Origin of the sequence: Campylobacter sp. IFREMER_LSEM_CL2194 (assembly GCF_025771685.1) — a bacterium.
Taxonomy (GTDB): Bacteria; Campylobacterota; Campylobacteria; order Campylobacterales; family Campylobacteraceae; genus Campylobacter_D.
Window position 1 is genome coordinate 57,442 of sequence record NZ_JAKMQS010000003.1, and the last position, 57,671, is coordinate 115,112.

General features: G+C 30.7%; 56 protein-coding genes and 1 pseudogene (2 of these 57 only partly in view). 46 read left to right on the forward strand and 11 right to left on the reverse strand.

Going from position 1 to position 57,671, the window contains the following annotated elements; genetic code table 11:
- From lpxA to L8V79_RS02080, 7 genes are all read left to right on the forward strand, one after another.
- A protein-coding gene (gene lpxA / locus L8V79_RS02050; protein ID WP_263663942.1) for an acyl-ACP--UDP-N-acetylglucosamine O-acyltransferase crosses the window boundary here: on the forward strand, positions 1-189 show its 3' portion. 603 nt of this gene lie to the left of the window's left edge; only the last 189 of its 792 coding nucleotides appear in the window; the start codon falls outside the window, past its left edge; the stop codon is at positions 187-189.
- A complete protein-coding gene (clpX, locus tag L8V79_RS02055) occupies positions 182-1,411 on the forward strand; it encodes an ATP-dependent Clp protease ATP-binding subunit ClpX (protein ID WP_039619273.1) in 1,230 nt (409 codons plus the stop codon). The genes lpxA and clpX overlap by 8 nt, the downstream gene beginning before the upstream one ends.
- Before the next feature lie 2 nt (positions 1,412-1,413).
- On the forward strand, positions 1,414-2,451 hold the full coding sequence (locus L8V79_RS02060; protein ID WP_012662095.1) for a rod shape-determining protein: 1,038 nt from the start codon (positions 1,414-1,416) through the stop codon (positions 2,449-2,451).
- Entirely contained in the window at positions 2,441-3,184 is a 744-nt protein-coding gene (gene mreC, locus L8V79_RS02065; protein ID WP_263702313.1) for a rod shape-determining protein MreC, read from the forward strand. Before L8V79_RS02060 ends, mreC begins: the two co-directional genes overlap by 11 nt.
- A gap of 86 nt (positions 3,185-3,270) precedes the next feature.
- Positions 3,271-4,242, forward strand: a complete 972-nt coding sequence (locus L8V79_RS02070) for a catalase (RefSeq protein WP_263702314.1) — start codon at positions 3,271-3,273, stop codon at positions 4,240-4,242.
- A gap of 97 nt (positions 4,243-4,339) precedes the next feature.
- Positions 4,340-7,603, forward strand: coding sequence for a carbamoyl-phosphate synthase large subunit (carB, locus tag L8V79_RS02075; protein WP_263702315.1), 3,264 nt, complete (start codon positions 4,340-4,342; stop codon positions 7,601-7,603).
- A complete protein-coding gene (locus L8V79_RS02080; protein WP_263702316.1) occupies positions 7,600-8,022 on the forward strand; it encodes a Sua5 YciO YrdC YwlC family protein in 423 nt (140 codons plus the stop codon). The genes carB and L8V79_RS02080 overlap by 4 nt, the downstream gene beginning before the upstream one ends.
- Here the strand turns inward: L8V79_RS02080 and L8V79_RS02085 are convergent, their stop codons facing one another.
- Entirely contained in the window at positions 8,023-9,057 is a 1,035-nt protein-coding gene (locus L8V79_RS02085) for an isoaspartyl peptidase/L-asparaginase family protein (protein ID WP_263702317.1), read from the reverse strand.
- A gap of 174 nt (positions 9,058-9,231) precedes the next feature.
- Here L8V79_RS02085 and L8V79_RS02090 point away from each other — a divergent pair, with 174 nt between their 5' ends.
- The 3 genes from L8V79_RS02090 to bioD are packed head-to-tail and all read left to right on the forward strand — an operon-like array spanning position 9,232 to position 10,470.
- Positions 9,232-9,579 carry a DMT family transporter gene (locus tag L8V79_RS02090; protein WP_087699708.1) on the forward strand — a complete coding sequence of 116 codons (348 nt, stop codon included), beginning with the start codon at positions 9,232-9,234 and terminating at the stop codon, positions 9,577-9,579.
- Positions 9,579-9,893, forward strand: a complete 315-nt coding sequence (locus L8V79_RS02095) for a DMT family transporter (protein WP_039619256.1) — start codon at positions 9,579-9,581, stop codon at positions 9,891-9,893. Before L8V79_RS02090 ends, L8V79_RS02095 begins: the two co-directional genes overlap by 1 nt.
- Positions 9,894-9,900: 7 nt before the next feature.
- Positions 9,901-10,470 (forward strand): dethiobiotin synthase, encoded by a 570-nt coding sequence (gene bioD / locus L8V79_RS02100; protein ID WP_263702318.1) that lies wholly within the window; start codon positions 9,901-9,903, stop codon positions 10,468-10,470.
- Here the strand turns inward: bioD and L8V79_RS02105 are convergent.
- From L8V79_RS02105 to L8V79_RS02115, 3 genes are read right to left on the reverse strand one after another with little or no spacing between them, the layout of a single operon-like run.
- Positions 10,445-11,617, reverse strand: coding sequence for a class I SAM-dependent methyltransferase (locus L8V79_RS02105; protein WP_263664571.1), 1,173 nt, complete (start codon positions 11,615-11,617; stop codon positions 10,445-10,447). The two genes, bioD and L8V79_RS02105, sit on opposite strands and share 26 nt — an antisense overlap.
- Entirely contained in the window at positions 11,604-12,218 is a 615-nt protein-coding gene (locus L8V79_RS02110) for a restriction endonuclease (protein WP_263702319.1), read from the reverse strand. The genes L8V79_RS02105 and L8V79_RS02110 overlap by 14 nt, the downstream gene beginning before the upstream one ends.
- A 38-nt stretch (positions 12,219-12,256) precedes the next feature.
- The gene (locus L8V79_RS02115) at positions 12,257-13,525 is read right to left on the reverse strand and encodes an adenosylmethionine--8-amino-7-oxononanoate transaminase (protein WP_263702321.1); all 1,269 of its coding nucleotides are present in this window, start codon (positions 13,523-13,525) and stop codon (positions 12,257-12,259) included.
- Between the two features lie 128 nt (positions 13,526-13,653).
- Here L8V79_RS02115 and L8V79_RS02120 point away from each other — a divergent pair, with 128 nt between their 5' ends.
- Genes L8V79_RS02120 through bioC form a run of 4 tightly spaced genes read left to right on the forward strand, consistent with a single transcriptional unit; the run spans position 13,654 to position 16,812 of the window.
- Positions 13,654-14,382, forward strand: coding sequence for a tetratricopeptide repeat protein (locus L8V79_RS02120; RefSeq protein WP_263702322.1), 729 nt, complete (start codon positions 13,654-13,656; stop codon positions 14,380-14,382).
- On the forward strand, positions 14,382-15,506 hold the full coding sequence (locus L8V79_RS02125) for an aminotransferase class I/II-fold pyridoxal phosphate-dependent enzyme (protein WP_263702323.1): 1,125 nt from the start codon (positions 14,382-14,384) through the stop codon (positions 15,504-15,506). Before L8V79_RS02120 ends, L8V79_RS02125 begins: the two co-directional genes overlap by 1 nt.
- Complete coding sequence (locus tag L8V79_RS02130) at positions 15,503-16,129, forward strand: pimeloyl-ACP methyl esterase BioG family protein (RefSeq protein WP_263702324.1); 627 nt, start codon at positions 15,503-15,505, stop codon at positions 16,127-16,129. Before L8V79_RS02125 ends, L8V79_RS02130 begins: the two co-directional genes overlap by 4 nt.
- Positions 16,114-16,812: a malonyl-ACP O-methyltransferase BioC gene (bioC, locus tag L8V79_RS02135; RefSeq protein WP_263702325.1), complete on the forward strand. Its 699-nt coding sequence runs from the start codon at positions 16,114-16,116 to the stop codon at positions 16,810-16,812. The genes L8V79_RS02130 and bioC overlap by 16 nt, the downstream gene beginning before the upstream one ends.
- On the opposite strand, the pseudogene blaOXA reads toward bioC, so the two are convergent.
- The 4 genes and pseudogenes from blaOXA to surE form a co-directional block, all read right to left on the reverse strand.
- A pseudogene (gene blaOXA, locus L8V79_RS02140) lies at positions 16,786-17,552 on the reverse strand (OXA-493 family class D beta-lactamase). The gene bioC and the pseudogene blaOXA sit on opposite strands and share 27 nt — an antisense overlap.
- Entirely contained in the window at positions 17,549-17,998 is a 450-nt protein-coding gene (locus tag L8V79_RS02145; RefSeq protein ID WP_263702326.1) for a GNAT family N-acetyltransferase, read from the reverse strand. Before L8V79_RS02145 ends, blaOXA begins: the two are co-directional and overlap by 4 nt.
- Positions 17,982-18,635: a ThiF family adenylyltransferase gene (locus tag L8V79_RS02150; protein ID WP_214099256.1), complete on the reverse strand. Its 654-nt coding sequence runs from the start codon at positions 18,633-18,635 to the stop codon at positions 17,982-17,984. The genes L8V79_RS02145 and L8V79_RS02150 overlap by 17 nt, the downstream gene beginning before the upstream one ends.
- Positions 18,628-19,401 (reverse strand): 5'/3'-nucleotidase SurE, encoded by a 774-nt coding sequence (gene surE / locus L8V79_RS02155; protein ID WP_047208632.1) that lies wholly within the window; start codon positions 19,399-19,401, stop codon positions 18,628-18,630. Before surE ends, L8V79_RS02150 begins: the two co-directional genes overlap by 8 nt.
- A gap of 137 nt (positions 19,402-19,538) precedes the next feature.
- Between surE and L8V79_RS02160 the strand changes: the two genes are divergently transcribed.
- From L8V79_RS02160 to uvrA, 29 genes are all read left to right on the forward strand, one after another.
- Entirely contained in the window at positions 19,539-20,351 is an 813-nt protein-coding gene (locus tag L8V79_RS02160) for an RICIN domain-containing protein (RefSeq protein ID WP_263702328.1), read from the forward strand.
- Positions 20,351-21,154, forward strand: a complete 804-nt coding sequence (locus L8V79_RS02165) for a cytolethal distending toxin subunit B family protein (protein ID WP_263702370.1) — start codon at positions 20,351-20,353, stop codon at positions 21,152-21,154. Before L8V79_RS02160 ends, L8V79_RS02165 begins: the two co-directional genes overlap by 1 nt.
- Positions 21,155-21,163: 9 nt before the next feature.
- Complete coding sequence (locus tag L8V79_RS02170; RefSeq protein WP_263702329.1) at positions 21,164-21,736, forward strand: cytolethal distending toxin subunit A; 573 nt, start codon at positions 21,164-21,166, stop codon at positions 21,734-21,736.
- A 78-nt stretch (positions 21,737-21,814) separates the two neighbouring features.
- Entirely contained in the window at positions 21,815-22,912 is a 1,098-nt protein-coding gene (gene lpxB, locus L8V79_RS02175) for a lipid-A-disaccharide synthase (RefSeq protein ID WP_263663911.1), read from the forward strand.
- Between the two features lie 9 nt (positions 22,913-22,921).
- A complete protein-coding gene (gene greA, locus L8V79_RS02180; protein WP_039619215.1) occupies positions 22,922-23,407 on the forward strand; it encodes a transcription elongation factor GreA in 486 nt (161 codons plus the stop codon).
- Positions 23,407-25,140 carry a phosphoethanolamine transferase gene (locus tag L8V79_RS02185; protein WP_263702330.1) on the forward strand — a complete coding sequence of 578 codons (1,734 nt, stop codon included), beginning with the start codon at positions 23,407-23,409 and terminating at the stop codon, positions 25,138-25,140. The genes greA and L8V79_RS02185 overlap by 1 nt, the downstream gene beginning before the upstream one ends.
- Positions 25,137-25,859, forward strand: coding sequence for a UDP-2,3-diacylglucosamine diphosphatase (locus L8V79_RS02190; protein WP_263702331.1), 723 nt, complete (start codon positions 25,137-25,139; stop codon positions 25,857-25,859). The genes L8V79_RS02185 and L8V79_RS02190 overlap by 4 nt, the downstream gene beginning before the upstream one ends.
- Entirely contained in the window at positions 25,859-26,812 is a 954-nt protein-coding gene (locus L8V79_RS02195) for a chemotaxis protein (protein WP_263663913.1), read from the forward strand. Before L8V79_RS02190 ends, L8V79_RS02195 begins: the two co-directional genes overlap by 1 nt.
- 2 nt (positions 26,813-26,814) lie before the next feature.
- A complete protein-coding gene (locus L8V79_RS02200; RefSeq protein ID WP_263663914.1) occupies positions 26,815-29,121 on the forward strand; it encodes a chemotaxis protein CheW in 2,307 nt (768 codons plus the stop codon).
- A 4-nt stretch (positions 29,122-29,125) separates the two neighbouring features.
- Positions 29,126-29,644 (forward strand): chemotaxis protein CheW, encoded by a 519-nt coding sequence (locus tag L8V79_RS02205; protein WP_039668837.1) that lies wholly within the window; start codon positions 29,126-29,128, stop codon positions 29,642-29,644.
- The gene (serB, locus tag L8V79_RS02210) at positions 29,644-30,270 is read left to right on the forward strand and encodes a phosphoserine phosphatase SerB (protein WP_263679481.1); all 627 of its coding nucleotides are present in this window, start codon (positions 29,644-29,646) and stop codon (positions 30,268-30,270) included. Before L8V79_RS02205 ends, serB begins: the two co-directional genes overlap by 1 nt.
- Positions 30,267-31,238, forward strand: coding sequence for a transaldolase (locus L8V79_RS02215; protein ID WP_263702332.1), 972 nt, complete (start codon positions 30,267-30,269; stop codon positions 31,236-31,238). Before serB ends, L8V79_RS02215 begins: the two co-directional genes overlap by 4 nt.
- Before the next feature lie 46 nt (positions 31,239-31,284).
- Positions 31,285-31,821: a 50S ribosomal protein L25/general stress protein Ctc gene (locus L8V79_RS02220; RefSeq protein WP_133319540.1), complete on the forward strand. Its 537-nt coding sequence runs from the start codon at positions 31,285-31,287 to the stop codon at positions 31,819-31,821.
- A 1-nt stretch (position 31,822) separates the two neighbouring features.
- Entirely contained in the window at positions 31,823-32,362 is a 540-nt protein-coding gene (gene pth, locus L8V79_RS02225; protein ID WP_263663917.1) for an aminoacyl-tRNA hydrolase, read from the forward strand.
- A gap of 3 nt (positions 32,363-32,365) precedes the next feature.
- Positions 32,366-33,427: an LptF/LptG family permease gene (locus tag L8V79_RS02230; RefSeq protein ID WP_263702333.1), complete on the forward strand. Its 1,062-nt coding sequence runs from the start codon at positions 32,366-32,368 to the stop codon at positions 33,425-33,427.
- 17 nt (positions 33,428-33,444) lie between these two features.
- Positions 33,445-34,650 carry a diaminopimelate decarboxylase gene (gene lysA, locus L8V79_RS02235; RefSeq protein WP_263702334.1) on the forward strand — a complete coding sequence of 402 codons (1,206 nt, stop codon included), beginning with the start codon at positions 33,445-33,447 and terminating at the stop codon, positions 34,648-34,650.
- Position 34,651: 1 nt separating this feature from the next.
- Positions 34,652-35,413 carry an HAD-IIA family hydrolase gene (locus tag L8V79_RS02240; RefSeq protein WP_263702335.1) on the forward strand — a complete coding sequence of 254 codons (762 nt, stop codon included), beginning with the start codon at positions 34,652-34,654 and terminating at the stop codon, positions 35,411-35,413.
- A complete protein-coding gene (pheA, locus tag L8V79_RS02245; RefSeq protein WP_070255253.1) occupies positions 35,410-36,483 on the forward strand; it encodes a prephenate dehydratase in 1,074 nt (357 codons plus the stop codon). The genes L8V79_RS02240 and pheA overlap by 4 nt, the downstream gene beginning before the upstream one ends.
- Complete coding sequence (hisC, locus tag L8V79_RS02250; protein ID WP_263702336.1) at positions 36,473-37,564, forward strand: histidinol-phosphate transaminase; 1,092 nt, start codon at positions 36,473-36,475, stop codon at positions 37,562-37,564. The genes pheA and hisC overlap by 11 nt, the downstream gene beginning before the upstream one ends.
- A gap of 14 nt (positions 37,565-37,578) precedes the next feature.
- Positions 37,579-39,264 (forward strand): flagellar basal-body MS-ring/collar protein FliF, encoded by a 1,686-nt coding sequence (gene fliF / locus L8V79_RS02255; protein WP_039619193.1) that lies wholly within the window; start codon positions 37,579-37,581, stop codon positions 39,262-39,264.
- Positions 39,264-40,292, forward strand: coding sequence for a flagellar motor switch protein FliG (fliG, locus tag L8V79_RS02260; RefSeq protein ID WP_012662055.1), 1,029 nt, complete (start codon positions 39,264-39,266; stop codon positions 40,290-40,292). The genes fliF and fliG overlap by 1 nt, the downstream gene beginning before the upstream one ends.
- Positions 40,293-40,296: 4 nt before the next feature.
- Positions 40,297-41,115, forward strand: a complete 819-nt coding sequence (fliH, locus tag L8V79_RS02265; RefSeq protein ID WP_263702337.1) for a flagellar assembly protein FliH — start codon at positions 40,297-40,299, stop codon at positions 41,113-41,115.
- Positions 41,112-42,941, forward strand: coding sequence for a 1-deoxy-D-xylulose-5-phosphate synthase (dxs, locus tag L8V79_RS02270; RefSeq protein ID WP_263702338.1), 1,830 nt, complete (start codon positions 41,112-41,114; stop codon positions 42,939-42,941). Before fliH ends, dxs begins: the two co-directional genes overlap by 4 nt.
- Positions 42,942-43,024: 83 nt before the next feature.
- Complete coding sequence (gene perR, locus L8V79_RS02275; RefSeq protein WP_263663926.1) at positions 43,025-43,435, forward strand: peroxide-responsive transcriptional repressor PerR; 411 nt, start codon at positions 43,025-43,027, stop codon at positions 43,433-43,435.
- Between the two features lies 1 nt (position 43,436).
- A complete protein-coding gene (locus tag L8V79_RS02280; RefSeq protein ID WP_263702339.1) occupies positions 43,437-44,621 on the forward strand; it encodes a hypothetical protein in 1,185 nt (394 codons plus the stop codon).
- 7 nt (positions 44,622-44,628) lie between these two features.
- Entirely contained in the window at positions 44,629-45,330 is a 702-nt protein-coding gene (gene ubiE / locus L8V79_RS02285) for a bifunctional demethylmenaquinone methyltransferase/2-methoxy-6-polyprenyl-1,4-benzoquinol methylase UbiE (RefSeq protein WP_263702340.1), read from the forward strand.
- Positions 45,327-46,490 carry an exodeoxyribonuclease VII large subunit gene (gene xseA / locus L8V79_RS02290; RefSeq protein WP_263702341.1) on the forward strand — a complete coding sequence of 388 codons (1,164 nt, stop codon included), beginning with the start codon at positions 45,327-45,329 and terminating at the stop codon, positions 46,488-46,490. Before ubiE ends, xseA begins: the two co-directional genes overlap by 4 nt.
- A 12-nt stretch (positions 46,491-46,502) precedes the next feature.
- Positions 46,503-47,579: a phosphoserine transaminase gene (gene serC, locus L8V79_RS02295; RefSeq protein ID WP_263702342.1), complete on the forward strand. Its 1,077-nt coding sequence runs from the start codon at positions 46,503-46,505 to the stop codon at positions 47,577-47,579.
- 21 nt (positions 47,580-47,600) lie between these two features.
- Positions 47,601-50,426 carry an excinuclease ABC subunit UvrA gene (gene uvrA / locus L8V79_RS02300; RefSeq protein WP_263702343.1) on the forward strand — a complete coding sequence of 942 codons (2,826 nt, stop codon included), beginning with the start codon at positions 47,601-47,603 and terminating at the stop codon, positions 50,424-50,426.
- A gap of 18 nt (positions 50,427-50,444) precedes the next feature.
- Here the strand turns inward: uvrA and trpB are convergent, their stop codons facing one another.
- A complete protein-coding gene (trpB, locus tag L8V79_RS02305) occupies positions 50,445-51,620 on the reverse strand; it encodes a tryptophan synthase subunit beta (protein ID WP_263702344.1) in 1,176 nt (391 codons plus the stop codon).
- A gap of 275 nt (positions 51,621-51,895) precedes the next feature.
- Here trpB and L8V79_RS02310 point away from each other — a divergent pair, with 275 nt between their 5' ends.
- Positions 51,896-52,339: a YqaA family protein gene (locus L8V79_RS02310; RefSeq protein WP_263702345.1), complete on the forward strand. Its 444-nt coding sequence runs from the start codon at positions 51,896-51,898 to the stop codon at positions 52,337-52,339.
- Here the strand turns inward: L8V79_RS02310 and L8V79_RS02315 are convergent.
- On the reverse strand, positions 52,295-53,299 hold the full coding sequence (locus tag L8V79_RS02315) for a nucleoside hydrolase (RefSeq protein ID WP_263702371.1): 1,005 nt from the start codon (positions 53,297-53,299) through the stop codon (positions 52,295-52,297). The two genes, L8V79_RS02310 and L8V79_RS02315, sit on opposite strands and share 45 nt — an antisense overlap.
- Complete coding sequence (locus L8V79_RS02320; protein WP_263702346.1) at positions 53,299-54,651, reverse strand: MFS transporter; 1,353 nt, start codon at positions 54,649-54,651, stop codon at positions 53,299-53,301. Before L8V79_RS02320 ends, L8V79_RS02315 begins: the two co-directional genes overlap by 1 nt.
- 132 nt (positions 54,652-54,783) lie before the next feature.
- Here L8V79_RS02320 and polA point away from each other — a divergent pair, with 132 nt between their 5' ends.
- Together polA and motA are read left to right on the forward strand one after the other, a co-directional pair.
- Positions 54,784-57,417, forward strand: coding sequence for a DNA polymerase I (gene polA / locus L8V79_RS02325; protein WP_263702347.1), 2,634 nt, complete (start codon positions 54,784-54,786; stop codon positions 57,415-57,417).
- 17 nt (positions 57,418-57,434) lie between these two features.
- A protein-coding gene (motA, locus tag L8V79_RS02330) for a flagellar motor stator protein MotA (RefSeq protein ID WP_039619177.1) crosses the window boundary here: on the forward strand, positions 57,435-57,671 show its beginning. 537 nt of this gene lie beyond the right edge of the window; 237 of the gene's 774 nt are visible here — the first part of the coding sequence; its start codon is at positions 57,435-57,437; its stop codon lies beyond the right edge, outside the window.

Sequence of the window (57,671 nt, forward strand, 5' to 3'; positions counted from 1 at the left end):
CGCTTTGATAAAGAAGAAGTGGATGTTTTAAGCAAGGCTTTTAAATTTTTATTCAGACAAGGAAATTTAAAAGATAATGCTTTGAATTTATTAGAAAGTGCTTCTAGTGAAAATGTTAAAAAAATGTGTAATTTTATCTTAGAAACAAAAAGAGGAATTCCTATATATAAGGAAAAAAACCATGGTTAAAAGATGTAGTTTTTGTAACGAAATAGAAACAAGCGAAAGAAGAATTTTAGTAAATGATTATAATAATGCCTTTATATGTGAGTATTGTGCTGAAAGTGCTTGCAATATTTTCTTTGGAGAGGAAAAAGAGCTAAAAAATAAAGAAGTTGATAAAGAAAATTTTAAAGACATAACCCCTAAAGAATTAAAAGCATATTTAGATAAATATGTCATCGGGCAAGATAGGGCTAAAAAAATCTTTAGTGTAGGGGTGTATAATCACTACAAAAGGCTTTTTAGATCTGACTTAGAAGATGATGATACAGAATTAGCAAAATCAAATATTTTATTAGTAGGTCCAACAGGAAGTGGAAAAACTTTGTTAGCGCAAACTTTAGCTAGATTTTTAGATGTGCCTATTGCAATTTGTGATGCGACTTCTTTAACTGAAGCAGGTTATGTAGGAGAAGATGTTGAAAATATCCTTACTCGTCTTTTGCAAGCTGCTGATGGAGATGTGCAAAGAGCACAAAAAGGGATTATATTTATCGATGAGATAGATAAAATCGCAAGGATGGGTGAAAATCGCTCCATTACAAGAGATGTGAGTGGTGAGGGTGTGCAACAAGCTTTACTTAAAATCATTGAAGGATCTTTAGTAAATATTCCGCCAAAAGGTGGTAGAAAACACCCAAATCAAGATTTTATACAAATAGATACGACTAATATTTTATTTGTGTGTGGTGGAGCTTTTGATGGTATTAGTGATATCATTAAAAGAAAATTAGGCGATAATGTCATGGGCTTTTTTACTGATGATAAAAAAGATGAAAAAGAAGCTTTACTTCAAAGATTAGAACCTGATGATTTAGTGCATTTTGGGCTTATCCCTGAACTTATAGGAAGATTGCATGTGCTTGCTTCTTTAGAAGAGCTTGATGAAGAAAGCATGGTGCGTATTTTAACAGAGCCAAAAAATGCCATTATTAAACAATATCAAAAACTTTTTGCTATTGATAATGTGGAATTAAAATTTGAAGATGAAGCACTAAGAGAGATTGCTAAGCTTTCATTGGAGCGTAAAACAGGGGCTAGAGGTTTAAGAAGTATTATTGAAGAGATGATGGTAGATTTGATGTTTGATTTGCCAGAGTATAATGGATATAGTATAGTAATTACCAAAGAGGTAATCAAAGAAGGTGCAAAACCTTTATTTATAAAAAATAAAAAAGTTAAAGGCTGAGAATGATTTTAGATCAAATAATTGGATTTTTTTCAAGTGATATGGGGATTGACTTAGGTACCGCAAATACTTTAGTTTTGGTAAAAGATAAAGGTATAGTGATTGATGAACCTTCAGTTGTTGCAGTAGAGCGTGAAAGATATGGTAGGGTTAAAATTTTAGCTGTTGGAAAAGAAGCTAAGGAAATGGTAGGAAAAACCCCAGGTAATATCGAAGCAATCCGTCCTATGAAAGATGGTGTGATTGCTGATTTTGATATGACTGAAAAAATGATCCGTTATTTTATAGAAAAAACTCATAGAAGAAAATCTTTTTTAAGACCTAGAATTATCATTTCAGTACCTTATGGTTTAACCCAAGTTGAAAGAAAAGCAGTTAGAGAAAGTGCTTTAAGTGCGGGCGCTAGAGAAGTATTTTTGATAGAAGAACCTATGGCAGCAGCTATTGGTGCAAATTTACCTATTAGAGAGCCTCAAGGGAGCTTGGTGGTAGATATTGGTGGTGGTACAACTGAGATTGGCGTTACTTCTTTGGGCGGGCTTGTGATTTCAAAATCTATCCGCACAGCCGGTGATAAGCTTGATACTAGTATAGTAAATTATGTAAAAGAAAAATATAATCTTGTCATAGGTGAAAGAACTGGTGAGGAAATTAAAATCGCTATTGGTTCAGCAGTTCAGCTTCCAAAAGAGCTTTCTATGGTAGTTAAAGGACGCGATCAAGTAACAGGCTTGTTAAATAGAATCGAACTAACAAGTGAAGATGTAAGAGAAGCTATGCGCGAACATTTAAAAGAAATCGCTGATGCTTTAAAAATCGTTCTTGAAATGATGCCACCTGATCTTGCAGCTGATATTGTTGAAAATGGTGTTGTTTTAACAGGAGGTGGAGCTTTAATACGCGGGCTTGATAAATATTTATCTGAAATTGTAAAACTTCCAGTATATGTAGCTGATGAGCCACTTTTAGCAGTTGCAAAAGGTACAGGTAAAGCTTTAGAAGAAATTTCATTATTACACCAGCTAACGAATGAAGAGTAAAATTCTTAGCGTTTTAATATTATCTTTTTTAGTATTTATTTCGTTTTATTATGGAGATGTAATAAAACGAAATGTTTTAGATTTAAATATTGCTATTGTTAATCAATTTTCTCAAAGTATTGATCTTTTAAAAAACAAATTCAACGAGCATTTTAACCAAGCTGAAGAAATTAGAACTTTAAGAGAAAGAAATGCTGAGCTTGAAAAAAATAATATTTATATGAAAAACTTTGCTAATGAGCTAAATAATATTTTAAGTGATAAAAACTCAAGTTTTTATTATCCTAATGTGAGTTTAGTTAAAGCAACTTCTTATGCGCAAATTAGTGATTATCATAAGGTTTGGCTTGATGTTGATTATAAAGGAAAAATCAAAGGCTTAATTTATAATGGCTATACAGCAGGCATAGTCATAGAAAAAAATGGTAGAGCTTTGGGGCTTTTGCAAGGTGATGAAGAATGTATTTTTTCTGTTTACATAGGTAAAGAACAAGCACCAGGTATAGCTCATGGAAGAAATGATTATATTTTAGTTAAGTATATTCCTAAATGGCTTGAGCTTAAAATGGGCGATAAGGTTTATACAAGTGGTTTGGATGAAATTTTCTTTTCAGGAATTCCAGTAGGAGAAATTTTTAAAATAGAAGAAGAGGGTGCTTATCAAAATGCTTATGTTAAACCTTATGCTAAGATGAAAGTGCCAAACTATTTTTATATGGTGGAAAATTTATAGTAAAAAATTATTTATTTTAATTAATATAAATTATTATTTAGAATTAAATATTACAATAGCTTCTAAGTTTAAAACTAGGAGCTTTAATGAAAAAATATATCAGCAGTTGTTTGGCTATTTGTTGTTTAAGTGGTGCTATTTATGCAAACGAAGTAGAATATGATGCGCAAAAAATAGCAGATATTTTTTATCAACTTAATGCAGACCCTAAAAATCCGAAAGCAAAGGTTAATCATGCAAAGGGTTTTTGTGCTATGGGAACTTTTGAGCCAGCTTTGTCTATCAATAAAGAAGTTGATGTGCCTTTATTAACACAAAAAAGCTTACCGATTCAAGTAAGATATTCTTTGGGTGGTGCTTTTAAAGATGATAAAAGCAAAACAAGGGGTATGGCTATTAGAATTACTGATCCTAAAGATTCTGCCTCTTGGACTATGGTTATGCTAAATACAGAAATAAATTTTGCAAAAAATCCTAAAGAGTTTGGTCAGTTTTTTGAAATGAGACTTCCTGTAAATGGTAAAGTCGATCAAGAAAAAATAAGCAAGATGATGAAAGAGGTTGATTCTTATAGAAATTTTGCTGCATATACGGATAAAATTGGTATCAGTAAAAGCGTAGTAAATACTCCATTTTTTAGTATTCATACTTTTTATTTCAAACAAGCAAATGGAGAAAATTATCTACCAGTAAGATGGAAATTAGTTCCAAGTGAAGGTGTGGCATATTTAAATGAAGCACAAATGAAAAGTGCGAGTAGTGATTTTTTAAAAGAAGATTTTCAAAATCGTATAAAGACTAATAAGCCAGTTGAGTATAAAATGTATTTAGTATATGCAAATAAAAATGATATTACTAATGATACAACGGCTTTGTGGAGTGGTAAACACAAAGAAAGTTTAGTTGGGACTTTTAAAGTTAATGCTTTGAGCAAGGAAGATTGTAATTTTGATGTATATTTTCCTTCGGATGTACCTCAAGGGGTTAATCCACCACAAGATCCTTTATTTGATGTAAGAAATGAAGCTTATGCTATAACTTTTGGTAAGCGTCAATAAAATTTAGCTCTTTAAGAGCTAAATTCTTTATTAATTTCAACTTCTAAAAAACTTATATTTGTTATAATTTGGCTAAAAATTCAGCTTAGGAAAATACATGCCAAAAAGAACAGATATAAAAAATATATTATTAATAGGCAGTGGGCCTATCGTTATAGGTCAAGCTTGTGAGTTTGATTACTCAGGAACTCAAGCAGCAAAAACCTTAAAAGAGCTAGGTTATAGAGTAGTTTTGATCAATTCTAATCCAGCTACTATTATGACAGATCCTGAATTTGCTGATGCAACTTATATAGAACCAATTATTAAAGAAAGTATTCTAAGTATAATCAAAAAAGAAAAAATCGATGCGATTTTACCTACTATGGGTGGCCAAGTTGCATTAAATGTTGCTATGGAAGTTTATGAAAGTGGTGAGCTTGCAGATGTAAAATTTTTAGGTGCAAATCCTGAAGCGATAAAAAAAGGTGAAGATAGACAAGTTTTTAAAGAATGTATGAAAAAAATTGGCATGGATTTGCCAAAATCTATGTATGCGTATAATTATGAAGAAGCTTTAAAAGCTGTTGATGAGATTGGTTTTCCTTTGATGATTAGAGCTTCTTTTACCTTAGGTGGTGCAGGAAGTGGCGTGGTGTATAATATGGATGAGTTTGCAGAACTTGCAAATACTGCTTTAGCACTAAGCCCTATCCATGAAATTTTAATCGAAGAAAGCTTGCTTGGTTGGAAAGAATATGAAATGGAGGTCATTAGAGATAAAAATGACAATTGTATTATCGTTTGCTCTATTGAAAATGTTGATCCTATGGGGGTTCATACAGGTGATTCTATTACTATAGCTCCTGCTTTAACTTTGACTGATAAAGAATACCAAGCAATGCGTAATGCTTCTTTTGCTATTTTAAGAGAAATTGGAGTAGATACAGGTGGATCAAATGTGCAATTTGCTATCAATCCAACTAATGGTAGAATGATAGTTATTGAAATGAATCCTAGGGTTTCAAGATCTTCAGCCCTAGCTAGTAAAGCTACGGGCTATCCCATAGCTAAGGTAGCTACGCTTTTAGCAGTTGGATTTAGTTTAGATGAGATTAAAAATGATATCACAGGAACTCCTGCTTCATTTGAGCCGGTAATTGATTATATCGTAACTAAAATTCCTCGTTTTACTTTTGAAAAATTCCCAAATGCAAGCACAGAGCTAGGCACTGCTATGAAAAGCGTGGGTGAGGTTATGGCTATAGGGAGAACTTTTAAAGAAAGCATTCAAAAAGCACTTTGCTCACTTGAGAGAAATTTAAGTGGATTTGATACTATAGAATGTGATAAAAATGAGCTTTTGGCAAAAATTCGCCAAGCTAATGAAAAACGTTTACTTTATATAGCACAAGCTTTTAGAGAAGGTTTTAGCACACAAGAGCTTTTTGAGCTTTGTAAAATAGATCCTTGGTTTTTAAATCAAATCAAAGAAATAGTGGAATTTGAAAACCAAATAGATATGGATATTTTAAGTAATAAGCAACTATTAAGAAAAGCTAAAACCTTAGGTTTTTCAGATAAAAAAATCGCTAGCTTGATTAATCAAAAAGATAATCTTGAGTTAAGCCAAAATGATATTTATTATGCAAGAATTAAGCATAAAATCATCGCTCAATATAGCGAAGTAGATACTTGTGCAGGCGAATTTGAAGCACTAACTCCGTATTTATACTCAAGTATCAATGCAAATGAAGCTACGCAAGTAAAAGAAAGTAAAGATAAAAAAGATAAAAAAGTGATGATTATAGGTGGTGGGCCAAACCGTATAGGACAAGGTATTGAGTTTGATTATGCTTGTGTGCATGCTTCTTTTGCTCTAAAAGATATGGGTGTAAAAACTATAATGTATAATTGTAATCCAGAAACGGTTTCGACAGATTATGATACAAGTGATATTTTATACTTTGAGCCAATTGATTTTGAGCATTTAAGAGCAGTTATTGATAGAGAAAGACCTGATGGGGTGATAGTGCATTTTGGTGGTCAAACTCCGCTTAAATTTGCAAAACGCCTTAGTGCTTTTGGAGCAAAGATTATAGGAACAAGTGCAAGGGTAATAGATTTAGCTGAAGATAGAAAGAAATTTGCTAAATTTATTGAGGATTTAGGCATAAATCAACCTAAAAATGGCACAGCTATAAGTGTAGAAGAAGCGATTATAAAGGCAAATGAGATAAGTTATCCTGTGCTTGTTAGACCAAGCTATGTTTTGGGTGGTCGTGCAATGCGTGTGGTGCATGATGAGAGTGAGCTTAGACTTTATATGCAAGAAGCAGTGGATGTGAGTGATAAATCTCCGGTGTTAATCGATCAATTTTTAGACAATGCAACTGAGCTTGATGTAGATGCGATAAGCGATGGAAAAGAAGTTTATGTAGCAGGTATTATGGAGCATATTGAAGAAGCAGGAATTCACTCAGGCGATAGTGCTTGTTCTTTACCTGCTGTAAATATTGATGAAGCTATGCTTGAAATGATTGAGCAAAAAACAAAAGATATTGCTTTAAATTTAGGTGTAGTAGGGCTTTTAAATATACAATTTGCTATCCATGATAATAAACTTTATATGATAGAAGTAAATCCAAGAGCTAGTAGAACTGTGCCTTTTGTAAGTAAGGCTACAGGAATTCCTTTAGCTAAGGTTGCAACGCGCGTGATGTGGCAAGGAAATTTAAGAGAAAGTTTGAAATTTTATGATACCTTTAAAGTGGTAGAAGAAAAAAATGGAATTTTAAAAGCTAAAAAACCAAAACACATTAGTGTAAAATCAGTGGTATTTCCTTTTGCCAAACTTAGTGGAAGCGACCTTGAGCTTGGGCCTGAAATGCGCTCAACAGGTGAAGTTATGGGTGTAAGCAAAGACTTTGAAAACTCTTATGCAAAAAGCCAACTTGCTTCTTCAAATTTCTTACCAGAAAGTGGCAATGTATTTTTATCACTAAGAGAACAAGATAAAAAATACGCAGTAGATTTAGCTAACGAATACATTAAGCTAGGATTTAAAATCATTGCTACAAGCGGTACTTATAAAATTTTACAAGAAGCAGGTTTAGAGTGTGAGTTTGTGCATAAAATTTCTGAAGGACGCCCAAATGTAGAGGATAAGTTAAAAAATTCTCAAATTCAACTTGCTATTAATACTAGCGATGAGCATAGTTTTAAAGGTGATACTAAAAAAATTAGAGCAAATATTTTACGCTTTAAAACCCCATATTTTACAAACCTAAGAGCAGCGTATGCAGGTGCTAAAGCGATTAAAGCTATACAAAATAAATCATGCCTTGAAGTAAAGAGCTTGCAAGAATACTTAAAAGCATGATTTATCTTGCTCAAACTGATACAACAGCGGGGTTTTTAAGCAAGGACTTAAAAGCCCTTAATACTTTAAAAAAAAGGCCTTTAAGCCAAGATTGTTTGATTACCACAGCTAAATTTAGTGAGCTTAAAAAACTTACAAGAGTGCCAAGTCATTTTAAAAACACTATTAGAAAATCCGAAAAAACTACTTTTTTATATCCTAATTCTAAAGCAATACGCGTCGTGAAAGATTGTGCTCATGAGGAATTTTTAAAAGAGTTTGATTGGCTTTATTCTACTTCTGCAAATCTTCATGGAAAAAAATTTGATCTAAATTGGGCTATGCAAAATGCAGATAAAATAGTAGATGAAAAGTTTTTTGAAAGCGGAGCCTCAAAGATTTTTAAACTTCGAGGCGTTAAAAAAGTTAAGTTACGCTAATTATTCTCCAAGTGGCCAAAATACTTTTGGTTCTTCACCGATTTTTGCTTGTCCATGATACATTCCAAGTTTATCTTTAGTCCAAGCATAGCCAACTTTTCCATTTTTATCTATAGAGATGATTCCACCCGTGCCACCAAGTTTAGCTACTTGTTTGATAGTTTCTTCGGCTGCTTTTTGTACTGAAAGTTTTTTGTATTTATATAAAGACGCAACTTCATGAGCCACAGCCACTCTTATATAAATATCACCTGTTCCTGTGCAAGAAATTGCTACTGAGTCATTATTTGCATAATTTCCTGCCCCTATGATAGGAGAATCTCCAATGCGTCCTGTCATTTTATTTGTAGTACCACCTGTGCTTGTGCCCGCTGCTAGGTTGCCATTTTTATCTAAAGCTATCGTACCTACTGTGCCTAAATATGGCTCAGTACTTACACCAAGATGAGCCTTTGCTTTATCGCTATCTAGTAATACTTCTTTGCTTTTTTTAGCTTCTTGAAGTTGTTTGTATCTGTGCTCTGTGAAAAAATATTTTTGTCCTACTATTTCTAAACCATGTTTTTTGGCTAATTTATCAGCACCTTCCCCTGCTATTAAAGTATGAGGTGTTTTTTCCATAACAAGTCTTGCTGCCTCTATAGGATTTTTAATCGTCCTAGCCATAGCAATTGCACCTGCTCTTAAATTTTTTCCATCCATTATAGATGCATCAAGTTCGTTAAATCCATCAGAAGTAAAAACAGCACCTTTTCCAGCGTTAAATTCAGGACTATCTTCCATTACTTTAATGGCAGCTATAACTGCATCAACAGAGCTTCCACCTTTTTCAAGTATGCTTTGGCCCGCTTTTAAAGATTCTTTCATTACTTTTTCTCTTTTAGCAAATTCTTCTTTAGTAAGTCCTAAGCCACTTGTACCACCGTGTATCACGATGATAGGTTCAAAATCTTTTGCAAAAGTATTATTACTTGCTAAAAATGCTAAACTAGCTAATATTAATAAAGCCTTTTTACTATTTGTTAAAAAACTCATTTTTATCTCCTTTTTACAAGCTTTTGATTCTATAATAATAAAAATTAAATATAAATTAATATTATAAAAATATTTATAATAATGATATTTTTTATTATTATATGTTTAGTTTTTGATTAAAGTTTTATTTTTGTAATTTTAGCTATAATTTGCGCTTTTGAAAAAAGGTAGATTATGATAGAAAGAACAAAAATAAGCTCTAATTTTGGTTGGTTTATGGTGATTTTAGGTGGTTTGGTTGAGTGTTTTTGGGTGAGTGGTTTAAAATACTCTACTGAAATTTGGCATTATGCTTTAACAGCCATTGGAGTTTGTATATCTTTTACATGTTTTTTAAAAGCTTGTGAAAGACTTGAAGTAAGTATTGCTTATAGTGTTTTTGTAGGTATTGGCACGGTTGGAGTGGTGCTTAATGAGATGTTTATTTTCAATGAGCCAAGCTCTATTACCAAGCTTACTTTAATAGCCATTTTGCTTTTAAGTATCATAGGCCTTAAAATCATTAGCAAGGAAGCTAAGTAATGGAATGGTTCTTTTTGTTTTTGGCGACTGCTTTTGAAATTTTTGGCGTGATTATTATGAAACAACTTGTAAGCACTAAAAATAAGCTTTATCTTTTAGCTTTGATAGTGTGTTTTGGTTTTTCGTTTGGGTTTTTAAGCCTTAGTATGCAAAGCATTGCTATGAGTGTGGCTTATTCTATATGGACAGGAGCTGGAACTGCAGGTGGGGTTATCATCGGAGTGCTTTTTTACAAAGAAAGTAAAAGCTTTTTAAAGCTTTTTTTGATCGCTCTTATCATTGCTTGTACTGTGGGTTTAAAAATACTTTCATAGGTTTAAAATGAAAATATACATTAGTGGTATAGACACAGATGTTGGCAAAACTTATCTAAGTGCTAGACTTTGTAAGGAATTGGGTTTTGATTATTTTAAGCTTATCCAAGCAGGTATGCCAAAAGATAGCGAGGTAGTAGCTGAGTTTAGCCCAAAAACTAAGATTTTCAAAGAAGGCGTGTTTTTAAAAACCCCTGCTTCCCCGCACAAAGGCAGAATTTTAGAGAATTTAAATTATAAAGCTTTTGATATACAAATTCCACAAAGTGAAAAACTCATCATCGAACTAGCTGGTGGGCTTTTTTCGCCTCTTGATGATGAAAAAACAATGATTGATTATATGAGTGCGTTTAAGCACCCTACGTTTTTAGTGGCAAAAGACTATCTAGGAAGTATCAACCACACGCTTTTAAGTATAGAAGCATTAAAACAAAGAGATATTAAAATCCTTGCTTTAATCTTAAAAACTCAAGATACTTTTAGCAAGGATTTTATAAGTAATTACGCTAAAATTCCTATCATAGAATTTGATGATAAAGTGTGCGAAAATATTAAACCAATTTTAAAAAATCTCTAAAACTTTCATTTAGCAAGCAATTTTCTAAACTTCTTTGGGAAAATAAAAATCTTCCATCACAAACAAAGCCAAGCTCATTCCAATCAATTTTATTTAATTTATCACATATTTTTTGTAAAAGATTTTTATCACATTTAAATTTTGGGAAAATAGCTAGTATAGAACCATCATAAGCTTTGCAATCATTTATAAAAAATGGATTTTTATTTCTTGTTTTTGTATTGACATAAATTCTTTCTAAATCACTTTTATAATAGTTTCTACCCCATTGCCACCAATTATCTTCATTAAATTTTTTGATTTTTCTTGTTAATAATATATTTTTATGTTGTATTAAATATTCACATGTTTTACCATAATTTCCATAAATCATCTTTTTTGTCTTTTTTGTTTTATTTGTTGAAGAACAAACGAAATCTATATTTCCAAATTTGTCATTTGTAAAAATTTTATCTGCACCACTTACAGCTCCAACTTTTACAAAAAATAATTTTGAAAATGGTATAAAATAATGATTCTTAGTAAATAGTATTTGTCCATTTATGCAATTAAATTCTTTTAAACAATTTGTACTTCTTTTAAAATTTCCTTTTTCAAATCTCCATATAGCACAATTTGGTTGGGCGTTATGAAAAATTTTTTTATCACCTAAATCTATAAAATCAGTTATACTTCCTTGAGAAAATAAAAAATTATTTAATTTTATACTAGAAGTGCTTTTTAAAAAATCTCTAGGTGTGATAAATATCAATTCGCCATTATCTTTTAAATGTAAAATGCATTTATATATGAAAAACAGATATAAATTGCTTCTTTCATCAAATATTTGACTATAAGTTTGTAGGGAAAATTTGGTGTTATATTTTATATCTTTATATTTTACATAGGGAGGGTTTCCTATTATAGTATCAAACTTTTCATTTATTGGATAATCAAAAAAATCTATATTTAGTATTTGTTGATCATTTATAACATTTTTATCTATTTCTATACCTATTTTATTAGCAGGTAAATTTCTAAAAAATGCTCCATTTCCACAACTTGGCTCTAAAAACCTACCATTGTTTTTAATTAAGCTCATCATGTCACTTACTACATATTGTGGCGTAAAAACTTGCCCTAGTTCTTTTATATTAAGCATATTCATTAAAATATTTCTTAAAATGAAAATACGCATCAGCTCTAAGTTTTAAAGAATTAGCAAAACATTTCATTATAAAATCTTTGGCTTCTTTAAAATCTCTTGATATAGGACATCTATTTTCATCCCATTTTGCTTGAAAAGGTAAATTATTTCCGTTAGGTGAAATTTTATTAAGACTTTTAAGTGAAGCTACAAATATATCTTGAGTATTATCTTTATTTATAATTAAAAAATAATAATCTTTGCAATTTTCTTTTAAATTCTTTTTTAAGTTACAAAAATATTGTTCCCAGTTTATATTATTAAAAATTGGAATATTTCCTGTCAATGCATAATATACACCTAGTTTACAATTTAAATTATCCGTAGTATGCGTTGTTGTGACTTTTATATTTACAGGATAAAATTCCCCGTTTTCTTCCAAACTAAAATCAAACCAAGCCCTAGCATTTGGTAAATTAATTTTAAAATCATTATTTATGATATTTATTATATCATCTTCATTTAAAGCAGAATTTATTCTTCCATCTCTTGAGTATTCTTTTAGTTGTGCTCTATTTTCTAATAAAAAATTTTGAATTTCAATAAGCTTACTTGGAAACATTTTATTCCTTATTTAGATTATTTGATATTTATTTTAAATTAAAAATCTTTAAAAATTTCTTTTAAAGATTTTACCATATAAGCAATTTCATCTTCATTTATAACATATGGTGGCATGAAGTAAATTGTATTTCCAAGTGGTCTTAAAAGTAAGCCTTTTTCTAAGGCTCTTTGAAAGACTTCAAGTCCTGCTCTTTGGTATTTGCTTTTTTGTATATCAAATGCACTTACCATACCTAAATTTCTAAAATTTCCTAAAAAGTCAAATTCTTTTAAACTCTCCCATTGAGTTTTTATAAAAGCACTTTTGATTTTATTTTTTGCGATGATATTTTCTTTTTCAAAAATATCCAAAGTCGCATTAGCCGCTGCACAAGCTAGGGCATTACCCGTGTAAGAGTGAGAGTGTAAAAAGGCCTTTTGGCTCTCATAACTATCATAAAATTTCTCATAAATTTCATCTTTAGTAAGCACCACTGAAAGTGGTAAATACCCACCCGTGATAGCTTTAGAAAGACATATATAATCAATGCTTTGTGAGCAATAATCAAGCGCAAACATCTCCCCTGTGCGTCCAAAACCTGTGGCTATCTCATCAAATATCACTTGCACGCCATAATCTTTAGCAAGTTTAACTGCCTCATCTAAATACCCAAGCTCATACATGTGCATATTGCCCGCACATTGAAGTAAAGGCTCAAGTATAAAAGCACAAATTTCATGATGATGATTTTTTAAAATACTTTCTAAAATTTCAAGTTCTTTTGTAAAGTCCTTGCTTGTTGGCACAGGCGTTGTGATACTTTTTAAAAGTAAAGGCTCATAGGTTTTTTTATAAAGTGCTACATCGCCAACGCTTAATGCACCTAAGGTTTCTCCATGGTAAGAATTGCTAAGCGATAAGAATTTATCCTTTTTAGAGCCATTGTTTAAGTGGTATTGAAAGCTCATTTTTAAAGCCACTTCTATGGCTGAACTACCATTGTCTGCAAAAAAGCATTTATCAAAAGGTAAAAGCTTGCAAAGTCTTTGTGAAAGCTTTATGATAGGCTCATGTGAAAAGCCTGCAAGCAAGACATGTTCTAAATTTTGAAGTTGATCTTTGATTTTTTCATTGATGTATTCATTACAATGACCAAAGATATTTACCCACCAAGAGCTAATGCAGTCTATGTAAGATTTTTCATCAAAATCATACAAATACACCCCCTTAGCCTTTTTTATAGGTATTAAAGGTAAAAACTCATGATCGCTCATTTGCGTGCAAGGGTGCCAAATGTGTTTTAAGTCCAGTTCTTTTAAATTCATTTTTACTTCTTTGATTTTTATTGCTAATGATACTACAATTTTTACTCAAATTTATGCTTTAAAATGAAAAAGGATTATTTAGAAAATATTTATATAATTAGCTTTTATCTTAAATTTAGAGGTAAAGTATGAAAAAAGTATTGATTATCTTGGCGATTTTATTTTTAAATTTTGCATACTCGCAAGAGGATTTGGTTGAAAAAGGAATTAAAGCCTATGAAAATGGTGATTATGTAAAAGCTGAAAAATATCTTAGAAAAGCTTGTGATTTAAATAGAGGGGACGGCTGTTCTAATCTTGGTTTCATGTATGAAAATGGACAAGGTATAAAAAAAGATAATTTCAAAGCAGTAGAATTATATCAAAAAGCATGTGGTTTAAATAGTAGAGATGGTTGTTTTAATCTAGGTGTTATGTATATGGATGGAAAAGGTGTAAGAAAAGATAATTTCAAAGCAGTGGAATTGTATCAAAAAGCATGTGGTTTAGAAAAAGGCTTGGGTTGTTTTAATCTTGGTGTAATGTATGAAAAAGGTTATGGTATAAGAAAAGATAATTTTAAAGCGGTAGAATTGTATCAAAAATCATGTAATCTAAATGAAGGCTTGGGTTGTTCTAATCTTGGTTTTATGTATGCAAATGGGTATGGTGTAAAAAAAGATAATTTTAAAGCAGTTGAACTTTATGTAAAAGCTTGTAATTTAAATGATGGGGCTGGTTGTTCTAATCTTGGAGTTATGTATGCACTTGGAAAAGGCGTTAGAAAAGACACTTCTAAGGCTTTAGGATATTTTGGCAAGGCTTGTGATTTAAAAAATGATTTAGGTTGTCAAGCTTACGCAAGGCTTAAACAATAATGCAAATTGCACAAATTTTAGATGAGTTAAAACAACAAGATAATTTTAGAATTCTACGCTCATTAAAACATGAGGGAAAATATGTCGTTTATAATGGGCAGAAATTGCTAAATTTAGCGAGCAATGATTATTTAAATTTAAGCAATGAAAAAGCATTAAAGCAAGATTTTTTAACACATTTAAAAGAATTTGAATTTTCTAGTTCAAGTTCAAGAAGCTTGAGTGGAAATTATGCGATTTTTGATGAATTTGAAAGCTTTTTAGAAGCTAAATTAGGTAAAAAAATTTTGCATTTTAACAACGGCTATGCCTTAAATGTTAGCTGTTTGCAAGCTTTAGCAAGCATTAAAAATACTTTGTTTTTAGCAGATAAGCAAGTGCATGCAAGTATTATTGATGGTTTAAGGCTTGGCGGGGCTAAATTTATAAGATTTAAACACAATGATATAAAGCATTTACAAAGCTTAGTGCAAAAGCATTATAAAGAATTTGAAAATATTATCATCATAAGTGAAGCGCTATTTAGTATGGATGGAGATTTTGCGCCTATAAAAGAATTCATAAATTTAAAAAAAGAGTTTAAAAATATCAAAATTTACATTGATGAAGCTCATAGCATAGGGTGTTTTAATGATGATGGTTTGGGTTATGTGAAATTTTTGGGCTTAGAAAAGGAAGTGGATTTTTTAGTTTTTACCTTTGGTAAGGCCATAGCTTCCATGGGAGCTTGTATGATAAGTAATGAAAAAGATTTTTTTATTAACAAAGCAAGGGCCTTTATATACTCAACTGCTATTGCGCCTATCAATGTAGCTTGGACTTTGCATGTTTTTAAGCATTTGCATGAATTTAATGCTCAAAGAAAAGAGCTTTTAGAGTTAAGTGCTTGGTTTAAAAATGCTTTAGCAAGTAAAGGTGCAGTTTTAGGCGAGGCTTATGTGATATCTTTTATTTTAGGGCAAAATGCACTAGCTAGTGAAATTTCACAAAAGCTTTTAGAAAATGGTGTTTTTGCACCTGCTATTAAAGATCCAACCGTAGCTAAAAATACAGCTAGAATTCGCTTTTCTTTGCATGCTGGTTTAGTGAAAAAAGACTTAGAAAAGGTTTTGGAGGTACTTTGAAAACTCATTTTTTACATGAAAATGCAAATTCATCTGAGTTGATTTTATTTTTTTCAGGTTTTTGCTCACATTTTAGCCACTTTGCGCATTTAAAAAGTGATGTAAATGTTTTAATGGTGTATGATTATACGAGTTTTGATTGGAAATTTAATCTTCATAAATTTGAAAAAATCACTCTTGTTGGCTTTTCTATGGGAGTTTGCGTGGCGAGTAAAATTTTAAAAGATATAAAATTTGATAAAAAACTAGCCATAAATGGCACAAATTTACCTATAAATGATGAATTTGGGATTAAAAAAGCCATTTTTAAACTTACGATAAAAAGATTTGCTTTAGAGGATTTTAAAGCAAATTTGCTTGAAAAAAGAATGAGCTTAAGTGATGAATTTTACTTTGAAAAAAACGAGCATTTAAAAGCAGAACTTTTAAGTTTATATGAGTTTTGCACTAAAAACTTAAATGAAAATTTCACTTGGGATAAAGCCATAATTAGCAAAGAGGATAAAATCTTTCCACCAAAGCATGTTTTAAATTTTTTCAAAGAAAAGGCAATGTTTATCGATGAGCCACATTTTGCATTTTTTAAATACCACACTTGGGAAGAGCTTTGCAAACTTTCATAAGAGCAAAAGATACTTATAGCGCAAATACACCAGTGCAAAAAGACATGGCTAAAGAGCTTTGTAAAATGCTTAGTGAGAATGATTTGAGCGATTTTAAAGCGGTATTTGAGTTTGGCTGTGGAGTAGGGGTTTTTAGTAAGGCTTTGCAAGAGTGTATTAAATTTAAGCATTATTTTTTAAATGATATTTATCCTTTTGAAAATCCTTGCAAGTTTGATGAATTTGGCGTTTTTGATATGAATGAACTTAAAAATCATCATTTTTACACGAAAAAATTTGATCTTATAGCCTCAAATGCTTGTATGCAGTGGCTCAAGATAGATGAGCTTTTAGAAAATCTTGCAAATATGTTAAATAAAAATGGAATTTTGCTTTTTTCTACTTTTGGAGAAAAAAATTTTACTCAAATAAAACAAAGCACTAATTTATCGCTTGAGTATTTAACTTTAGAGCAAATTAGGCAAAAGCTTTCTAAAAATTTTAAGATCATAAAAACAAAAGAAGAGTTAAAAGAGTTAAAATTTGATCATACTTTGGAGCTTTTTAGGCATTTGAAATTAAGCGGAGTAAATGCTTTGAGTGAAAAATTTTTCATAAGCAAGGCATTTTTAAAAAACTATGAAAAAGAATTTCAAAATACCTTGACTTATCATCCTTTATTTTTTATGTGTCAAGTTTATTAAATTTGATAGATATTTTTTTGCTAATTCTTCTCTTAGATAAAGCTTGTTAAAATCACTTATATCCATACATAAAGCAAAAGCATAAATTTGATGAGTTTTTTTATCTTTTATAAAACCTACGATTTGTCCGTATTTTTCTTTTCCCCAGCCTGTTTTTGCAAAAAACTCATAATGGTTATTTTCCTTTAATTTAATGATATCAATCACTTCTTTTTGTATATTTTTAGGATAATCTAGTGTTAAATTTGCAAGTTTAAAAAGTAAAACAGATTGCTCTTTAGGACTAATTTGCAAAGAATCATCTATCCAAAATTCATCGATTTTACTTATTTTTTGATTACCATAATTAAGTTTATTTAAGTTTTTTGCATTTTTTCTAAGCCTATTTTTCTAGCTAGTTCTTTATAAGCAGGTAGTTGTGATCTTTGCATAGCTAGGGCTAAGTTTGCATCGTTTTTCCAAGAGGGTAAAAATACTTTTTCACCTTTGTAATGATAAAAAAATTCATTAGTATTTTTCACAACGCTTTCATTGAGTGCGATTAGGGCATTGAAAATTTTAAAAGTAGAGGCAGGTAAAATGCGCTTGTTTGCTTTTTTAAAATCATTACTATAATAATTTTTGCCATCATAAGCTATAAAAACTCCACTTTCATTGTAATCTTTAAAAAGATCTTTTAAATTTTCATTTGCCAAAGCAAAAGAGCAAAAAAGACTAAAAAGTAAAAGTAATTTTTTCAATTTATTTCCTTTTTCATTAAAAAATTTTTCAATTCTTGTTGATCTCTTATAGCAATGTTTTCTTTGATGATTTTAAATCCTGCTCTTAAAAAGAAATTTTTAGCGCTAAGGCTAGCAAAAGTATAAATTTCACTATAAGGGTAGTTTTTAAGAGCAAATTCTAATAAAGCTTTGCCATAACCTTGATGAGCATAGCTTGCATGAGTAAAGCAAAGATCGAGCGTTTTTTCTTCTAAATTTATATTTATAAAAGATATGATTTGGCCTTTTTCTTCATAAACAAAGCCTAGTTGATTTTGAAATTTTCTTTCCCAAGCTTTTTGGTTTATATTAATCCATACATGAATTTGTTCTTTTGTGTAATCATTTTTACAAAGAGTAGATACGCTTTGCTTAAAAAGCTTGATGCAAGAAGTTAAGTCTTTTATATCAAGCTTTCTTATCAAGCACTTTCCTTAAAGCCAAAGAAGCTAAAGCAAGTCCAAAAGAGGCTGTCACACCCATAAATGAGCCAAGATCTTTACAATGAGCTTCTTCATCTGAAAATACCACATCAAAATCCCCTTTAAAGCCTGATTTTCTAAGCTCATAACGGAATTTTTTAGCTAGGGCATCGCCATGTGTTTTAAATATACTTGTCGTTTTAATACGCGTCGGATCAAGCTTTCTAGCTCCACCAGTTGATGAGATAAAAATTTGCTTTTTTAAATCAACTAAATTAGCCAAAGCAACCTTAGCAGGTATATCATCAATCGCATCGATGATTAAATCAAACTCACTTAGATCAAAACTTTTTAAAAACTCATCATCGATTTTGCTAACTATACCTTTGGCATTGTAAATGCGTTCAAAAACCTTAGCTTTTTCTACGCCTATATTTTCACTATGAAGTTGGCGGTTTTGATTAGTAGTTTCAAATTTATCTGCATCGATTAAAGTTAGATTGCTAAAGCCACTTCTAAAAAGCGCATCAACACAAATTCCACCAACTCCACCAAGTCCGCAAACTAAAACTTTGGTATTTTGAAATTTAATAAAATTTTCTTCATTAACAAGCCATTTTATACGCGTGTATCTATCCATTTTTCATCCATTTTTTGAGATTTTTCATTTGATTATAAGCTGTTAGATCAAGCATTATAGGTGTTATTGTGGCATAGCCTTGTTTTAAAAGTGCTATGTCTGAGTCTTTTTCATTTTCATGATCAAGATTAGCAGCAGCTAGCCAGTAGTATTCTACACCTCTTGGATTTGTATTTGAGTGTGCTTCATAACTATAAATTCTTTTACCTGCTTTGCAAATTTTTAAGCCTTGAAAGGCTGTTTTACTAGAAGGAAAGTTGATATTTAAAAATTCTTTTTTATCTAAAGGAAAGCCCTTTTCAAAGATATTTTTGACTATTTTTTTAGTAAGCTTTAAAGCAAGTTTATAATCAAGCTCTTTTTGGCTATCTTTGTAAAATTGTGATAAAGCAATTGCAGGAATTCCATGAAGCACTGCTTCCATAGCACCTGCGCAAGTTCCTGAGTAGGTTATATCCTCGCCTACATTAGCACCTTTGTTAATCCCACTTATGACAAGATCAGGTAAACGCTTTTTGTATAAAGCATGCAAAGCAAGATAAACACAATCTGCAGGTGTGCCATCATCAAGTTTATAAAATCTTTTTCCAACCTTGTGAAATCTCAAAGGTTTGGTTAGTGTTATGGAGTGCGAGCATGCTGATTTTTCACTAGCAGGAGCTACTATGGTGATTTTAGCTTTAAAATGCTTTCTTAGCATTTTAATAAGCTTTTTTAAGCCTTCACTTTCATAGCCATCATCGTTTGTTATTAAAATTTCTTTCATATTTTTCCTTTTTTTAAATTTTAACATAAGTGATAAAATATTTTTTAAAATAAAGAAAAATTATTAATGGTGTTTTGTATTACAATTTATTTATAATTATGATAATATATTTAAATTTAAATATTCAAGGAGGAAAAATGCAAAAAATTAAATTCATAATGATATTTAGTGTATTTGTAGCTTTTTTTATCGGATGTTCTTCTAAAGAGCAATTTAATCCTTTGGCACGTTCTTTAGGCGGTGTAAATGATATTGATCCTTTAAAAATAGGTAAAAATCCAACACCACCTGCTAAGCAAAAAACACCAGCTTTAGTAGATGGGAAACATTTTCCTGCTATATCGCTTGTGCCACCAGTAATTACTACAAATACTTTTAAAGGAGATAATCCCATAAAAGGACCATTGCCAAGGTTAACTTCGGATAATAAATTTACTTCAAACGCTTTGTATGAAAATTCAGGTATTGCAAGTGACTTTGTAACTATTATGAGTCCAAATGGAGCTGCATTAACGGTTTGGGCTTTAAATCCGGGTAATTGGATATGGGGCTATAATTTATTTGATAGCAAATCTTTTGGTGATGCAAGAGTATGGCAGCTTATTGAATTTCCAAATAATACTGTAATGATCAAAAATGCAAAAACTTTTACTTGTTTAACTGCTTATGGTAATGGTATAGTGCATTATCCTTGCGATCAAACAAATTTTGCACAATTTTGGAGATTTTTTCCTATGAGTAATGGTGCTTATCAAATTCAAAATTATGCTACACAACAATGCATACAAACAACGGTTGCAAATGTAATGGAGGAATTTAACTTTGATTATTACAGTATATATTTAACCTCTTGTTTGAAATCAAAAGAAAAAAATCTAGATAGACAATGGAGCATTGGTGCACCTGCTTTTCAAACAATATCACCTTATGCTTATACAGGAGAGCAATGATGAGAAAAATTGTATTTTTAATTTTTAGTTTTAATTTATTGTTTGCTGCTTTAGAAAATTATAATAGCGGCACTTGGAATTTACAAGGCTCATCAGCTTCTACTGAAAGCAAATGGAATATTAGCATAAGACAACTTGTAACCGGTGCTAATCCTATGGATATTTTAGCTGTTCAAGAAGCAGGAGTTTTACCAAGTACTGCGATGATGACACCAAGGCAAGTTCAACCTGTGGGAGTTGGAATTCCTATACATGAATATGAGTGGAATTTGGGCTCATCAAGTCGTCCAAATTCTGTTTATATATATTATTCAAGAGTAGATGTTGGAGCAAATCGTGTGAATATGGCTATTGTAAGTAGAATGAGGGCAGATGAAGTTTATGTTTTACCACCTCCAACCGTTGCTTCAAGACCTATTATAGGCATTCGTATAGGAAATGATGCGTTTTTTAGTGTGCATGCTTTATCAAGAGGAGGTAATGATGCAGGAGCTATTGTAAGTGCTGTAGATATGCATTTTAGAAATATGCCACATATTAATTGGATGATTATGGGGGACTTTAATAGAGGGCCTGACACCCTTGTGGGTTTGCTTGATCCTGATTTAAGATCGCGTATTAATATAGTTTCACCACCTTCTTTTACACAAACTGCTGGAAATACGATTGATTATGCGATTACAGGAAATTCAAATACAGGAACTTTATATAATCCGCCTGCAATTCTTGCAGTATTAGCTGTAGCAGGTCTTAGAACCTTTTTAGCTTCAGATCATTTTCCTGTAAATTTTAGAAGACCTTAGGAGAAGAAGATGGGAAAAATTTGTATTTTATTTTTTGCTATTTTGGGGTTTTTAAGAGCTGAGGTTTTGTTTGATGATTTGGAAGACTTTACTCCTATGCTTGCTATAAGATCTTTAGAAACAGGAATTTCACTAAGTCCTTTTAGATATAGCTCTGAAAAATTAGAAGAACAAAATTGGTTTTTAAAAGAAATAATACTTAGCGATGAGTTAAAAGAAAAGGACAGGTATGCTGTGCAACGCCCTTTTGGTTATGTGCAGTTTATAAATCCTAGAGGTGCTGATGTGTGTTTGGCTGTTTTAGATGAAAAAACTTTTGGAACAAAATCTTGTAAGCAAGATTTACAAGATGGACAAATGCAAACGGTTTTTTCTATCATGCCTACTACAAGTTCTGCTGTGCAAATTAGATCTTTAACGCATGGTGGGGTAAAATGTATGAGTACTTTTTATGAAGCACGCGTGCCTATAGAAAATCGCTTTGGTTTAGATGATTGTACCGTAAATCCTTCTGTACCTATAGAATTAAAAGAATTATTTTTCTTTGCCCCTGCTATCGTTGAAGCAACTCCGCTTTATTAAACTAAACCCGCTTTGCGGGTTTAAACTCTAAGTTAAAATTTGTTAAAATGTCTTTTAAAATTGATATAAGGTAGGTTAATGAAAACCTTTTTAGTTTGTGCCTTAGAGCCTTCAGCAAATTTGCATTTAAAAGAAGTTTTAAAAGTTTATAAAAATGAGTATAAAGAATTTGATTTAGTAGGAATTTATGATGAGAGTTTATGTAAAGAATTTAGTCTAAATTCCAAGCCACTTTATAGCTCACATGAGTTTAGCGCTATGGGTTTTATAGAGGTTTTGCCACTCATTTTAAAAGCCAAAAAAGCTATAAAAGAACTAGTAAATTTAAGTCTTACTCAAAAGATTGATACGATTTTATGTATAGATTCTCCCGCTTTTAACATACCTTTTGCAAAAGCTTTAAAAAAAGTAAATTCTAAAGTAAAAAGAATTTATTACATTTTACCTCAAGTTTGGGCGTGGAAAAAAGGTCGCATACCCATCATAGAAAGTCATTTTGATGTGCTAGCTTCTATCTTGCCTTTTGATAGTGAGTTTTTTAGCAAAAGCACTTATGTAGGACATCCACTTTTAGATGAGATAAAAGAATTTAAAAATCAAGAAGATATAAATTTTATACTTTCAAAAAATGATGATGAGAAAGCAATCGCTTTCTTGCCAGGCTCAAGAAAAAGTGAAATAAAGCGTTTAATGCCTATTTTTAGAGAATTAAGCATTAAATTTAAAGGTAAAAAAATCCTTTGTGTGCCCGAGTTTAATCTAAAAAGATTAGATCTTTATGGGGATATAGATGGTTTTGAAATTCAAAGCAATACCCCAAAAGTGCTAAAAAATGCTGATTTTGCTTTTATTTGTAGTGGCACAGCTACACTTGAAGCAGCTTTGGTCGGCACGCCTTTTGTACTTGCTTATAAGGCTAAAGCTATTGATGTATTTATCGCAAGATGTTTTGTAAAACTCAAACACATAGGCCTTGCAAATATCTTTTTGGACTTTGCAGGAAAAAGCGAGCTTAATCCTGAATTTTTACAAGAGCAAGTGAATGTGGAAAATTTGTATCAAGCTTATCTTAAATACGATTATAAGGCATTTTTTGATAAAGTAGATTTTTTAAAAGAATATTTGCAATTTGCAAGTGCAAAAAATTTAGCTAAAATACTTTATGAAATCAAATAAGGATAAATCATGCAAAAAGAACCTATGAGTAAATACGGCTATGAGAAATTAGAAAAAGAATTAGAACATTTAAAGAAAGTTGAACGCCCAAAAGTAGTAGAAGAAATAGACATAGCAAGAAGTCATGGAGATTTAAAAGAAAATGCAGAATATCACGCAGCTAGAGAAAAACAAGCTTTTATAGAAGGTAAAATAGCTGAACTTGGGGATTTGATCTCAAGAGCGCAAATCATCGATCCATCTTCTTACGAGCATGATAGTGTGAAATTTGGCTCAACTGTTGTTGTAGAGGATTTAGAAAGTGAAAAACAAAGCACTTATACTTTGGTAGGGGTAAATGAGGGAAATTTAGAAAAAGGCTATATTTCCATTAGTTCGCCTATTGCTAAAGCAATGCTTGGTAAAAAAGAAGGCGATGATTTTAAAGTGCGTTTGCCAAAAGGGGAAAGTGAATTTGAAATCATTTCTATAGAATACAAAGCTTTGGAATTTTAATGCAAAAAGAAAGATACTTTGATTTTATTATTAAATATTTTCCATATATATCTTTGATTTTTATTTTAGATGTAAGTATTTCATTATGGTGGAGTTATTTAACCTTTGAAAGGGAAATTTACGAATGGATATTATTTAAGGCTATAAAAAATGTATTTATAGTGTTTATACTAGAAATTTTTATCATTCATATATTTTTTCTTTTTTTTAAAGAAAGAGCTAGGTATATTGTATATTTTTTAACAGTTTATGCTGTCATTGCTTTTATATTGCAAACTTATTTACTGGTAAATTATTCTGCCAAATTTAACCCTATGTTTATAGATTTTTTCTTACAAACAAATTTAGGCGAAATTTACGAATTTTTTGAATTTTATATTGATATCAAATTGATCAGTATTTTTATATTGTTTTTGCTTTTTATTTTTTTATGGATTTATTTTTTTAGTAAAATACAAAAATATTTGTATTTACCAAATAAAAAAATACTAATATCTTTTTGCGCTATTTATATTTTTGTTATTGTAGGATTATTATTAGACTGTGCTAATCGTTATTTTGTTAAAAAACAGGGAATAAATTCTATAGATAAAATTAATTTTACCTTTTTGTTAGATTTGCCTTTGCAAATTAGAGGTTATTATGGTGATACTGGATTGTGGGCAAATTATGTTTTTTATTTAAATAATTATCAAAATGTTGCTAACTCTTATAAAGAGAAGATAAATATTGAAAAAAGAATCCCTTATGTGGTTTTTATTGTAGGTGAAAGTACTCAAAGAAATTATATGAGTTTATATGGCTATGATTTAAAAACTACACCAAATTTAGATATTTTAGAAAAAAATGGAAACTTGATTAAATTTAGCGACACGATATCGCCTTTTGCAAGCACTCAAGCTTCATTAAGAAGGATTATGAATTTCTCAAATATAGAAAATGAGGAAAATTGGTATGATAGACTAAATATTATTGATTTATTTGAGTTGGCAGGATACAACACTGTTTTTATATCAAACCATGAACCGATGAGTGGTCATACGAGTATTACTACTGCTGTAGCAAATCGTGCCAAAGAAACTATTTTTTTAAATAAATTTACAACAGATGATAAAATTTTTACCAAAGCATTTGACACTGAAATGTTACCACTTATTAAAGATAGAATTAATGAAAAGAATTTTTTTGTCTTACAATTGATGGGAACTCACTTTAGATATGACAGAAGATATGAGAAACAGTTTGCTAAATTTACAAGTAAAGATATAAAAAGAAATTTAGATGAGAAATTTAAAGTAAATATTGCTAACTATGCAAATGCGGTGCTCTATAATGATTATTTTGTCAATGAAGTGTTTAGTTTTTTCAAAGATAAAGAGGCGATTATTGTTTATATTAGTGATCATGGAGAAAGTGTCTATGAATATAGAGATAGAGCGGAACATTTTGTAACTTCAAGATTCACTGCTGAAATTCCGTTCTTTTTTATAGTTAGTGATAAATTCAAACAAAACAATCCTGAATTAGTAGATAAGATAATAAAAGCTAAAAATAGACCATTTATGATAGATGATTTGATTCATACGATGACAACCATTGGTGGCATTAAAGTCGAGGATTATGATTCCGCTAGAGATGTGTTAAGTGATGAATTTAATTCTAATAGAATTAGAATTTTTAATGGCGAAGTGGATTATGATAAAGTGTTAAAATACGAGAAAGCAAGATATTGATTTGTATAAAAGAAAATGCTATTTTCATCGCCGATGCACATGAAAATGAAAATAGGCGTGGTTTTTGGGATTTTTTGCAAGCCTTAAAAGATAAAAAAATTCAAACTCCACAGCTTTTTTTAATGGGTGATATTTTTGATCTTTTGATTTATGAGGTAAAAGCCACGCATGATTTTGCAAAAGCTTATATAGATTTACTTGAAGAGCTTGCTGATGAGATTGAAATCATTTATTTAGAAGGTAATCACGATTTTAATTTGACTAAATTTTTTAAAAAAGTGAAGGTTTTTAGCATAAAACAACAGCCTTTGCTTTGCGAATTTAAAGATAAAACCTTGGTAAAATTAGCCCATGGAGATATTTTTTTAAAACCTTTTTTGCAATTTTGCTTAAAAAGTTTGAGAAATCATTATTTACTACTTTTTTTAAATTTTTTAAATGTTACTAGTAAAGAAAAAATTACTCAAAAAATTTTAAAAAATCAAAATAAAAAACAACTTATTAGAAAAATTCCTCAATTTGCTACTTTAGTAAAAGAGCGTATAAAACACTACAATGTAAAATTTATAATAGAAGGACATTATCATCAAGATGTATTTTTAGAATTTGAGGATACAAAATATTTAAATTTACCTACTTTTGCATATAAGGAAAGTTTTTTTGTAGTAAAATATGAACCAGAAATCAGATTTCACAAAATAGAACTTAAGGAGGCATAATGTTTGATGAGAATGTCGTTAAAACAGGTTCAAATGAAATGGAGCTTGTTGATTTTCGCATCTTTAAGCAAGGCCAAGATAAAGTCTATGAGGGAATTTATGGTGTAAATGTTTCTAAGGTTAGAGAAATCATAAAAATTCCTTTTTTGACTGAAATTCCAGGGGTGCCTGAGTATGTTGAAGGTATTTTTGATCTTCGTGGTGTGGTGATTCCTGTGATTAATCTAGCTAAATGGATGCAAATTCAAGAGCCAGAAATGACAAATATAAAACCTAGAGTTATTATTACTGAATTTAGTAATGTATTAATCGGTTTTATCGTACATGAGGCAAAAAGAATTCGTAGAATTAATTGGAAAAATATCGAGCCAGCTAATTTTGCTACAAGTGCAGGTAGCTTGGATAAAAGTAAAATAACAGGTGTAACTAGAATCGAGGGTGATGAGGTTTTACTTATCCTAGATTTAGAAAGTATAGTGCAAGAGCTTGGAATTTATACTCCACAAACTGATATTGAAGATGATAAGATTCAAAAAATTGAAGGTATAGCTTTAGCACTTGATGATAGTTCTACTGCAAGAAAACTTGTTAAAGATTTACTTAATAAAATCGGCTTAAAAGTTGTAGAAGCAAAAGATGGGGTTGAAGGTTTACAAAAACTTCAAGAGCTATATGGGGCATATGGTGATGATTTAAATAAACATCTAAAAATCATTGTAAGTGATGTTGAAATGCCTCAAATGGATGGTTTCCACTTTGCAGCTAAAGTAAGAGAAGATGAGAGATTTAAAAATATTCCTATCGTGTTTAACTCTTCTTTATCAAATGAGTTTATGAGTGATAAAGGTGTTAAAGAAGCAGGTGGTGAGGGGTATTTGGTTAAATTTAACGCAAGTGATTTCTTTGCTGAAATTTCTCGTGTTATTAAAAAACATGAAAAAGGTGAGGAGTAAAAATGGAAGATATTCAAGAAATACTTGAGGATTTTTTAGTTGAAGCCTTTGAACTAGTTGAGCAAATTGACCATGATTTGGTTGAATTAGAAGCAAATCCTGAAGACTTAGAACTATTAAATAGAATTTTCCGTGTTGCACATACTGTTAAAGGTTCATCAAGCTTTTTAAATTTTGATGTTTTAACAAAACTTACTCATCACATGGAAGATGTTTTAAATAAAGCAAGACACAATGAGCTTAAAATTACTCCTGAAGTAATGGATGTGGTTTTAGAGTCTATTGATATGATGAAAACTTTATTAAATTCTATTAGAGATAATGGAAATGATACAGCGATAGGACTTGATATAGCTCCAATTTGTACAAGATTAACCGCTATTTCAGAGGGTGAAAGTTTAGAGTCTGTTGCACCGGCTAAAACTGAAGAGCCAAAAGAAGAAGTAAAAGAAGAGCCAAAGGCTGAAGAACCTGAAGTTGATGTAAATAAACTCAGTGATGATGAGGTTGAGGCTGAAATTGAAAGACTTTTAAAAGTAAGAAAAGCTGAAGACCAAGCAAGACGTGCTGAAAAGAAAAAAACACAAGAAGCTAATCCAGCTCCAAGTAAACCAGCTGCTCAAGCACAAAATGCAACTGCTGAGAAAAAAGTTCCTGCAGCAGGTGGTGGAAGCAGTGGTGCAAATATGGATCAAACCATTAGGGTTGAAGTAAAAAGACTTGATCATTTGATGAATTTAATTGGAGAACTTGTTCTTGGTAAAAACCGCTTATTAAAAATTTATGATGATGTTGAAGAAAGATATGATGGGGAAAAATTCTTAGAAGAATTAAACCAAGTAGTATCGCAACTTAGCATTGTTACTACAGATATTCAATTAGCAGTTATGAAAACAAGAATGCAGCCTATTGCAAAAGTTTTCAACAAATTCCCAAGAGTTGTACGTGATTTGGGCCGTGAACTTGGTAAGCAAATGGAGCTTGAAATTTCAGGGGAAGAAACTGAACTTGATAAGTCTATTGTGGAAGAAATTGGCGATCCTATTATGCATATGATTAGAAACTCGTGTGATCATGGTATAGAAGATCCAGCAACACGTGTGGCTAATGGTAAACCAGAAAAAGGAACCGTTAATCTTAAAGCATACAATGAAGGAAACCACATTGTAGTGGAAATTGCTGATGATGGTAAAGGGCTTGATGCGGATGCTTTAAAATCAAAAGCTATAGAGAAAAACTTAATCACAGAGCGCGAAGCTGATCAAATGAGCGATAAAGAAGCGTTTGCATTGATTTTCAAACCAGGTTTTTCAACTGCTGCTAAAATTACTAATGTTTCAGGTCGTGGCGTTGGAATGGACGTTGTTAAAACTAATATTGAAAAACTAAATGGTGTGATTGAAATCGACAGTGAACTTGGAAAAGGCACTGTGATGAAGCTTAAAATCCCACTTACTTTAGCAATTATTCAATCATTGCTTGTAGGTACACAAGAAGAGTTTTATGCTATTCCTCTTGCAAGTGTTCTTGAGACAGTTAGAGTGCCAATTGATGATATTTATACCATTGAAGGTAAAAACGTACTTCGCTTAAGAGATGAGGTTTTATCTTTAGTAAGACTTTCAGATGTATTTGGTGTAAAACAAGTGCTTGAAAATACTGATCAAACTTATGTAGTTGTTATAGGTGTAGCAGAAAGCAAGCTTGGTATTATAGTAGATACTTTAGTAGGTCAAGAAGAAATCGTTATTAAGTCTATGGGTGAATATTTACAAAACATCCAAGGTATAGCAGGAGCGACGATTCGTGGTGATGGTAGAGTTACTTTGATTATTGATGTTGCTGCTATGATGGATATAGCTAAAGAGATCAAAGTAGATATTAAAGCACAAATTGAAGCGCAAGCTAAAAAAGTTGTGAAGGAAAAACCAAGCGATTATACAGTACTTATAGTGGATGATTCTAAGATGGATAGAAATATCATGCAAAAATCACTAGAACCACTAGGTGTAAGTATTATAGAAGCAACTAACGGCGTTGAGGCATTAAATACAATTAAATCAGGTGAGCATGATATTGATGCAGTGTTGATTGATATTGAAATGCCAAGAATGGATGGTTATACCCTAGCAGGTGAAATTAGAAAATATTCTAAATACAAAAACCTTCCACTTGTTGCGGTAACTTCAAGAACTAGTAAATCAGACCGTCTAAGAGGTGTGGAAGTAGGAATGACTGAGTATATTACTAAGCCTTACTCTCCAGAGTACTTAGAAAATGTAGTTAGAAAAAATTTAAAACTAGGATAAGAAGATGAATGATAAATTAAGCCAGGTTTTGCAAAAACAACAAGCGCAAATTGCAGAACCAGATGTGGATAAAGAAGAGGATATTATTCAGCTTGTTGGTTTTGTGGTAGGAGATGAGGAATATGCTATTCCTATTCTTAATATTCAAGAAATTATTAAACCTATAGAATATACTAGGGTTCCAAGTGTACCTGATTATGTTTTAGGTGTGTTTAATATGAGGGGTAATGTTATGCCTTTGATAGATCTTGCAAAAAGATTTAATCAAGGTAGTTCTAAAATGACACCTCAAACTAGATATATTGTTTTAAAAGGCGTAGCAAATGGAAATCAAACTCCTGCAGGTAATGCGGGTTTTGTGATAGATAGATTAACAGAGGCTATCAAAATTCACAGAAGCAGAATTGATCCGCCACCTGAAACTTTACTAAAAGAAAAAGGTATGATTTTTGGTATAGGTAAAAGAGAGGAAAATATTTTAACTATATTAAAAGCCGAAGCTTTATTAAAGCGTGAGTTTTAATGATAAAGCTTTGCGCCTTTGACTTTGACTCTACGCTAATGGATGGGGAAACCATCGACATTTTAGCACAAGAATATAATGTCGGTGATGCTGTTAAAAGTATCACCGATAAAGCAATGAATGGTGAGCTTGATTTTTTTGAAAGCTTAAGTGCTAGAGTAGCCTTGCTTGAAGGAATGCCAGTTGATCAAGTAAGAAAGTGCTGTGAAAATTTACCTTTGATGAATGGTGCTAAAGAATTATGCGAGTATTTAAAAAATAAAAATATAAAAATTATTGTTTTTAGCGGTGGATTTCATGAGGGAATTGACTTAATACAAAATAAACTTCATTTTGATTTTGGTTTTGCTAACTTTTTGCATAGTAAAAACGGTGTTTTAACAGGAAAAGTTGGTGGAGAAATTATGTTTAACAACTCAAAAGGTATTATACTACAAAGACTTAAGAAATTTTTAAATTTAAAAACAGAAGAGATTATGTGTGTGGGCGATGGAGCTAATGATATTTCTATGTTTAAAGAATGTGGATTAAAAATAGCTTTTTGCGCCAAAGAAATTTTAAGATCTCATGCAGATATTTGTATAGATAAAAAAGATTTAAAAGAAATAATAAAGGTAATACAATGAAAAAATTTTCACTATGGTGTGATTTTATAGAAAATGAATTTTTGGATCATGAATTTTTGGATTTAATATACTCAAGAACAATCAATGGTGCTACTTCAAATCCTGCTATTTTTAAAAATGCGATTTTAAACTCAGCTGTTTATAAAGAAAAAATCAAAAAATCAAATCTCAAAGATAAAAAAGCCTTATATGAGTATCTTGCGGTAGAAGATATTGCTAAGGCTGCAGATAAATTAGCTATTAATTATTATGAAAATAATGATGGTTTTATTAGTATTGAAATTGACCCAAGATTAAAAGATAATACTAGCTTATCTTTGGCTGAGGCAAAAAGATTATACACGCAAATTGCAAAAGAAAATGTGATGATGAAAATTCCTGCAACAGAAGCTTCTTATGAAGTAATGCAAGAATTAATGAAAAATGGTATTAGTGTAAATGCTACTTTGATTTTTGATTTTGAGCAAACTAAAAAATGCTTTGAAGCTTTAAATTTAGGTTTAAAGGAATTTAGAAAAAATAATATTGCAGCCAAAAAAGAACCTCAAGCCGTTATTAGCATTTTTGTAAGTCGTTTTGATAGATTATTAAATAATCAAGTTTTGGATAAAAATTATATAGGAATTCTCACTGCAACTAAGGCTTATAATTATATCATTAAACAAAATGAAGCAAATATTAGAGCTTTATTTGCAAGTACGGGTGTTAAAGGTGATGATTTAGAAAAAGATTATTATATTAAAGAATTACTCTATGATAAAGCTATTAATACTGCACCGCTAGATGCTATTAAGGCTTTTAAAGGTAAGCAAATCGTATTTAAAGAGCCTTTGAAAGATGAATGTATAGAGAAAAAATTGAATGCAAATATTTCAAAAGATGCTTTAAGTAAAGCTTGTAAGGATTTGCTTGATGATGGTTTAGAACAATTTTGTATAGCTTATGAAGATATTTTAAAATCTTTATAAACTTATTTAGCTATAATTAGCGTTTATTTTTTTAGAAAGGAAACAGATGTTAGAAGGTATCGTTAGAGAGAGTATCGGTAGAAAAGCTGCTAAAGCTTTAAAAAGAGATGGTTATCTAATCGCAAACATCTACGGAAAAGGATTAGAAAACATCAATGCTGCTTTTAAAGTAAATGAATTTATTAAAGAAGTACGCAAAAAAACTACTTTAGCTTTTGATGTAAAAGTAGCAGATAAAGTATTAAATGTTGTGGTAGTTGATTATCAAAAAGATCCTGTAACTGCAGAATTAAAACACGTAGACTTAAAGGTAGCACAAAAAGGTGTTATTTCTAAATATATGGTTCCTGTAAAAATCGTAGGAACAGCTATGGGTCTTAAAAATAAAGGTGTTTTAATCCAATCAAAAAGAAGATTAAAAGTAAAATGTGCAGCTGAAAACTTACCAAATTATTTTGAATTAGATGTAACTAAACTTGATGTTGGTGATGCACTTTTAATCCGCGATGTAGTTGTACCTGAGGGTGTAACTATGGTTGATGCTGATAGAGTAGCTGTAGTTGGCGTAGAAAAAGCAAGATAAAATGACCTTAGTCGTAGGACTTGGTAATATAGGAGAACAATACGCCCAAACCCGTCATAATGTAGGGTTTATGCTAATTGACTTAATTTTGAAAGACTTGCAAACAACAAAGCTTTCAAATGCTAAATTTAAAGGAGAGCTTTTTAAAAGCTCTTCTACTCTTTTTTTAAAACCTTCCACTTATATGAATTTATCCGGAGAAAGCGTAAAAGCTGTTAGTGAATATTATAAATGTGATAGAATTATTGTAATCCATGATGATATAGATTTAAATTTAGGTGCTTTGAAATTTAAAATAGGTGGATCAAGTGGTGGGCATAATGGACTTAAAAGTATAGATAATCTTTGTGGTAATGCTTATGAGAGAGTACGCATAGGAGTAGGAAAAGGACAAGATGTAATTTCTCATGTTTTGGGGAAATTTAAACAAGAAGAGCAAGAAAGCTTAACTAAGGTTTTAGAACATAGCAAAAAAGCCTTACTTGAGCTTTTAAATTCTGATATAGAAAAAATCGCTTCAAAATATTCTTTAAAAAGTTAAACGATGAGTATATTTTTTCGCTATATTTCATCTTTGTATTTAAAATCATTTTTTATTTTATTTTTTTCTTTGACTTTTTTCTTTGTAGCGATTGATTTTTTGCTCAATTTCAATAGACTGCCAAAAAGTGCAAATTTAGAGCTTTTATATATATTTTTCTTAACATGCTCAGCAGCTTCTTATATACTACCTTTAGCTATAGTCCTTGCTTTGGTTTTGTGTATTTTTAATATGATACGCTCGAATGAATTTGTTAGCTTATATGCTTTGGGTTTAAGTAAAAATCAAGTGATTTTTTATCCTTTTTTATGGGCTATGTTTTTTTGTTGTGTTTATGTAGGACTTAATTTTAGCTCCTTTGCTTATGCAGATGAATATAAAAGTAATATTCTTAAGCGTGGCGTTGTAGATAGAGAGGGTGGGGAAGTTTTGATTAAATATAATGATAAATTTATTTATATACAAAAAACAAGTTCTCAAACCCTATATAATGTAAAAATCTTTGATGTAAAAAATTTAGACATTCAAAGTATAATCCATGCAAAAACTGCTAAATTTAATGGAGATTCTTGGGATTTAAATGATGCTAAAGCTACTAATGTACCACAAAATTTGATTGTTTCAAAAGAGGGTTTAAGTATAGAAGAATTTAAAAATATTAAAGGTTTAGAAGACTTTTCTCCAAAAATTTTAGAAAGAATTTCTTTAGTAGAGAGTAATCCTTCTTATTCTATTTTAGACGCGCTAGAAAGTATGGCAATTTTTGCAAAACAAAATATTTCTACTAATACACTTAGAACAAGCTTGTATTCTTTGGTTCTTACACCATTTTTTGCGCCATTTTTAATGCTTATTGTGTATTATTATTTTCCTTTAACAGCAAGATTTTTTAATCTCGCACTTTTAGCTTTTGTGTTTTTTGTGTGCATACTTTTAGTTTGGGGCTTGTTGTTTTTGTTAACAAGATTGAGTGAAAATGAAATTTTACTTCCAGAGCTTGGTATAATGTTACCAGTATTTATTTTAATGAGTATAGGAAGTTTTTATTATTTTAAACACAAATAACTACAAGTGAGGTTTTTATGGATTATTTAAAACTAGCAAAAGAATACAGCACACCATTTTATATTTATGATTTTGATAAAATCAAAGAGCGTTTTACAATGTTAAAAGATGCTTTTAAAGCAAGAAAATCACAAATTTTTTATGCAGTTAAAGCAAATTCTAATTTAAGTGTTTTAAAACTTTTAGCTTCTTTAGATAGTGGGTTTGATTGTGTTAGTGCAGGTGAGATTTATAGAGCTTTAAAAGCAGGGGCTAAAAATTATAAAATTATTTTTAGTGGGGTAGGTAAAAGTGCTGATGAGTTAAAATATGCTTTAGAGCAAAACATACTTTATGTAAATTTAGAAAGCTATGAAGAAATGCTTCTTTTAGAACAAATTGCTAAAGAAAATCAAAAGATAGCTCGTATAAGCATAAGAGTAAATCCAAATGTAGATGCTAAAACACATCCTTATATTTCTACAGGTTTGCATGAAAATAAATTTGGCGTAGATATAGAAAGTGCTAAAAAAATGTATCTTTATGCTAAAAACTCACAATTTTTAGAGTCAGTTGGAGTGCATTTTCACATAGGTTCACAAATTCTTGATATAAGTAGTATCCATGAGGCCTCAGCGATTGTTGCAAAATTAGTAAAAGAACTTTTAGCTTTGAAAATTAATATTAAATTCTTTGATATAGGCGGGGGTTTAGGAGTTTGTTATAAAGATGAACAAGAGCCAAATTTATATGATTATGCTCAAGGAATTCTAGCAAGTTTGCAAGGTCTTGATGTGTGTATAGGTATGGAACCTGGCAGGTTTTTGGTAGCAAATGCAGGCGAGTTTGTTACTAAAGTTTTATATGAAAAATTTAATGATAAAAAGCGTTTTGTGATTATTGATGGGGCGATGAATGATTTATTGCGTCCAAGTTTATATAGTGCTTATCATGAAATCAAGCTTTTGAGTGAAAATAAAGAAGAAAGCCTTTGTGATATTGTTGGTGGGGTTTGTGAGAGTGGAGATTTTTTAGCTAAAGATAGAAAGCTAGCTAAAACAAAAGCAGGAGATTTGATCATAGTTAAAAGCGCAGGTGCATATGGTTTTAGCATGAGTAGTAATTACAATACTCGTAATAGAGTATGTGAGCTAGCTTGTGAAAATGGCAAGGTAAGAATGATTAGAAAAAGAGAAAGTTATGAGGATCAAATTGCTTTAGAGCTTGATTTTTTAAAGGATTAAAATGTTGTTTTTAGATGTGCAAGGAACTTTGATTTCAGATTATGATAAAAGTCCTATAAATGGTGCTTTAGAACTCATTAAATCTTTAAATAAAGAAAAAATTCCTTATGTGATTATTACTAATAATACCAAAAAATTAGATTTTTTAAATTATTTGCAAAATTTGGGTTTTGAAATTAATGAAAAAGTTTATATTGATCCTTTTTGTGTTTTAAAAGATCATTTAAAGCCTTGTAAAATAGCAGCTTTTGGAGCAAAAGAATTTTTAGATTCACTTCAAGAGTTAGGTTATGAGCTTGATTATAAAAATCCAAAAGCATTTTTGCTAGCAAGTTATGATGATTTTAAATTTCAAGATTTTGCTAATATGATAGAGTATATTAAAGATGGCGTGCAAGCTATAGCAATGCATGAAAGTAGTATTTATAAGAAAAACTCAAGGCTTTATCCAGGTGTTGGAAGTATTATGTCTATGCTTAAAAATGCATGCGAGTTTGATTATAAAGTGATAGGAAAACCTAGTAAGGCTTTTTATGAAAGTGCTTTAAATTTATTAAAACAGCAAGATTGTAATGTGAGTTTTGAAAATACTTTAATCATTAGTGATGATTTTAAAGGTGATTTGCTTGGTGCCTATGAACTTGGCATGCAAACAGCCTTAGTTTTAAGCGGTAAAATTTCTAACATTCAAGGTCTTGATACAACTAAACTTAATTTTGTATATGATAGTATTAAGGATTACTACATATCGAGGTTTAAATGAAAGAGATAGAAAAATTACGCAATAAAATCGATACTATCGATGATAAAATTTTGGCTTTACTTAATGAAAGAATGCTTCATGTTAAAGATATAGGAGTTATTAAGCAAAATTTAGGTGGGAGTATTTATAGACCTGAGCGCGAAAGAGCTATTATAAATAGACTTAAAAATTATAATCATGGTTTATTAGATCAAAATGCAATCGAAGCAATTTATCAAGAAATTTTTGCTGTATCAAGAAATTTAGAAATGCCTCAAAGTATAGCTTATTTAGGCCCTGAGGGAAGCTATACACATCAAGTAGCAAGAACGCGTTTTGGTGCTATGAGTCGTTATACTCCACTTGCAAATATAGAAGATGTTTTTAAAGAATTAGCTCACAAAGAAGCAAAATATGGAGTAGTACCTATAGAAAATAATACAGCAGGTGCAGTGGGTGTGACGCTTGATTGTCTTGGAAAATATGAAGATGTAAAAATTTTTGCTGAAATTTATATGGATATTCATCATTCTTTTGTAAGCATGAGTGAAAATTTAAAAGATATTAAACGCATATATTCTCATCCACAAGGCTATAATCAATGTAGAAATTTTTTAGAAAGTCATGATTTAAGTGAAGTAGAATTTGTAGCAAGCAAATCCACAGCTCATGCGGCTTACTTAGCTTCGCAAGATGTTACTTCAGCTGCGATTTGCTCTAAGATTGCAGCAAAACTTTATAATGTGCCTATATTATTTGAAACGATTGAGGATAATTTGGCAAATCGTACTAGGTTTTTGATTTTAAGTGATATAAAAATACCTCAAATGCCTCATTGTAAAACTTCTATCTTAGCACTTGCTGCACACAAACCAGGTGGGCTTAGTGATTTATTATATGAGTTTAAAAAAGAGGGGATAAATTTAACAAAACTTGAATCACGCCCTATAAAAACAAGAGAATTTGTACATAGTTTTTATATAGATTTTGAAGGACATATTGATGATGAAAATGTCCAAAGAGTATTAAAAAAAGCTGAGCATATAAAATGGCTTGGATCGTATTTATCAGGAGAAAGTAATGAAATTTAATCCTTTTTTAGAAGCTATTAAAACTTATGAAAGTGGCAAGGATATGGATTTAATTGCTAAAAAATATGGTTTAAAAGAAGTTATTAAACTAGCGAGTAATGAAAATCCTTATGGTACAAGCAAAAAAGCTAAAGAAGCCATTATAAATAATGCGCATTTAGCCCATTTATATCCTGATGATACTATGAGTGAATTAAAACAAGCTTTAGCGCAAAAATATGATATTTTAAAAGAAAATCTCATCATAGGTAGCGGGAGTGATCAAATCATAGAATATATAGTGCATGCAAAACTTGATCATTCTAAGGCTTATTTACAATGCGGGGTTAGCTTTGCTATGTATGAAATTTATGCAAAACAACTAGGAGTTAAGGTTTATAAAACCCCAAGCTTAACCCATGATTTAAATGAGTTGTATGAGTTATATCAAAAGCATAAAAATGAAATCAAAGTAATCTTTTTATGCTTGCCTAATAATCCTTTAGGTGAGTGTTTAGACGCAAGTGAGGTTTTTGAGTTTTTAGAAAAAATTGATGAGGATTGTTTGGTAGCCATTGATGGAGCTTATAATGAATTTGCTTCATTTAAAGATAGCAAAAAACATATCAACCCTAAAGAATTAATCCATAAATTTCAAAATGCAGTATATCTAGGAACCTTTTCTAAGCTTTATGGTTTGGGTGGTATGAGAGTGGGTTATGGTATAGCTTGCAAGGAAATTATTAATGCGTTTTATAAATTAAGAGCACCTTTTAATGTGACTAATTTGAGTTTAAAAGCTGCTGTTGCTGCGTTAGATGATGATGAGTTTGTGCAAAAAACTTTGGAAAATAATTTTTCGCAAATGAAACTTTATGAAGATTTTGCTAAAAATTATAAAATTCGATACATTCCAAGCTATACAAATTTTATTACTTATTTTTTTGATGAAAAAAATAGCACAGATTTATCTGAAAAACTGCTTAAAAACGGTATAATAATAAGAAATTTACAAAGTTATGGTTTAAATGCTGTGCGTATAAGTATAGGTACAGAGTATGAAAATTCAAGGTTTTTTGAAGAGTTTTCTAAAAATTTTTAGTTTGTAGGAAATAAATGGATTATAAAACTATACTGCACCAAGTAGGTCAGCTTTATCAAAATTTAAGTTTAAGACAGCGTATTATCATTGCTGCTTCTATTGTTGTTGTAGTTGGATTTTTAGTATTTTTAACCCTTTTTAGAAGTGGTTCTACAGTAGCTAGTGAGGCTGGATATTCAGTATTATTTGAAAATGCTAATACTAGCGACTCAGCGATGATAGTAACGCAGCTTGAAAAAAGTGGAGTTCCTTATATTTTGCGTGATGAGGGAACTATTTTAGTACCTAATGAACAAGTATATAAACAGCGTTTAGCTATCGCTTCAGCAGGGTTATTGCCAAAAGATAATAAAGTAGGTTTTGAGCTTTTTGATAAACAAGAATTTGGAGCTACAGAAGCTGAACAAAAGGTAAAATATCAAAGAGCATTAGAAGGTGAGCTTGCTAGAACGATTGAAAGTTTAGAGCCTATCCATAGCGCCACAGTGCATATTGCTTTTGCTAAAGATACGCTTTTTACTCAACAACAAGTCCCACCAACTGCTTCAGTAGCTTTGACGATAAAAGATGGTTTAAAGCTTAATAAAAAGCAAATTATGGGGATTAAAAACTTAATTGCTTCTTCAGTAACAAAACTTACCCCTGAAAATGTAAAAATCATGGATCAAAAAGGTATTCCTTTAGATGATGAGGGTGCTTTTGAGAGTGATTTAATTGCTGCTCAAATTAAATATAAAAGAGATCAAGAATACGAATTAGAGCAAAAAATTGTTGCTTCCATTGCTCCATTTGCAGGTGGTTATGATAGGGTAGTAGCAAAGGTTAGTATTGATTATGATTTTTCTAAAGAAGAATCACAAAGTGAAGTGTATGATCCAAACACAGTCGTGCGTAGTGAGCAAACCTTAGAAGAACATAGAGAAGGCTATAAAGATAAAGAAATTCAAGGTGTACCAGGCGCTGTTTCAAACATCGGTCCTGTAGAAGGCTTAGATGATAAAGGCGCGCGTGAGGTTTATACTAAAAATCAAACCACAACTAATAATGAAATTTCTAAAAAAATCACCAATACCACGAAGCAATTTGCAACCGTTAAAAGAATTTCTGCAGCCGTTGTAGTAGATGGAAAATACAAAGTAATTACCGATGATCAAGGAAATATCACAAACGAATACATTCCTTTGAGTGATAAAGAAATTCAAGCTATCGAAAATCTCACTAAAGGCGCTATAGGTTTTAATCTTGCTAGAGGTGATGCGGTTGAAGTAAATAATTTGGAATTTCATAGAACAGTTAAAGTTGAAAATAAGGTTCAAACTTTCTATTCAAGATTTATTGAACCATTTATTCCACCTGTTAAGTATGTCTTTGCTGCGATTTTACTTTTCATCTTTTATAAAAAGGTTATTGTGCCATTTTCACAAAAAATGCTTGCAGATATTAAGCTTGAAGAAGAGATGGAAGGTAAAGATGGACAAGTTATTGATGATGCTGAAGATGCTATTGAAAAATTCAATGCTGCGCGTAAGAAAGTTGAAGAACAACTTGGCTTTGGAGATAATTTTGATGAAGATGCGCTTCAATATGATGTTTTACTTGAAAAATTAAGAGCAGTGGCTAATGAAAAAGGTGAAGAAGTGGCATTATTGTTACAAAAACTTGTTGAAAATGAAGCTGAATTTGGTGAGAAGGATATCTGATGATAAAGCTTAGTGAAGAACAAAAAATGGTCTATGATGACCTTTCTATGCCAGAAAAGGTCGCAATTTTTTTAATTCAACTTGGAGAAGATGTAACAACAGTTTTATTTTCCCATATGGATATTAATGTCATCACTGAAATTTCTCGCTATATTGCTTTAGCAAAAAATGTTGACAAACCAGTTGCTACTGCAGTGCTTGAGGAATTTTATACTTTATTACAATCAAACCAGTATCTAAAAAGTGGTGGTTTGGAATATGCAAAAGAAATTTTATTTAGAACTTTTGGTCCTGAAATTGCCAATAAAATTTTGGAAAAACTTACCAAAAGTATGGAAAATAATCAAAATTTTGCTTATCTTTCTCAAATCAAACCACAACAGCTTGCTGACTTTATCATTAAAGAACACCCGCAAACTATAGCTTTGATTTTAGCTCATATGGATACTACTCAAGCTGCTGAAACTTTGGAATATTTTAGCGATGAGTTAAGGGCTGAGGTTGTAATAAGAATGGCAAATCTTGGGGATATTTCACCTTCAATTATCAAAAGAGTATCTGCTGTGCTTGAAAGTAAACTTGAAAGTCTTACTTCTTATAAAGTTGAAGTGGGTGGTCCAAGAGCGGTTGCTGAAGTGCTTAATCGCTTGGGTCAAAAAGCATCCAAAACAACACTTTCTTATATTGAGCAAAGTGATGAAAAACTTGCTACAACCATTAAAGATTTAATGTTTACTTTTGATGATATTTCTCAGCTTAGTACTAATGCGATTAGAGAAGTTTTAAAAGCTGCTGATAAACGCGATTTGATGATAGGTTTAAAGGGTGCAAGCGAGGATTTAAAACAAAAATTTATGGCAAATATGTCAACGCGTGCTGCTGAAGCTTTTGTAGAAGAAATGGGCTTTTTGGGTGCTGTACGTGTAAAAGATGTTGAAGAGGCTCAAAGAAAAGTTGTAGAAGTGGTGCAAAAACTTGCAGAACAAGGTCTTATCCAAGTGGGTGAGGCCGATGAGATGATAGAGTAAGATTATGGCTAAATTAACTAATGTAATTTCACCTGAAAACATTTCTGCTCATGTAGTTGAGGGATATCATTTTAAAGTTATGAGTGAAATGTCTTCTAATGAAGAGCAAAAACAAGAAGAAACTCAAACTATAAATCAAACTCCTCTGGCTCAAAATGCTACTCAGCAAGCAGTGGAAAATCAAACAGTAGAAACTGCCCCACAAGCCCCACAACCACAAATCCAACCTGATTTTGTAGAAGATTTGCTTAAAAAAACTGATGAAATGTCAGGAAATATTATTAAATTACAAATGCAAATAGAAAGCCAAGAGGCTGAATTTAACAATCGCTTAAATACAGAATTAGAACATGCAAAAGAAAAATTTACCAAAGAAGGTTATGAGCAAGCTCAAAAAAATTTTGAAAGTGAATTAGAAGCTTTAAAAGAAAAATACTTAAAAAGTGTAGAAAAACTTGAAAATACAGTGCAAAATTTAAATGAGTTTTTATCTAAAAATGAAAAAGAATTAGCCGATACAGCTGTAATTATCGCAAAAGAAGTGATTGCAAAAGAACTTGAGGAAAATTCCTCACTTATAGCATTAAATTTAGCAAAAGAGCTTATGAATGAGCTTAAAAATGCTACTAAAATAGAATTAAAACTTAGCCCTGATGATTTTGAATATGTAAAATCACATTTAGAACAAGAGCAAAGTAATATCAAATTTAGTCTTGATGATGCGATTAATAAGGGGAGTATTTTAATATTAAGTGATGCAGGTAATATAGAATCAAACCTTAATAATCGTTTGCAAAAAATAAAAAATATGGTTAATGAATGATAGACTTAAATAACTTAAATATTAAAAATATGCAAATTAAAGAGTTAGAAAATTTAGCTAACAATTTGCGTGAAGTTATTATAGACACAGTGAGTAAAAATGGTGGACATTTAAGTTCAAATTTAGGTGTAGTTGAACTTAGTATAGCCATGCATTATGTTTTTGATGTAAAAAAAGATCCTTTTATTTTTGATGTTTCACACCAATCTTATCCACACAAGCTTTTAAGTGGTAAAATAAATAATTTTCATACTCTAAGACAGTTTAATGGTTTAAGTGGTTATACAAAGCCTGATGAGGGAGATTATTTTGTAGCAGGACATTCAAGCACTTCTATATCTTTAGCAGTTGGAGCTTGCAAGGCTATAAGATTAAAAGATGAAGATCGTTTGCCTGTTGTATTAATAGGCGATGGAGCGCTAAGTGCAGGTATGGCTTATGAAGCTTTAAATGAGCTTGGTGATAGAGAATACCCTTGTGTGATCATTTTAAATGATAATGAAATGAGTATTTCAAGGCCAATTGGAGCTATTTCAAAATACCTTTCTCAGGCAATGGCAACGCAGTTTTATCAAAAATTTAAAAAACGCATAGAAAATCTTTTAGAGTACTTTCCTCAAGGCGCTTCTTATATGGCAAAGCGTTTTGAAGAAGGCTTAAGGCTTATCACACCTGGACTTTTGTTTGAAGAATTAGGGCTTGAGTATATTGGTCCCATTGATGGACATAATTTAAATGAGGTTATTAATGCGCTCAATCAAGCAAAAGCTATGAAAAAACCTTGCGTTGTGCATGCGCAAACTATCAAAGGTAAAGGTTATGTATTAGCTGAGGGAAAAAATGCTAAATGGCATGGAGTAGGTGCTTTTGATAGAAGTAGCGGGGAGAGTTTAAAGGCAAATATAAGTAAAAAAAGCGCCACAGAAATTTTTTCAAATACCCTATTGAATTTAGCTCAAAAATATGAAAATATAGTGGGTGTAACTGCTGCTATGCCAAGTGGTACTGGACTTGATAAATTAATAGAAAAATATCCTGAACGTTTTTGGGATGTCGCAATTGCAGAACAACATGCAGTTACTTCTATGGCTGCTATGGCAAAAGAAGGTTTTAAACCTTTTATAGCAATTTATAGCACTTTTATGCAAAGAGCTTATGATCAAGTAATTCATGATTGTGCTATTATGAATTTAAATGTAGTTATAGCTATGGATAGAGCAGGAATTGTAGGAGAAGATGGAGAAACTCATCAAGGTGTTTTTGATGTTAGCTTTTTAAGTGCTATACCAAATATTACTCTAGCAGCTCCAAGAGATGAGGCTATGATGGAAAATATTATGGAATATGCATATTTTCATCAAGGAGTTTTTGCTTTTCGCTATCCTAGGGGTAATTTTTTATTAAATGATGATTTTAATCCATGTGAGATAAAACTTGCTAAAGCTCAAATTTTATCTAAAGTACAAAGCGATAAAGTATTTTTAGGTTTTGGTCAAGGTGTGGCTAAGGCAAAATTAGCTTTAGATAAACTTGGACTAGATTATGCGAGCTTAATAGATTTGATTTTTGCAAAGCCTTTAGATGAAGAGCTTTTAAAAGAGTTGGCAAAAGATACAAAAACTTGGTTTGTTTTTTCAGATAGTGCTAAAATAGGTGGAGTGGGAAGTTTGATTGCAAATTTTTTACAAAAAGAAAATCTTTATCATATAAAACTAGTAAGTTTTGAATTTGAAGATCAATTTATAGTCCATGGCAAAACAAGTGAAGTGGAAAAATTTTTAGAGCTTAATATTGATTCATTGTGTCAAAAAATTAAAATTTATTAAAAGATAAAAAATATCTTTTAATATAATCATTTTTTTATAAAAAAAGAGTTATACTATAAGTAAAAATATTTGGAGAATAGACTATGGAACTTATTCAAATGCTTAAAAACTGTGATTTAAAAGCTACTCCACAAAGACTTTGTATTTTAAAAATTTTAAAACGCCACGAGCATCCTAATATAGAATCTTTGTATGAAAGTATTAAAGAAGAATATCCTTCTATCTCATTAGCTACGGTATATAAAAATTTAAATACCTTAAAAGAACAAGGTTTGGTAGTAGAAATTAATACTCCAAATCAAAAAACTTGTTATGATATTTATGAATATCCACATATTCATGTAATTTGCAGTAAATGCAATCACATAGAAGATGTGCGCTATGAAGATAGCGGGATTAACAAATACCAAGAAGATCTTGAGAAAAAGATTGGTAATATTATTGACTATCTTGGCGTGTTTGCTTATGTGAATGGTTGTAAATTTTGCAAGTAAAATGATTTGTGAAGTACAAAGACGCTTTTTAATTGAAAACGATGATTTTATCAAAATTTTAAAAGAAGAAAAACTTGCTTATTCTAAGGATAAAATACGTGTATTTTTTACACGTATAAATCCTTTTTGTGATATCAAATATAAAAAAATCAATCAAGATTATTATCAATTTACATTTTATAAATTACATGATATTTTAGATAAAAAAACTCATAAAATATCTAAAAAAGAATTTAAACATCAAAAAAGTAAAAATGCTATAGCCAATATAATAAAAAAAACAAGAATTAGTTTTGAGATTGATAATACCCAATTTTTCCTTTATAAATTTAAAAACAATTTAAAAAATTTGGTCATTTTAAAAGTGATTTTTTCCACCGTTGAAGAAGCAAAGCGGTTTGATTTACCTCATTTTTTTAAAAATTATAAAGAAATTACAGATGATGAGAATTTTTATAGTAAAAAATTAGCATTATATGGGGATCTTTCTAAAGTTTTTGATAGTGCTAGATGTATTAAAATTTTAGATAAACAAAAAGATATTAACTTGCATTTTTCAAATCAAATTCAAAGTTTTTCAGCTGGTAAAATTTTACTTTTCGTTCTTTTAAAAAACTTAAAAAATGACAGATTAAATTTTTTAAAAAATTCAAGTGAAAAAAACTTGGAACAATGTTTTATAAGCTTTAAGCAAATTTATTTTTGTCTTGATGTTTTTGATTCTCTTTTTGAAAAAAATATTCAAAATAAGCTAAAACAACAATTTTCATTTTTGATAAATCAAATCAATATGAAAAAATACCATGAGTTTGAATTAGAAAAATATATTTTTATTTTAAGCGATGAAAAAATTAATGATATTTTTCTTGATATGGATTTTATTTTAAAGAATGATTATGAATTTTATCAAGGAAAAAATCAAATTTTAAAGTCTTTAATAGCTTTTAAACTAAGAAAAGAATTAGTTTTTTTAAAGAAAAAAATTGTAAAATCTCAAACAAATCTTGAAGAAGAATTAGAAAAAATAAAATTTTTATTATGCTATTTTGCAACTATGTTTGAAGAAAAAAGCATTAAAAAGTTGAAAAATTATTTTAAATATAAGCATTTAGATCAAAATTCTTATGATGAAAATATAATAAAACAAATTGAAAAAAGCATCAAAAAATTAAAAATATATAGTTAGGAAAAACATGCAAAAACAAGAAAAAATAGTTAAAATGTTTGATGATATAGCACCAACTTATGATAAGGCTAATAGAATTTTAAGTTTTGGAAGTGATGTGAGTTGGAGAAAAAAAGCTTGTTTGGATGTTTTTAAATTTTCTAATAATGAACTTGATATTATCGATGTAGCTTGTGGCACGGGCGATATGATTATAGAATGGCAAAATCAAGCCTTAAGGGCAAATAAAAATATCATTAGCATAAAAGGGGTTGATCCAAGTGCGGGTATGCTTGAAATGGCTAGGAAAAAAATTCCTGATGCGACTTTTGTACAAGCAAAAGCACAAGAGCTTCCACTTGAAAATGAAAGTGCAGACATCATAAGTATAAGTTATGGCATACGCAATGTGGTAGATAGAAAAGAAGCTATAAAAGAATTTGCAAGAGTGTTAAAAAAGGATGGGATTTTACTTGTGCTTGAATTTACCAAAAGAGAGCAGGGTGGTTTTATAGCTGCTTGTAGAGATTTTTACTTAAAAAATATTTTGCCAAAAGTGGGTGGATTTATCAGTAAAAATTATAGCGCTTATGAGTATTTACCAAATTCTATAGAAGATTTTTTAAGTAAAGAAGAATTTATCAAAGAATTGAGTGGGCATTTTGAAATGCTAGAGTATAAAAGCTTTAGTTTTGGTGTTTGTTCTATGTTTATTGCAAGAAAAAAATGAAAGTTTCAGAACTTAATCTAAAAGCTAAAAGTTTGTTAGAATTTCATCTTGATGATATAGAGCTTAGTGGAGAAATTTCTAAAATTACCATCCATAGTTCAGGACATTGGTATTTTGATTTAAAAGATGAAAAATCAAGCATAGCTTGCGTGATGTTTAAAGGCTTTAATCAATTTGTTCAAGCTAAACCTAAGGTTGGTGATATGCTTGATCTTAGAGGTTATGTGAGTTTATATGAAGCAAGTGGTAGGTATCAATTTATCGCTAAAAGTATGCAAAAAACAAGCCTTGGGGATTTAGAAGCTAAATTTTTAGCTCTAAAAGAAAAGCTTGAAAAAGAAGGTTTGTTTGATACAAATGCTAAAAAAAGCATTGTTAAATTTCCTAAAAAAATAGGCATAATCACTTCTTTTACTTCAGCAGCTTTGCAAGATATGCTAAAGCTAATTTCACAAAAGAAATACAATCTTTGTAAAATAACTATTTTTAATGCACTCACTCAAGGACAAAGCGCTTCAAATTCTTTGATAAATGCTTTAAAAAAAGCTGATGAGTATAATTTAGATGCGATTATTTTAGCAAGAGGTGGCGGAAGTAGAGAAGATTTGTTTTGTTTTAATGATGAAGAACTTGCAAGATGTATTTTTTCTTTAAAAACGCCTATTGTTTCTGCTATTGGACATGAGATTGATTATGTTATTAGTGATTTTGTAGCAGATTTAAGAGCACCAACTCCAAGTGCGGCTATTGATATGATTTTTCCAAATAAACTAAGCTTAGAACAAGGACTTGATGAACTTGTTATGCGTTTTAAAAACCAAATGTTAAATCATATTAAGTTTTATCAAAATAAAATCGATCATTTGCAAAATTTAGCCAAAGCTAAGTCTTTAGAAAATGCTTTTTTTCTTAGAAAACAAAAGCTTGAATTTTTACAAAGCCAACTAAAGAGTGTTTTAAATTTAAAATTATTAAATTATGAAAATAAGCTTGATAATTTTGAGGAACTTTTAACTCAACATAAAAATTTCTTTGATAAAAGTAAAAATTTGATAAATTTACAAAAAGATGGCAAAAATATCTCTCTTGAAAAACTAAAAAAAGGAGATATTATAAAACTTTACTCAATAAATGAGAGCAAAGAAGCCCAAATACTATAAAAAGGAGATAAAATGAGAGTAATGAATTTTAGTGCAGGTCCTTCAAATCTGCCTGATGAGGTTTTAAAAGAGGCGCAGGAGCATTTGTTTGATTATCATGGCAAAGGTTTTTCTATTATGGAAGTTTCTCATCGTGGAAAGGTTTTTGAAGAAGTGCATTTTGAAGCTATTAAAATGGCAAAAGAGCTTTATGGTGTAAATGATGATTATGAAGTGCTTTTAATGCAAGGTGGGGCTAGTTTGCAATTTGCTATGGTACCTATGAATTTATATATGGGTGGAGTTTGTGAATTTGCTAATACTGGTGTTTGGACTAAAAAGGCTATTAAAGAGGCTGAAATTTTAGGAGTAAATACAAAAATAGTAGCAAGTAGCCAAGAAAGTGAGTTTGATCATATTCCACAATTTGAATTTAGCGATAATGCAGATTATGCTTATATATGCTCTAATAATACCATTTATGGAACTCAGTATAAAAGCTATCCAAAGACTAAAAGTCCTTTGATAATTGATGCTTCTAGTGATTTTTTCTCTAAAAAGATAGATTTTTCTAATGTTGCTATGCTTTTTGGTGGAGTGCAAAAAAATGCAGGAATTTCAGGACTTGCTTGTGCATTTATCCGCAAAGATATGATAGAGCGTAGTAAAAACAAAAATATACCTAGTATGCTAAAATACAGTGTTTATGCTGAAAATAGTTCTTTATTTAATACACCTGCAACCTTTGCTATATATATGCTTAATCTTGAAATGAAATGGCTTTTAAATCAAGGCGGCTTAGATAAAATCAATGAGCAAAACATACAAAAGGCTAAAATTTTATACGATGTAATTGATGAGAGTAATGGTTTTTATAAAGGTCATGCCAAAAAAGAGGATAGATCATTAATGAATGTTAGTTTTAATATAGCTTGTGATAAAAACTTAGAACCAGTTTTTGTAAAAGAAGCTGAAGAAAATGGTATGATAGGTCTTAAGGGGCATAAAATTTTAGGTGGAATTCGCGCTAGTATTTATAATTCTATCAGCATTGAAAAGGTTCAAAAGTTAAGTGAATTTATGAAAGATTTTGCTAAAAAACATGCTTGATTTGATAAAAAGAGGATTTTTATGAATAATGACAAAATAAGTATCATTGGTGCTAAAGAGAATAATCTTAAAAATATCAACCTAGAAATTCCTAAAAATAAGCTTATAGTTTTTACAGGACTTAGTGGAAGTGGTAAATCAACTTTAGCTTTTGGTACGCTTTATGCAGAAGGACAACGTCGCTATATTGAAAGTTTAAGTGCTTATGCAAGGCAGTTTTTAGATAAAGTTGGTAAACCAAATGTTGATAAAATAGAAGGTTTAACTCCTGCTATTGCTATTGATCAAAAAACAACTTCTAAAAATCCTCGATCAACTGTTGGGACTATAACTGAAATTTATGATTATCTAAGACTTTTATATGCAAGGATTGGCTCACAACATTGTCATCAATGTGGCCAAAAAATCTCATCTATGAGTGCAGCAGATATCGTAGGTGAAATCTTAAAGCTTCCAAAAGGAGCTAAAATCATCATTTATGCGCCGTTGATTAAAGAAAAAAAAGGAACTTTTGCAGATCTTTTGGAAAATTTAGTCGCAAAAGGTTATGTTAGAGCACAAATTGATGGGGTTTTAACGCGTCTTGATGAGGATATTGAGCTTGCTAAAACCAAAAAACATACAATAAAACTTGTAATAGATAGACTCCAAGTGCAAGATGATATGCTAGCAAGACTTGCAAGCGATATAGAAAAAGGTCTTAGTGAGAGCTTTGGTGAAGTGGAAATTGAAGTTTTAAATAATGAAGAATTAAACATAGCAAAACATTTTCATTATAGTGAGCATAATGCTTGTTTTGATTGTAAAATTTCTTTTCCTTTGCTTGAGCCTTTGAGTTTTTCTTTTAATTCTCCAAAAGGCGCTTGTCCAAGTTGTGATGGTCTTGGTATAAGATATACGCTAGATATGAAAAAACTTATCAATGAGGAATTAAGCTTAGAAGCAGGAGCTATAAAGCTTTTATATGGGTTTAATAAAAGTTATTATTATAAGTTTTTAATGGCCTTTTGTGAGCAAAATGATATCAGGGTAAAAATTCCATATAATGAGTTAAGTGAAGAAGAAAAGCGTCTAGTGCTTTATGGTAATGCTAAGGAAATTAACTTTTTATGGAAAAGACATCGCTTAAGTCGTAAATTTGAAGGTGCTGTTAAATATGCCTATGAAATGTTAAAAGATGAAAAAGATTTAAGCGAGTATATGAGTGAAAAAACTTGCAAAGATTGCAATGGTCATCGTTTAAGAGCTGAAAGTTTAGCTGTAAAAGTAGCTGAGAAAAATTTGGGTGAAATTTTAGATATGAGCATAGAAAATACCACTGCATTTTTTTCAAAAGAAGCTAATTTTGCGTATTTAAGTGAACAAGAAAGATTGATAGCTAAGCCTATTTTTAAAGAAATTAATGAAAGATTGTTTTTTCTTTATGATGTAGGACTTGGGTATTTATCTTTAGGGCGTGATGCAAGAACCATTAGCGGGGGTGAGGCTCAAAGAATTCGTATAGCATCTCAAATTGGTAGTGGTTTAAGTGGAGTGATGTATGTTTTAGATGAGCCTAGCATTGGTTTACATGAACGAGATACAGCAAAACTCATTAAAACTTTAAGAAATCTTCAGCAAAAGGGTAATACTTTAATCGTAGTTGAGCATGATAAAATGACTATAGAAGAGGCAGATTTTATCGTAGATATTGGTCCAAATGCTGGTAAATTTGGTGGTGAGGTTGTATTTAGTGGAACTTATAAAGAATTGTTAAAAAGCAAAAGCCAAACTGCCCTTTATATGAGTGGCAAAAAGCAAATTGCTCATCAAAAAAATAGAGAACAAAAAGATTTTATTAGTTTAAAAGATGTGAGCATTAATAATATTCAAAATTTAAGTGTAGATTTTCCATTACGCAATCTTGTAGCAATTACAGGTGTTTCAGGAAGTGGTAAAAGCTCACTAGTCTTGCAAACTTTACTTCCATTTGCAAAAGAAGAGCTTAACCGCGCTAAAAAAGTTAAAAAACTAAGTGGGGCTAAAATAGAAGGTTTAGAAAAACTTGATAAGGTGATTTATCTTGATCAAAGTCCTATAGGAAGGACTCCACGTTCAAATCCTGCTACTTACACAGGTGCTATGGATGAAATTCGTAATCTTTTTGCAGCTACCAAAGAAGCTAAAATGCGAGGATATAAAGCAGGGCGTTTTTCTTTTAATGTTAAAGGTGGAAGATGTGAAAAGTGTAGTGGAGATGGTGAAATTAAAATAGAAATGCACTTTTTGCCTGATGTGATGGTAACTTGTGATGTTTGTAATGGTAAAAGATATAATGATGCAACTTTAGAGATTAAATATAAAGGTAAAAGCATAGCTGATGTTTTAAATATGAGTATTATTGAAGCAAGCGAGTTTTTTACTTCTGTACCAAAAATAAAACAAAAACTGGATACATTGGTAAAAGTTGGGCTTGGTTATCTTACCTTGGGACAAAATGCAACTACTTTAAGTGGTGGGGAGGCTCAGCGTATTAAACTAGCTAAAGAATTAAGCAGAAGCGATACAGGAAAAACTCTTTATATTTTAGATGAGCCTACAACAGGACTTCATTTTGAAGATGTTAATAAACTTATTTTGGTTTTGCAACATTTAGTCGATCTTGGAAATAGTGTGTTTGTGATAGAGCATAATTTAGATGTGATTAAAAATGCTGATTATATCATCGATATGGGACCTGAGGGTGGAGTTAAAGGTGGTAAGGTTATAGCTAAAGGTAGCGTTGAAGAGCTTGCTAAGAATCATGAAAAAAGTGGTTCTTATACGGGGTATTATCTAAATTTAGAGCTAAAAAGCACAAAAAAATAAATTGGTTGAAGTTATCCTTCAACCATAAATTTCACCTTTTTTATACTCATAAATACTTTGCATATCTTTATCGCCTCTTCCTGAAAGATTTACAACTATCACACTTTTTTTCTTTAAAGCAGGGCAAAGTTTTTCTAGATAAGCTAATGCATGTGAGCTTTCAATAGCGGGTATAATACCTTCTTCTTTACATAATAATTTTAAAGCATTAATACACTCATCATCGCTAATAGCATGATAACTTGCTCTTTTACTTTCTTGTAAATATGCGTGCAAAGGACCTATGCCAGGGTAATCAAGCCCAGCAGAGATGCTAAAAGTATGAGCAATATTGCCTTTATCATCTTGTAAAACCTTAGTTTTCATACCATGGATAATACCTTCTTTACCTTTAGTAAGTGTAGCTGCATGATAAGGTGTATCTTTGCCTAAACCTGCTGCTTCAACGCCTATGAGTTTAACTTTTTCATCTTTTAAAAATGCATGAAAAATTCCAGCAGCATTGCTACCACCTCCAGCTGCTGCTATAATGTAATCTACTTTTTTATTTAATTTTCTAAGTTGCATTTTGCATTCTTTACCTATAATGCTTTGAAAATGCGTAACAATTTGCGGATAAGGATAAGGTCCTACTGCACTTCCTACTACATAAAATACTTCTTTGGTATTTTTAATCCAAAAATTTAAAGCCTCATCCACCGCATCACTTAAAGTTTTACTTCCACTTTCTACCGCATGAACTTTTGCTCCTAAAAGCTCCATTTTATAGACATTTAAGGCTTGTCTTTTTACATCAATAGCTCCCATAAATATCTCACATTCAAGTCCTAAAAGTGCTGCTGCAGTGGCGGTTGCAAGCCCGTGTTGTCCTGCTCCGGTTTCTGCAATAATTTTTTTCTTATTCATTTTCTTTGCCATTAAGGCTTGAGCTATGGCATTGTTGATCTTATGAGCTCCTGTGTGAGTTAAGTCTTCTCTTTTTAAATAAATTTCATGATTATAAAGCTTGCTTAAATTTTTAGCATGGTATAAAGGTGTAGGTCTTCCTACATAATTAACTAAGAGTTCTTTTAATTCTGTGTTAAAATCTTTACCTTTTTTGAGTTTTAAAAAAGCTTTTTCTACTTCATCTAATGCTATTTTTACTTCATTTGGTACAAATTGCCCACCAAATTTTCCATAATATTTTTTCATAGTATTTCCTTAAAATGATTAATAATATAAAATCAAAAATGATCAACTAAAACTAAAAATGTAAAATAAAAAATGATTGAAAATGTAGTAGTAGGCTTAACGCCAAGAAAAAGAAGCTTTGTTAAATGAGTATTCTAAAATTAGTTTAGAAAATTTTTTCCTTTCCATAGTTTTTCCTTTTAAAAAATTGCCAAATGACCTTGCATTCTAAGATAATTATTATTAAAAATTCTTTAAAATGATAGTTTAGAAAATAAATACTAAGAAAATTTGTAATGTTTGATTTTTTATATAATGACATAAGTTATATAGGACTTTTTGTAGTATGTTTTCTCTCTAGCACGCTTTTGCCTATGGCAAGTGAAGCTTTTGTGCTTGCTTTTGTAAAATTAGATTTTAATGCTTATATGGTTTTATTTATAGCAAGTTTGGGGAATACTTTGGGTAGTTTAAGTACTTATGCATTAGCTTATTTTGGAGAGAGTCAAATTTTAGAAAAATATTTTAAAAACTCTTTACGTAAATTAAAAAAAATCAATGCAAACTTTAAAAAATTTGGCTCTTTGTATGCTTTTTTTACTTTTTTACCCATAGTGGGAGATCTTTTTGCGCTAGGACTTGGATTTGCTAAGTATTCTTTTTTAAAAGCAAGTATTTTTATAGCCTTGGGTAAATTAAGCCGTTATGCTTTTGTAATTTTCATAGCAAATTCCATTTAAAAGTCTTGATTTTAAAAGATTTAAAAGTCTAGCATTATCAATATCTTTTAAAACTTTTATAGTGTTTTTTAATTCATGATTTTTCATAGGCATTTTAGCATCTTTAAAACACCTTATCGTGCTTCCTCTAGCAAAAGTACTATCACAAATGACATCTACTAAATACTCATCAAAATTTGCTAAATTAGGATCAAGCATATAAGCAATAGTTAATGCATCGTGTATCCATGTGCCATTTGTGCCTCTTGTTTTGCTTGCAAAATCAATCCAAACTCTTAAAGTCTGTACTAAAAAATCACAAAGAGGATTTTGATTTTCTAAAGCATTTAAATCTTCATGTGTGAGCATAGTTTGCATTGTTGCATTATAAGGAACAAGTGTGATTTTAGCTCTTGAGTTTAAAACTATACTAGCAGCTTCAGGATCAAAACCAAAATTTGTATCTTTGATATGATAAGGCATATCAAAACTTCCACCCATGATAAAAATTTCTTTCACATTTTTATCAAAGTCTTTAAAAAGCTTCATCGCTATGGCTATATTTGTTAAAGGTCCTATAGCGCAAATTGAAATTTCACCTGGGTTTTGCATAATAAGCTCACCCATTTTCATACAAGCATTTGGGCTTATGTTTTCTAAGATTTTTATAGGTTTTATATGATCCCAAAGATGAGTAAGCTTAAACTCTTCTACGCTTTTATCTAGCCTTTGTCTCCAAAAATGACTATCTTCACATAAAGCCTCATGGGCACCTAAATACAAAGGTATATCTAGATCAAGCTTGTTTAATAAATCTTTAGCAACGCTATAAGCGGTTAAAGCTTGTACATTACCACTTAAAGTGCTAATCATCTCAAGTTTGATTTCTTTGGAGGCTAAAATAAGTCCAAGGGCTAAACCATCATCGGTATTAGCCCCTGCTATTCCATTGCCTATATCAGTATCTAAAATAAGGCGTATCATATCGCATCTTCTATTAAATTTAAATCTCTACCTCTAGTTTCTGGTGCAAAGAAAGTAGTGATAAAACCAATTCCTGCGGTGATAACAAAATACAAGGCTATTGGCCACCAAGTGCCATAATAAGCAAGCAAAGCTGAAGCTATCATGGGAGCAGTTCCTCCTGAAAGTATAGAGCCAAATTCTTTTGCTAGTGCCATTTTAGTATAGCGATTTTTTGCTCCAAAAAGCTCCACACCCCACGCAGCTTGCACGCCAAAAATTCCTAAAGATGCCAAAGACATACCTACGATGATAGTTAAAATCACGATAATTTCATTTTTACTATCAAGTAACATAAAAGCAGGGAAGGCATAAAGCATTAAAAGTAAGCAAAAGGTTCTATAGGTAATGCGTCTTCCAAATTTATCACTTAAATATCCTGCTAAAGGTATAACTAAAAATCCCACCAAAGAAGCGATAACAACAGCAGTTGTGGCTACTGATTTATCAAGAAGTAAAATTTTAGTTACATAGCCTACTATAAAGCCTTGTGCAAGATAAGATGGCCCATTTTCTCCTATCCTTATACCCACCATAGTCCAAAATGCGCGACTTTTTTGCCAAAAAGTTCTTTCATCTTTTTTCATATGTACTTCATTTTCATGACGAATTTTTAGCATTAATTCTTTTTGTTTTTCAAAAACAGGAGTTTCTTTTACATTTAAACGCATATAAACAGCAAAAAGTGCTATGAAGATACTTCCTATAAAAGGAATTCTCCATCCCCATTCTTTAAAACTATCATCATCCATGCTTGTAACTAAAAGCCATACAAAAGCTGCAAGTAAGGTTCCACTATTTGATCCAAGAGCGATGATAGAAGAGATTAAACCTCTATGCTTACTAGGAGCGTATTCTCCAAGCATGACAGTCCCGCCTGAAAGCTCAGCACCTGCACCAAAGCCTTGCATAAAACGCAAAATAACCAAACATATAGGAGCCCAAATTCCAATTACTGCATAACTTGGTATAAAACCAATTAAAGTAGTTGAAATGCCCATTAATGCAATGGTACTCATCAATACATTTTTTCTTCCGTATTTATCTCCTAAATATCCAAAAAACAAAGCTCCAATAGGTCTAGCAATAAAACCTATACCATAAGTAACAAAACTAAGCAATAATGCTATAACAGGAGTTTGCTCAGGAAAGAAAACTTCTGAAAAAACAGTAGCTGCAGCTAGGCCATAAAGTGCAAAATCTGCATATTCCATGGCAGTTCCTAGCCAACATGAAAACACAGCCTTTTTAAAAGCCTTTTTTCCTTGTGGAGTTTGAAAATTTTCATCCGCGATTGATTTTGTTTGCAAGATTAAACCTTTATTTGAAATTTCAAAATGATAATTTTATCTAAAATGCTTAAAATGGAAATTTAATACTTTTTACCGACTTTTAAATAATTTTGGGCGATAATTATTATTATTTTTTAATATAGGAAAAAAATGAAAACTTTAACCATAATTGATACTTTTGGCTTTTTCTTTAGGCTTTTTTATGCTTTAAAGGGTTTGAAAAATTCAAAAGGCGAACCTAGTAATATGATAAGCGGTTTTGCTAATTTTATTTATAGTTTGAAAAATGATCATCCTAGTGATATGATTATTTTTGCTCTTGATAGTAAAGGAAAAACTTTTAGAAGTGAAATTGATCCAAATTATAAAATCAACCGCACTCCACCTCCACCTGATTTATTAGCTCAAATTCCAATTTGCATTCAAATGATAGAAAAAATGGGTTTTTCAAGTTTTTCTTGCGAAGGATATGAGGCTGATGATATCATCGCATCTTTAGTTAAAGAATGTGAAAATAAGGATATTTTTATAAGAATTATCACTCAAGATAAAGATTTGTATCAACTTATAAAAGATGATAAAGTTAGTATTTATAGTCCTATTTCAAAAAATGATTATAATGAAGCAGGGTGTTTAGAAAAATATGGGGTAAAACCTAGCCAAATAAGAGATTTTTTAGCTCTATGTGGAGATAGCTCAGATAATATCCCAGGTGTAAAAGGAATTGGTGCTAAGGGAGCTAAAAATTTACTTGATGAGTTTGAAAGCATTGAGGGAATTTATGAAAACTTAACACTAGTGCGTAATGAAAGAAGTCGTAATTTGTTGCTTGAGGGCAAAGAAAATGCCTTTTTGAGTAAAAAACTTGCTTCTTTGTATGAGGATTTAGATGTAAAAGATATGCTTTTAAATTGTGAGTATCCAAAAGATGAGCCTTTGCTTAAGGTTATGGATATTTTGGAGCATTATGAATTAAATGCTTTGTTAAAAAAACTACGCACTAATCCTACTAATAAAGATAAAAATTTAGGATTTAATGCAAGATTAATTTTAGATGAAAAAGAATTATTTGAAATTTTAGAAAAAATTGATGATCAAAGCATTGTTGCTTTTGACACTGAAACTACGGGCTTAGATACCAAAGAAGCTAAGATAGTAGGGTTTAGTTTTTGTTTTCATGAAAGTGAAGCCTTTTATGTGCCACTTGCGCATGATTATTTAGGAGTTTGTAAGCAAATTTCTATGCAAGTGGCTAAAAAGGGTATAGAGAAAATCTATCAAAGCACGGTTATAGGTCATAATCTTAAATATGATTTTGAGATTATAAAAAACAATTTTAATTTACTTCCTCCAAAAAACTATGCTGATACTATGATACTTGCATGGCTTAAAGAGCCAAGTTTGCGTGTAAATATGGATGATTTGGCAAAAAGATTGTTTGATTATGAGACTTTGCATTTTGAAGACTTGGTAAAAAAAGGAGAAAGCTTTGCAGGAGTGGATGTAGAAAAAGCTTGTAAATATGCTGCTGAAGATGCTTATATTACTTTAAGATTTTATTTGTATTTTTTAAAAAATTTAGAAAAGCCTTTGTTTGAGCTTGCGCAAAAAAGTGAGTTTGAATTTATCAAAGTGCTTATTATGATGGAAAATAATGGCATTAAACTTGACATTCAAAAGCTTGAAAACTTAATGCAAAGTTTTAATCAAGATATAAAAATACTTAGTGAAAAAATATATGATTTAGCGGGTGAAAAATTTAATATTAATTCTCCTAAACAAGTAGGGGATATTTTATTTGAAAAACTAAAGCTACCAAGTGGTAAAAAAAGCAAAACAGGGTATTCTACCGATGAAAAGGTTTTAAATGTTATTTTAGATGAACATCCGATTGTGAGAGAAATTTTAGCTTATAGAGAGCTTGCTAAATTAGTTTCCACTTATTGTGAACCTTTGTTGAAATTAGCTAAAAAAGATGAAAACTCAAGAATTTATTCAAGCTTTTTACAAACAGGAACAGCCACGGGACGCCTTTCATCAAAAGATCCAAATTTGCAAAATATCCCTGCGCATGGTCAATATGCTAAAGATTATAAATCTTGTTTTGTAGCAAAAGAAGGGTTTAGTTTTATCTCGCTTGATTATTCACAAATTGAGCTTAGAATGCTAGCGCATTTTAGTGAAGATGAGAAATTATTAGAAGCATTTTCAAACAATGAGGATATTCATGCAAAAACTGCTATTATGATTTTTAACCGTAGTGATTATGAGACAAGAAGTATTGCTAAAAGCATAAATTTTGGTCTTATTTATGGTATGGGTTATAAGACTTTGAGTCAAAATTTAAAAATAGAAGCAAAGTTAGCTAAAGAATATATTGAAAAATATTTTGAGAATTTTACTAGCATTAAAACTTATTTTGAAAAGGTAAAAAATGAAGCTAAGCAAAATGGTTTTATAAAGACTTTGCTAGGTCGTAAGCGTTATTTTGACTTTGAAAATGCAAAGCCTATGTATGTGGCAATGTATGAAAGAGAGAGTATTAACTCTACACTTCAAGGCTCTGCTGCCGATATAATAAAACTTGCAATGATAGAAATTGCAAAAGATTTAGATGAGAACAAACGCTTGATTTTACAAATCCATGATGAGCTTATTTTTGAAGTAAAAGATGAACTTTGTGAGGAATTTGCAAAAAATGCTAGTGATATTATGGAAAATATTGTAAAATTAAAAGTTAAATTAAAAACTTCATCAAGTATTGCCAAAAATTGGGGGCATTAAAATAAGGAGAATAACTAATGGATCTTTCAACCATACTTGGGATGGTATTAGCTGTTGTTAGTATTTCTGTAGGGGATATTTTAGAGGGTGGTAACCCTTTGCATGTTTTGCACTTAAGTTCATTTTTGATCGTGGTTCCAACTGCAGCATTTTGTGCAATGACAGCAACTCATAAAAAATTTGTTAAAGCAGCTTATAAAGAATTAAAACTTGCCTTTAAAGGTGCAGGGGTAAATTTAAGTCAGAGAATAGCT

What these genes read in the sequence shown, in the direction of transcription:
- L8V79_RS02070 (WP_263702314.1), top strand. Translation starts at nt 3,271, where the DNA reads ATGAAAAAATATATCAGCAGTTGTTTGGCTATTTGTTGTTTAAGTGGT.
- L8V79_RS02090 (WP_087699708.1), top strand. Translation starts at nt 9,232, where the DNA reads ATGATAGAAAGAACAAAAATAAGCTCTAATTTTGGTTGGTTTATGGTG.
- L8V79_RS02185 (WP_263702330.1), top strand. Translation starts at nt 23,407, where the DNA reads ATGCAAAAAGAAAGATACTTTGATTTTATTATTAAATATTTTCCATAT.
- serB (WP_263679481.1), top strand. Translation starts at nt 29,644, where the DNA reads ATGATAAAGCTTTGCGCCTTTGACTTTGACTCTACGCTAATGGATGGG.
- L8V79_RS02165 (WP_263702370.1), top strand. Translation starts at nt 20,351, where the DNA reads ATGAGAAAAATTGTATTTTTAATTTTTAGTTTTAATTTATTGTTTGCT.
- L8V79_RS02080 (WP_263702316.1), top strand. Translation starts at nt 7,600, where the DNA reads ATGATTTATCTTGCTCAAACTGATACAACAGCGGGGTTTTTAAGCAAG.
- xseA (WP_263702341.1), top strand. Translation starts at nt 45,327, where the DNA reads ATGAAAGTTTCAGAACTTAATCTAAAAGCTAAAAGTTTGTTAGAATTT.
- ubiE (WP_263702340.1), top strand. Translation starts at nt 44,629, where the DNA reads ATGCAAAAACAAGAAAAAATAGTTAAAATGTTTGATGATATAGCACCA.
- L8V79_RS02160 (WP_263702328.1), top strand. Translation starts at nt 19,539, where the DNA reads ATGCAAAAAATTAAATTCATAATGATATTTAGTGTATTTGTAGCTTTT.
- trpB (WP_263702344.1), bottom strand. Translation starts at nt 51,620, where the DNA reads ATGAAAAAATATTATGGAAAATTTGGTGGGCAATTTGTACCAAATGAA.
- pheA (WP_070255253.1), top strand. Translation starts at nt 35,410, where the DNA reads ATGAAAGAGATAGAAAAATTACGCAATAAAATCGATACTATCGATGAT.
- hisC (WP_263702336.1), top strand. Translation starts at nt 36,473, where the DNA reads ATGAAATTTAATCCTTTTTTAGAAGCTATTAAAACTTATGAAAGTGGC.
- surE (WP_047208632.1), bottom strand. Translation starts at nt 19,401, where the DNA reads ATGAAAGAAATTTTAATAACAAACGATGATGGCTATGAAAGTGAAGGC.
- L8V79_RS02170 (WP_263702329.1), top strand. Translation starts at nt 21,164, where the DNA reads ATGGGAAAAATTTGTATTTTATTTTTTGCTATTTTGGGGTTTTTAAGA.
- L8V79_RS02150 (WP_214099256.1), bottom strand. Translation starts at nt 18,635, where the DNA reads ATGGATAGATACACGCGTATAAAATGGCTTGTTAATGAAGAAAATTTT.
- L8V79_RS02120 (WP_263702322.1), top strand. Translation starts at nt 13,654, where the DNA reads ATGAAAAAAGTATTGATTATCTTGGCGATTTTATTTTTAAATTTTGCA.
- bioD (WP_263702318.1), top strand. Translation starts at nt 9,901, where the DNA reads ATGAAAATATACATTAGTGGTATAGACACAGATGTTGGCAAAACTTAT.
- pth (WP_263663917.1), top strand. Translation starts at nt 31,823, where the DNA reads ATGACCTTAGTCGTAGGACTTGGTAATATAGGAGAACAATACGCCCAA.
- dxs (WP_263702338.1), top strand. Translation starts at nt 41,112, where the DNA reads ATGATAGACTTAAATAACTTAAATATTAAAAATATGCAAATTAAAGAG.
- polA (WP_263702347.1), top strand. Translation starts at nt 54,784, where the DNA reads ATGAAAACTTTAACCATAATTGATACTTTTGGCTTTTTCTTTAGGCTT.
- carB (WP_263702315.1), top strand. Translation starts at nt 4,340, where the DNA reads ATGCCAAAAAGAACAGATATAAAAAATATATTATTAATAGGCAGTGGG.
- mreC (WP_263702313.1), top strand. Translation starts at nt 2,441, where the DNA reads ATGAAGAGTAAAATTCTTAGCGTTTTAATATTATCTTTTTTAGTATTT.
- clpX (WP_039619273.1), top strand. Translation starts at nt 182, where the DNA reads ATGGTTAAAAGATGTAGTTTTTGTAACGAAATAGAAACAAGCGAAAGA.
- fliH (WP_263702337.1), top strand. Translation starts at nt 40,297, where the DNA reads ATGGCTAAATTAACTAATGTAATTTCACCTGAAAACATTTCTGCTCAT.
- L8V79_RS02230 (WP_263702333.1), top strand. Translation starts at nt 32,366, where the DNA reads ATGAGTATATTTTTTCGCTATATTTCATCTTTGTATTTAAAATCATTT.
- L8V79_RS02280 (WP_263702339.1), top strand. Translation starts at nt 43,437, where the DNA reads ATGATTTGTGAAGTACAAAGACGCTTTTTAATTGAAAACGATGATTTT.
- L8V79_RS02060 (WP_012662095.1), top strand. Translation starts at nt 1,414, where the DNA reads ATGATTTTAGATCAAATAATTGGATTTTTTTCAAGTGATATGGGGATT.
- L8V79_RS02115 (WP_263702321.1), bottom strand. Translation starts at nt 13,525, where the DNA reads ATGAATTTAAAAGAACTGGACTTAAAACACATTTGGCACCCTTGCACG.
- L8V79_RS02215 (WP_263702332.1), top strand. Translation starts at nt 30,267, where the DNA reads ATGAAAAAATTTTCACTATGGTGTGATTTTATAGAAAATGAATTTTTG.
- L8V79_RS02220 (WP_133319540.1), top strand. Translation starts at nt 31,285, where the DNA reads ATGTTAGAAGGTATCGTTAGAGAGAGTATCGGTAGAAAAGCTGCTAAA.
- uvrA (WP_263702343.1), top strand. Translation starts at nt 47,601, where the DNA reads ATGAATAATGACAAAATAAGTATCATTGGTGCTAAAGAGAATAATCTT.
- L8V79_RS02110 (WP_263702319.1), bottom strand. Translation starts at nt 12,218, where the DNA reads ATGTTTCCAAGTAAGCTTATTGAAATTCAAAATTTTTTATTAGAAAAT.
- L8V79_RS02105 (WP_263664571.1), bottom strand. Translation starts at nt 11,617, where the DNA reads ATGAATATGCTTAATATAAAAGAACTAGGGCAAGTTTTTACGCCACAA.
- L8V79_RS02095 (WP_039619256.1), top strand. Translation starts at nt 9,579, where the DNA reads ATGGAATGGTTCTTTTTGTTTTTGGCGACTGCTTTTGAAATTTTTGGC.
- L8V79_RS02200 (WP_263663914.1), top strand. Translation starts at nt 26,815, where the DNA reads ATGGAAGATATTCAAGAAATACTTGAGGATTTTTTAGTTGAAGCCTTT.
- L8V79_RS02085 (WP_263702317.1), bottom strand. Translation starts at nt 9,057, where the DNA reads ATGAGTTTTTTAACAAATAGTAAAAAGGCTTTATTAATATTAGCTAGT.
- fliG (WP_012662055.1), top strand. Translation starts at nt 39,264, where the DNA reads ATGATAAAGCTTAGTGAAGAACAAAAAATGGTCTATGATGACCTTTCT.
- L8V79_RS02195 (WP_263663913.1), top strand. Translation starts at nt 25,859, where the DNA reads ATGTTTGATGAGAATGTCGTTAAAACAGGTTCAAATGAAATGGAGCTT.
- serC (WP_263702342.1), top strand. Translation starts at nt 46,503, where the DNA reads ATGAGAGTAATGAATTTTAGTGCAGGTCCTTCAAATCTGCCTGATGAG.
- L8V79_RS02310 (WP_263702345.1), top strand. Translation starts at nt 51,896, where the DNA reads ATGTTTGATTTTTTATATAATGACATAAGTTATATAGGACTTTTTGTA.
- perR (WP_263663926.1), top strand. Translation starts at nt 43,025, where the DNA reads ATGGAACTTATTCAAATGCTTAAAAACTGTGATTTAAAAGCTACTCCA.
- L8V79_RS02240 (WP_263702335.1), top strand. Translation starts at nt 34,652, where the DNA reads ATGTTGTTTTTAGATGTGCAAGGAACTTTGATTTCAGATTATGATAAA.
- greA (WP_039619215.1), top strand. Translation starts at nt 22,922, where the DNA reads ATGCAAAAAGAACCTATGAGTAAATACGGCTATGAGAAATTAGAAAAA.
- lysA (WP_263702334.1), top strand. Translation starts at nt 33,445, where the DNA reads ATGGATTATTTAAAACTAGCAAAAGAATACAGCACACCATTTTATATT.
- fliF (WP_039619193.1), top strand. Translation starts at nt 37,579, where the DNA reads ATGGATTATAAAACTATACTGCACCAAGTAGGTCAGCTTTATCAAAAT.
- L8V79_RS02125 (WP_263702323.1), top strand. Translation starts at nt 14,382, where the DNA reads ATGCAAATTGCACAAATTTTAGATGAGTTAAAACAACAAGATAATTTT.
- lpxB (WP_263663911.1), top strand. Translation starts at nt 21,815, where the DNA reads ATGAAAACCTTTTTAGTTTGTGCCTTAGAGCCTTCAGCAAATTTGCAT.
- L8V79_RS02205 (WP_039668837.1), top strand. Translation starts at nt 29,126, where the DNA reads ATGAATGATAAATTAAGCCAGGTTTTGCAAAAACAACAAGCGCAAATT.